This window comes from Nocardioides sp. (assembly GCF_035576065.1).
GTDB lineage: Bacteria > Actinomycetota > Actinomycetes > Propionibacteriales > Nocardioidaceae > Nocardioides.
This window is the reverse complement of the sequence record NZ_DATLWX010000018.1, coordinates 1-55,718: the sequence shown is the minus strand read 5'-3', so window position 1 is coordinate 55,718 and position 55,718 is coordinate 1. Positions and strand designations below refer to the sequence as shown.

At 67.6% G+C, this 55,718-nt stretch carries 59 protein-coding genes and 1 pseudogene; 35 read left to right on the top strand and 25 right to left on the bottom strand.

Going from position 1 to position 55,718, the window contains the following annotated elements:
* Positions 1–153: 153 nt before the first annotated feature.
* Complete coding sequence (locus VNJ48_RS09795; protein WP_325601551.1) at positions 154–3,027, top strand: M4 family metallopeptidase; 2,874 nt, start codon at positions 154–156, stop codon at positions 3,025–3,027.
* A gap of 73 nt (positions 3,028–3,100) precedes the next feature.
* Here VNJ48_RS09795 and VNJ48_RS09790 read toward each other — a convergent pair whose 3' ends face one another.
* From VNJ48_RS09790 to dapA, 3 genes are read right to left on the bottom strand one after another with little or no spacing between them, the layout of a single operon-like run.
* Positions 3,101–4,939 carry a HAMP domain-containing sensor histidine kinase gene (locus VNJ48_RS09790; RefSeq protein ID WP_325601549.1) on the bottom strand — a complete coding sequence of 613 codons (1,839 nt, stop codon included), beginning with the start codon at positions 4,937–4,939 and terminating at the stop codon, positions 3,101–3,103.
* Between the two features lie 6 nt (positions 4,940–4,945).
* A complete protein-coding gene (locus VNJ48_RS09785) occupies positions 4,946–6,637 on the bottom strand; it encodes a ribonuclease J (RefSeq protein WP_325601547.1) in 1,692 nt (563 codons plus the stop codon).
* 8 nt (positions 6,638–6,645) lie between these two features.
* Positions 6,646–7,536 carry a 4-hydroxy-tetrahydrodipicolinate synthase gene (gene dapA / locus VNJ48_RS09780; RefSeq protein ID WP_325601545.1) on the bottom strand — a complete coding sequence of 297 codons (891 nt, stop codon included), beginning with the start codon at positions 7,534–7,536 and terminating at the stop codon, positions 6,646–6,648.
* 71 nt (positions 7,537–7,607) lie between these two features.
* On the opposite strand from dapA, the gene VNJ48_RS09775 reads away from it, so the two are divergent.
* Positions 7,608–7,820, top strand: coding sequence for a hypothetical protein (locus VNJ48_RS09775; protein ID WP_297735416.1), 213 nt, complete (start codon positions 7,608–7,610; stop codon positions 7,818–7,820).
* Here VNJ48_RS09775 and VNJ48_RS09770 read toward each other — a convergent pair whose 3' ends face one another.
* The gene (locus VNJ48_RS09770; RefSeq protein ID WP_325601542.1) at positions 7,821–8,735 is read right to left on the bottom strand and encodes a hypothetical protein; all 915 of its coding nucleotides are present in this window, start codon (positions 8,733–8,735) and stop codon (positions 7,821–7,823) included.
* A 167-nt stretch (positions 8,736–8,902) separates the two neighbouring features.
* Between VNJ48_RS09770 and VNJ48_RS09765 the strand changes: the two genes are divergently transcribed.
* Together VNJ48_RS09765 and VNJ48_RS09760 are read left to right on the top strand one after the other, a co-directional pair.
* Positions 8,903–9,199 carry a hypothetical protein gene (locus tag VNJ48_RS09765; RefSeq protein WP_325601540.1) on the top strand — a complete coding sequence of 99 codons (297 nt, stop codon included), beginning with the start codon at positions 8,903–8,905 and terminating at the stop codon, positions 9,197–9,199.
* Between the two features lie 73 nt (positions 9,200–9,272).
* Positions 9,273–9,605: a TfoX/Sxy family protein gene (locus VNJ48_RS09760; RefSeq protein WP_325601538.1), complete on the top strand. Its 333-nt coding sequence runs from the start codon at positions 9,273–9,275 to the stop codon at positions 9,603–9,605.
* A 6-nt stretch (positions 9,606–9,611) separates the two neighbouring features.
* On the opposite strand, the gene VNJ48_RS09755 is transcribed toward VNJ48_RS09760, so the two are convergent.
* The 6 genes from VNJ48_RS09755 to gcvT are packed head-to-tail and all read right to left on the bottom strand — an operon-like array spanning position 9,612 to position 14,008.
* A complete protein-coding gene (locus tag VNJ48_RS09755; protein ID WP_325601536.1) occupies positions 9,612–10,487 on the bottom strand; it encodes a hypothetical protein in 876 nt (291 codons plus the stop codon).
* Between the two features lie 29 nt (positions 10,488–10,516).
* A complete protein-coding gene (locus VNJ48_RS09750; protein WP_325601534.1) occupies positions 10,517–11,044 on the bottom strand; it encodes a dihydrofolate reductase in 528 nt (175 codons plus the stop codon).
* Positions 11,034–11,828, bottom strand: coding sequence for a thymidylate synthase (locus VNJ48_RS09745; protein ID WP_325601532.1), 795 nt, complete (start codon positions 11,826–11,828; stop codon positions 11,034–11,036). The genes VNJ48_RS09750 and VNJ48_RS09745 overlap by 11 nt, the downstream gene beginning before the upstream one ends.
* Before the next feature lie 30 nt (positions 11,829–11,858).
* Positions 11,859–12,590 (bottom strand): hypothetical protein, encoded by a 732-nt coding sequence (locus VNJ48_RS09740; RefSeq protein WP_325601530.1) that lies wholly within the window; start codon positions 12,588–12,590, stop codon positions 11,859–11,861.
* A gap of 60 nt (positions 12,591–12,650) precedes the next feature.
* Positions 12,651–12,899 (bottom strand): hypothetical protein, encoded by a 249-nt coding sequence (locus VNJ48_RS09735; protein ID WP_325601528.1) that lies wholly within the window; start codon positions 12,897–12,899, stop codon positions 12,651–12,653.
* Positions 12,899–14,008, bottom strand: coding sequence for a glycine cleavage system aminomethyltransferase GcvT (gene gcvT, locus VNJ48_RS09730; RefSeq protein ID WP_325601526.1), 1,110 nt, complete (start codon positions 14,006–14,008; stop codon positions 12,899–12,901). Before gcvT ends, VNJ48_RS09735 begins: the two co-directional genes overlap by 1 nt.
* A 64-nt stretch (positions 14,009–14,072) precedes the next feature.
* Between gcvT and VNJ48_RS09725 the strand changes: the two genes are divergently transcribed.
* Positions 14,073–15,578, top strand: coding sequence for a leucyl aminopeptidase (locus tag VNJ48_RS09725; RefSeq protein WP_325601524.1), 1,506 nt, complete (start codon positions 14,073–14,075; stop codon positions 15,576–15,578).
* Between the two features lie 145 nt (positions 15,579–15,723).
* Here VNJ48_RS09725 and VNJ48_RS09720 read toward each other — a convergent pair whose 3' ends face one another.
* Positions 15,724–16,083, bottom strand: coding sequence for a hypothetical protein (locus VNJ48_RS09720; RefSeq protein WP_325601522.1), 360 nt, complete (start codon positions 16,081–16,083; stop codon positions 15,724–15,726).
* A 133-nt stretch (positions 16,084–16,216) separates the two neighbouring features.
* Between VNJ48_RS09720 and lpdA the strand changes: the two genes are divergently transcribed.
* The 3 genes from lpdA (at position 16,217) to VNJ48_RS09705 (ending at position 20,587) form a co-directional block, all read left to right on the top strand.
* On the top strand, positions 16,217–17,593 hold the full coding sequence (lpdA, locus tag VNJ48_RS09715; protein ID WP_325601520.1) for a dihydrolipoyl dehydrogenase: 1,377 nt from the start codon (positions 16,217–16,219) through the stop codon (positions 17,591–17,593).
* Positions 17,594–17,642: 49 nt separating this feature from the next.
* Positions 17,643–19,589, top strand: a complete 1,947-nt coding sequence (gene sucB, locus VNJ48_RS09710; RefSeq protein ID WP_325601518.1) for a 2-oxoglutarate dehydrogenase, E2 component, dihydrolipoamide succinyltransferase — start codon at positions 17,643–17,645, stop codon at positions 19,587–19,589.
* Positions 19,590–19,696: 107 nt separating this feature from the next.
* Positions 19,697–20,587, top strand: coding sequence for a TIGR01777 family oxidoreductase (locus VNJ48_RS09705; RefSeq protein WP_325601516.1), 891 nt, complete (start codon positions 19,697–19,699; stop codon positions 20,585–20,587).
* 31 nt (positions 20,588–20,618) lie between these two features.
* On the opposite strand, the gene VNJ48_RS09700 is transcribed toward VNJ48_RS09705, so the two are convergent.
* Positions 20,619–21,119, bottom strand: coding sequence for a hypothetical protein (locus VNJ48_RS09700; protein WP_325601514.1), 501 nt, complete (start codon positions 21,117–21,119; stop codon positions 20,619–20,621).
* Positions 21,120–21,194: 75 nt separating this feature from the next.
* Between VNJ48_RS09700 and lipB the strand changes: the two genes are divergently transcribed.
* The 4 genes from lipB to VNJ48_RS09680 all read left to right on the top strand — a co-directional run bounded on the left by lipB (position 21,195) and on the right by VNJ48_RS09680 (position 24,499).
* Positions 21,195–21,920, top strand: coding sequence for a lipoyl(octanoyl) transferase LipB (gene lipB / locus VNJ48_RS09695; RefSeq protein ID WP_325601512.1), 726 nt, complete (start codon positions 21,195–21,197; stop codon positions 21,918–21,920).
* 130 nt (positions 21,921–22,050) lie between these two features.
* Positions 22,051–22,731, top strand: coding sequence for a hypothetical protein (locus VNJ48_RS09690; RefSeq protein ID WP_325601511.1), 681 nt, complete (start codon positions 22,051–22,053; stop codon positions 22,729–22,731).
* 66 nt (positions 22,732–22,797) lie between these two features.
* On the top strand, positions 22,798–23,745 hold the full coding sequence (lipA, locus tag VNJ48_RS09685) for a lipoyl synthase (RefSeq protein ID WP_325601509.1): 948 nt from the start codon (positions 22,798–22,800) through the stop codon (positions 23,743–23,745).
* A 49-nt stretch (positions 23,746–23,794) separates the two neighbouring features.
* A complete protein-coding gene (locus VNJ48_RS09680) occupies positions 23,795–24,499 on the top strand; it encodes a DUF4191 domain-containing protein (protein ID WP_325601507.1) in 705 nt (234 codons plus the stop codon).
* Between the two features lie 7 nt (positions 24,500–24,506).
* On the opposite strand, the gene VNJ48_RS09675 is transcribed toward VNJ48_RS09680, so the two are convergent.
* Complete coding sequence (locus VNJ48_RS09675; RefSeq protein ID WP_325601505.1) at positions 24,507–24,992, bottom strand: RDD family protein; 486 nt, start codon at positions 24,990–24,992, stop codon at positions 24,507–24,509.
* A gap of 9 nt (positions 24,993–25,001) precedes the next feature.
* Positions 25,002–25,784, bottom strand: coding sequence for a hypothetical protein (locus VNJ48_RS09670; protein WP_325601503.1), 783 nt, complete (start codon positions 25,782–25,784; stop codon positions 25,002–25,004).
* A gap of 177 nt (positions 25,785–25,961) precedes the next feature.
* On the opposite strand from VNJ48_RS09670, the gene glnA reads away from it, so the two are divergent.
* The gene (gene glnA / locus VNJ48_RS09665; RefSeq protein ID WP_325601501.1) at positions 25,962–27,392 is read left to right on the top strand and encodes a type I glutamate--ammonia ligase; all 1,431 of its coding nucleotides are present in this window, start codon (positions 25,962–25,964) and stop codon (positions 27,390–27,392) included.
* Between the two features lie 198 nt (positions 27,393–27,590).
* Here glnA and VNJ48_RS09660 read toward each other — a convergent pair whose 3' ends face one another.
* From VNJ48_RS09660 to VNJ48_RS09650, 3 genes are all read right to left on the bottom strand, one after another.
* Positions 27,591–28,076 carry a GtrA family protein gene (locus VNJ48_RS09660; RefSeq protein WP_325601499.1) on the bottom strand — a complete coding sequence of 162 codons (486 nt, stop codon included), beginning with the start codon at positions 28,074–28,076 and terminating at the stop codon, positions 27,591–27,593.
* Between the two features lie 66 nt (positions 28,077–28,142).
* Positions 28,143–28,682: a hypothetical protein gene (locus VNJ48_RS09655; RefSeq protein ID WP_325601497.1), complete on the bottom strand. Its 540-nt coding sequence runs from the start codon at positions 28,680–28,682 to the stop codon at positions 28,143–28,145.
* A 247-nt stretch (positions 28,683–28,929) separates the two neighbouring features.
* The gene (locus VNJ48_RS09650) at positions 28,930–29,100 is read right to left on the bottom strand and encodes a hypothetical protein (RefSeq protein WP_325601763.1); all 171 of its coding nucleotides are present in this window, start codon (positions 29,098–29,100) and stop codon (positions 28,930–28,932) included.
* Between VNJ48_RS09650 and VNJ48_RS09645 the strand changes: the two genes are divergently transcribed.
* Both VNJ48_RS09645 and VNJ48_RS09640 read left to right on the top strand, forming a co-directional pair.
* Positions 29,045–29,353 (top strand): MFS transporter, encoded by a 309-nt coding sequence (locus tag VNJ48_RS09645; RefSeq protein ID WP_325601495.1) that lies wholly within the window; start codon positions 29,045–29,047, stop codon positions 29,351–29,353. The two genes, VNJ48_RS09650 and VNJ48_RS09645, sit on opposite strands and share 56 nt — an antisense overlap.
* 120 nt (positions 29,354–29,473) lie before the next feature.
* Entirely contained in the window at positions 29,474–29,614 is a 141-nt protein-coding gene (locus VNJ48_RS09640) for a hypothetical protein (RefSeq protein ID WP_325601493.1), read from the top strand.
* Between the two features lie 88 nt (positions 29,615–29,702).
* Here the strand turns inward: VNJ48_RS09640 and VNJ48_RS09635 are convergent, their stop codons facing one another.
* The 4 genes from VNJ48_RS09635 to VNJ48_RS09620 all read right to left on the bottom strand — a co-directional run bounded on the left by VNJ48_RS09635 (position 29,703) and on the right by VNJ48_RS09620 (position 33,035).
* Positions 29,703–30,197 carry a rhodanese-like domain-containing protein gene (locus tag VNJ48_RS09635; RefSeq protein WP_325601491.1) on the bottom strand — a complete coding sequence of 165 codons (495 nt, stop codon included), beginning with the start codon at positions 30,195–30,197 and terminating at the stop codon, positions 29,703–29,705.
* Positions 30,198–30,441: 244 nt separating this feature from the next.
* Positions 30,442–31,278, bottom strand: coding sequence for a sulfite exporter TauE/SafE family protein (locus VNJ48_RS09630; RefSeq protein WP_325601489.1), 837 nt, complete (start codon positions 31,276–31,278; stop codon positions 30,442–30,444).
* Entirely contained in the window at positions 31,278–32,723 is a 1,446-nt protein-coding gene (locus tag VNJ48_RS09625; RefSeq protein WP_325601487.1) for an MBL fold metallo-hydrolase, read from the bottom strand. The genes VNJ48_RS09630 and VNJ48_RS09625 overlap by 1 nt, the downstream gene beginning before the upstream one ends.
* Before the next feature lie 6 nt (positions 32,724–32,729).
* Positions 32,730–33,035, bottom strand: a complete 306-nt coding sequence (locus tag VNJ48_RS09620) for a rhodanese-like domain-containing protein (protein WP_325601485.1) — start codon at positions 33,033–33,035, stop codon at positions 32,730–32,732.
* A gap of 154 nt (positions 33,036–33,189) precedes the next feature.
* Between VNJ48_RS09620 and VNJ48_RS09615 the strand changes: the two genes are divergently transcribed.
* The 11 genes from VNJ48_RS09615 (at position 33,190) to VNJ48_RS09570 (ending at position 42,064) form a co-directional block, all read left to right on the top strand.
* A complete protein-coding gene (locus VNJ48_RS09615) occupies positions 33,190–33,594 on the top strand; it encodes a DUF302 domain-containing protein (protein WP_325601483.1) in 405 nt (134 codons plus the stop codon).
* A gap of 30 nt (positions 33,595–33,624) precedes the next feature.
* The gene (locus VNJ48_RS09610; RefSeq protein ID WP_325601481.1) at positions 33,625–33,891 is read left to right on the top strand and encodes a metal-sensitive transcriptional regulator; all 267 of its coding nucleotides are present in this window, start codon (positions 33,625–33,627) and stop codon (positions 33,889–33,891) included.
* Positions 33,892–34,186: 295 nt separating this feature from the next.
* A complete protein-coding gene (locus VNJ48_RS09605; protein WP_325601479.1) occupies positions 34,187–34,426 on the top strand; it encodes an SHOCT domain-containing protein in 240 nt (79 codons plus the stop codon).
* A gap of 220 nt (positions 34,427–34,646) precedes the next feature.
* Complete coding sequence (locus VNJ48_RS09600) at positions 34,647–35,756, top strand: sulfite exporter TauE/SafE family protein (RefSeq protein ID WP_325601477.1); 1,110 nt, start codon at positions 34,647–34,649, stop codon at positions 35,754–35,756.
* Positions 35,757–35,767: 11 nt separating this feature from the next.
* A complete protein-coding gene (locus tag VNJ48_RS09595; RefSeq protein WP_325601475.1) occupies positions 35,768–35,992 on the top strand; it encodes a heavy metal-associated domain-containing protein in 225 nt (74 codons plus the stop codon).
* 67 nt (positions 35,993–36,059) lie between these two features.
* Positions 36,060–36,266 (top strand): heavy-metal-associated domain-containing protein, encoded by a 207-nt coding sequence (locus VNJ48_RS09590; protein ID WP_325601473.1) that lies wholly within the window; start codon positions 36,060–36,062, stop codon positions 36,264–36,266.
* Between the two features lie 35 nt (positions 36,267–36,301).
* Positions 36,302–37,216, top strand: coding sequence for a hypothetical protein (locus VNJ48_RS09585; RefSeq protein ID WP_325601471.1), 915 nt, complete (start codon positions 36,302–36,304; stop codon positions 37,214–37,216).
* Between the two features lie 80 nt (positions 37,217–37,296).
* Positions 37,297–39,537 carry a heavy metal translocating P-type ATPase gene (locus VNJ48_RS09580; protein WP_325601752.1) on the top strand — a complete coding sequence of 747 codons (2,241 nt, stop codon included), beginning with the start codon at positions 37,297–37,299 and terminating at the stop codon, positions 39,535–39,537.
* A gap of 97 nt (positions 39,538–39,634) precedes the next feature.
* Positions 39,635–39,994 carry a BlaI/MecI/CopY family transcriptional regulator gene (locus VNJ48_RS09575; RefSeq protein WP_325601469.1) on the top strand — a complete coding sequence of 120 codons (360 nt, stop codon included), beginning with the start codon at positions 39,635–39,637 and terminating at the stop codon, positions 39,992–39,994.
* The gene (locus VNJ48_RS22650) at positions 39,991–41,007 is read left to right on the top strand and encodes a M56 family metallopeptidase (protein WP_414689936.1); all 1,017 of its coding nucleotides are present in this window, start codon (positions 39,991–39,993) and stop codon (positions 41,005–41,007) included. Before VNJ48_RS09575 ends, VNJ48_RS22650 begins: the two co-directional genes overlap by 4 nt.
* Positions 41,008–41,209: 202 nt before the next feature.
* Positions 41,210–42,064 carry a F510_1955 family glycosylhydrolase gene (locus tag VNJ48_RS09570; protein ID WP_325601467.1) on the top strand — a complete coding sequence of 285 codons (855 nt, stop codon included), beginning with the start codon at positions 41,210–41,212 and terminating at the stop codon, positions 42,062–42,064.
* 24 nt (positions 42,065–42,088) lie between these two features.
* Here the strand turns inward: VNJ48_RS09570 and VNJ48_RS09565 are convergent, their stop codons facing one another.
* Positions 42,089–44,065 (bottom strand): copper resistance protein CopC, encoded by a 1,977-nt coding sequence (locus VNJ48_RS09565; protein ID WP_325601465.1) that lies wholly within the window; start codon positions 44,063–44,065, stop codon positions 42,089–42,091.
* 266 nt (positions 44,066–44,331) lie between these two features.
* Positions 44,332–44,736 (bottom strand): heavy metal-responsive transcriptional regulator, encoded by a 405-nt coding sequence (locus VNJ48_RS09560; RefSeq protein ID WP_325601463.1) that lies wholly within the window; start codon positions 44,734–44,736, stop codon positions 44,332–44,334.
* A gap of 161 nt (positions 44,737–44,897) precedes the next feature.
* Between VNJ48_RS09560 and VNJ48_RS09555 the strand changes: the two genes are divergently transcribed.
* From VNJ48_RS09555 to VNJ48_RS09545, 3 genes and pseudogenes are all read left to right on the top strand, one after another.
* Positions 44,898–45,104 (top strand): hypothetical protein, encoded by a 207-nt coding sequence (locus VNJ48_RS09555; RefSeq protein WP_325601461.1) that lies wholly within the window; start codon positions 44,898–44,900, stop codon positions 45,102–45,104.
* A complete protein-coding gene (locus tag VNJ48_RS09550; RefSeq protein WP_325601459.1) occupies positions 45,101–46,453 on the top strand; it encodes an NAD(P)/FAD-dependent oxidoreductase in 1,353 nt (450 codons plus the stop codon). Before VNJ48_RS09555 ends, VNJ48_RS09550 begins: the two co-directional genes overlap by 4 nt.
* A 153-nt stretch (positions 46,454–46,606) precedes the next feature.
* Positions 46,607–47,886 (top strand): annotated as a pseudogene (locus VNJ48_RS09545) (IS3 family transposase).
* Positions 47,887–48,314: 428 nt separating this feature from the next.
* Here the strand turns inward: VNJ48_RS09545 and VNJ48_RS09540 are convergent.
* Positions 48,315–48,548 carry a hypothetical protein gene (locus tag VNJ48_RS09540; protein ID WP_325601457.1) on the bottom strand — a complete coding sequence of 78 codons (234 nt, stop codon included), beginning with the start codon at positions 48,546–48,548 and terminating at the stop codon, positions 48,315–48,317.
* 716 nt (positions 48,549–49,264) lie between these two features.
* Between VNJ48_RS09540 and VNJ48_RS09535 the strand changes: the two genes are divergently transcribed.
* The gene (locus VNJ48_RS09535; RefSeq protein ID WP_325601455.1) at positions 49,265–50,689 is read left to right on the top strand and encodes an alpha/beta hydrolase family protein; all 1,425 of its coding nucleotides are present in this window, start codon (positions 49,265–49,267) and stop codon (positions 50,687–50,689) included.
* 429 nt (positions 50,690–51,118) lie between these two features.
* Here the strand turns inward: VNJ48_RS09535 and VNJ48_RS09530 are convergent, their stop codons facing one another.
* Complete coding sequence (locus VNJ48_RS09530) at positions 51,119–51,307, bottom strand: hypothetical protein (RefSeq protein ID WP_325601453.1); 189 nt, start codon at positions 51,305–51,307, stop codon at positions 51,119–51,121.
* 260 nt (positions 51,308–51,567) lie between these two features.
* Here VNJ48_RS09530 and VNJ48_RS09525 point away from each other — a divergent pair, with 260 nt between their 5' ends.
* The 5 genes from VNJ48_RS09525 to VNJ48_RS09505 all read left to right on the top strand — a co-directional run.
* Positions 51,568–52,725: a sensor histidine kinase gene (locus VNJ48_RS09525; protein ID WP_325601451.1), complete on the top strand. Its 1,158-nt coding sequence runs from the start codon at positions 51,568–51,570 to the stop codon at positions 52,723–52,725.
* Positions 52,722–53,378, top strand: a complete 657-nt coding sequence (locus VNJ48_RS09520; protein WP_325601449.1) for a response regulator transcription factor — start codon at positions 52,722–52,724, stop codon at positions 53,376–53,378. Before VNJ48_RS09525 ends, VNJ48_RS09520 begins: the two co-directional genes overlap by 4 nt.
* 52 nt (positions 53,379–53,430) lie before the next feature.
* The gene (locus tag VNJ48_RS22600) at positions 53,431–53,619 is read left to right on the top strand and encodes a LuxR C-terminal-related transcriptional regulator (protein WP_349255866.1); all 189 of its coding nucleotides are present in this window, start codon (positions 53,431–53,433) and stop codon (positions 53,617–53,619) included.
* Positions 53,620–53,983: 364 nt separating this feature from the next.
* Positions 53,984–55,276 carry an alpha/beta hydrolase family protein gene (locus tag VNJ48_RS09510; RefSeq protein WP_325601445.1) on the top strand — a complete coding sequence of 431 codons (1,293 nt, stop codon included), beginning with the start codon at positions 53,984–53,986 and terminating at the stop codon, positions 55,274–55,276.
* A 313-nt stretch (positions 55,277–55,589) separates the two neighbouring features.
* A partial coding sequence (locus VNJ48_RS09505; RefSeq protein WP_325600189.1) for an ATP-binding cassette domain-containing protein occupies positions 55,590–55,718 on the top strand: 129 nt, incomplete at its 3' end.

Sequence of the window (55,718 nt, the reverse complement as noted above, 5' to 3'; positions counted from 1 at the left end):
GCCCCGGGGAAATCACACAAAGATTCCTGCCGCAGCGGGGGGAGGGAAACTTCCTCCCCCCAACTGTTCCCAACGCGCGAAGTTCTTGCGATGGTGGTCCAGATCACTCGGGCGATCCGGATCCGTGTGGTTTCAAAGCATGGAGGACCCCCAGTGAAGCTCCTCACCCACGCTACGGCGCTGGCCGTGTTGGGGGCTGGCCTTGCAGCCATCCCGACGCTGCAGGCCCAGGCCACGAGCGCACCCGCTGCCGACAACGGCGTGCAGGCGATGAAGAACGAAGCGGACGGACTCGTCTCGCTCTCAGGAGAGAGCGCAACGGGCCGGGTGGGCTTCATCCGGCTCAAGGGCAACGGCGACCTGATGCCGTCGAAGGGAGCAGTCAACCAGGCCGCTGCCGGGGTCAAGGCTGACGCCTACCTCGAGAAGTACGCCGCCAACTTCGGCGCCCGTCCCGGCGAGCTCAAGCGCAGCGGCACCGTGGCCACCGAGACCGGCTGGACGGTCACCTACACCCAGTCCTACCAAGGCGTCTCCGTCTTCGGCTCGATGCTCCGCGCCCACGTGGACAAGCAGGGCGACCTCACGTCGGTCAACGGGTACGCCGCACCGTCGCTCGACCTGAACACCTTGCCGCGCATCGACGCCGCGTCCGCGGCCGAGCGTGCCGTCGGCACCGTGCGCGCGGCCCCGCCCGGTCACGAGGGGGACGCAGACACCACCGGCATCCGTGCCGCGTCGACCGACCTGACGGTCTACCGCCTCGGTGCGACCAAGGGTGAGAGCGGCAAGGCGGTCCTCGCGTGGGTCGTCGAGGTGACCAACAACGCCAACGTGCGCGACATGCTCTTCCTCGATGCCTCCACCGGCAAGCTGGTCAACCGCTACTCCCTGATCCACGACGGTCTCTACCGCGAGCTCTACGAGTCGACCTACAGCCGCAGGGGCCTGAAGTGGAAGGAGGGTGACAAGTTCCCCGGTCGCCTCGACGTCGACCAGCAGAATGAGCTGCTCGCCACCGGCGAGTCCTACTGGTTCTTCCAGAACGCCTTCGGCCGCGACTCCTACGACGGCAACGGCCACAAGATGATCACGGTCAACAACGACCCTTCGATCTCGTGCCCCAACGCCAACTGGAACGGCGTCACCACCAACTACTGCAGCGGCGTCTCCTCCGACGACGTCGTGGCCCACGAATGGGGTCACGCGTACACCGAGTACACGCACGGGTTGATCTACCAGTGGCAGTCGGGGGCGTTGAACGAGTCCTACTCCGACATCTGGGGTGAGACCGTCGACCTCATCAACGGCCGCATGGACGCCGACGAGGGCGACATCAACGCGAAGCGCCCGATGGGTGTGTGCTCGTCGCACTCCCCCGCACGACCCGTCGTGCTGATCAACTCCCCGGCTAGCATCGCCAAGGAGTGCGAAGCTGGCTCCGCGTCCTTCGGTCCGCAGCTCGACGGTGCAGGCGTGTCCGGTGACGTCGCCCTCGCCGTGGACAACGGCGCCCCGGCGCCCGACGGGACGCCCAGCACGAGCACCTCGGACGCCTGCACCGCACTCACCAACGGTGCGGTGGTCGCCGGCAAGATCGCCCTGGTCGATCGCGGCGCCTGCGCCTTCACCATCAAGGTGAAGAACGCCCAGGCCGCGGGCGCCAAGGCGGTCCTTGTCGCCGACAACGTCGAAGCCACGCCCAGTGGAATGTCGGGCGTCGACCCGGCTGTGACTGTCCCGGCGGTGCGCATCCGGCTCAGTGACGGCAATCTCATCAAGTCCCAGCTGGCGAACGGCACAGCTGTGAACGTCACCATGAAGGACGCATCGGGCACGCGGCACGACTCGTTCCGCTGGCTGATGGGTGAGGACTCCACTGCCTTCGGTGGCGCGATCCGCGACATGTGGAACCCGACCTGCTACGGCGACCCCGGCAAGGTCTCCGACGCGGAGTACTACTGCGCAACCGACGATGGCGGCGGCGTGCACAGCAACTCCGGCGTGCCGAACCACGGCTACGCCCTGCTCGTCGACGGCGGCACCTACAACGGCGTCACCGTCAAGGGACTCGGTCTGGACAAGTCCGCGGCGATGTACTTCCGTGCGATGACGCAGTACCAGACGCCGACCAGCGACTTCGCCGACCACGCGGACGCCTTGGCGGCTTCGTGCAGCGACCTCGTGGGCCAGCCGATCACCGCGCTGTCGACCAAAGCCAGCACCAAGGCCCCGACTGCCCCGATCCGCAGGGCTGACTGTGCACAAGTTGCCAACATGGCGGCCGCTGTGGAGCTCCGCACCGACCCGACGCAGTGTGCCTTCAAGCCTCTGCTCGACCCGAACACGCCGGCTCTGTGCGGCACGGGTGGGACTGAGACCCAGGTCTGGAGCGAGGACTTCGAAGACGGTCTCGCTGGTTGGAGCACCGAGCAGCAGGTCATGTTCAGCGGTGGCTTCGGGGCAGCATGGGAGGCCTCGACGAACGCGCCCGGCGGTCACGCCGGAGGTGTCGCCTACGGTCCGGCGCCCGACCGGGGCGCCTGCTCCAATGGCGCCGGCGACTTCTCCAGCCGTGACTCGATCGTCAGCCCGATGGTGACGATCCCGGCCGGGAACCAGAGTGCCCGGATGTCCTTCGAGCACTACGTCTCGACGGAGTCCGGCTACGACGGTGGCAACGTGAAGATCAGCGTCAACGGGGGCGCCTACGCAGTGATCCCTGCCAGCGCCTACGTCTTCAACGCGCCGAGCAAGTTGACCGACGCCTCCACCAACACCAACCCGATGGCCGGCGAAGATGGTTTCACCGGGACCGACGGTGGCGAGATCGGTGGCTCGTGGGGCACCTCGCAGGTCGATCTGGCGAAGGCGGGCGTCAAGGCAGGCGACAAGGTCACCTTCCGGTTCGACATCGGCCGGGACGGATGTGGTGGCCTCGAGGGCTGGTACGTCGACAACATCGAGGTGGTGACCTGCGCACTCGCCGCCGCGACGGTGTCGTCCACCCGCAGTCGCAAGAGCTGATCAAGCATCACCCTCGGAGGGTCTCGACGCGATGGCGTCGGGGCCCTTCGTGGTCGAGGCCCTGGCTCCTGGGTCAGGGGGCCTCGGGCGCCGTGCGCGGCAGCAACAGCGTGAAGGTGCTGCCCTGACCCAAGGTCGAGTCAACATCGATCTTGCCGCCATGGGACTCGGCGATGCGGCGGGAGATGGCCAGTCCCAGGCCGGTGCCGGGGATCGAGAGCGCTTCGGGGTTGCTCGACCGGTGGAACGCGGAGAACAGGTGGCTGCGGTCGATCTGGGAGATCCCGATTCCCGTGTCCTTCACGGTCACCCTCCCCCAGGCTTCGAACGAGTCGATCTCGACGGCGACGCGACCGCCGGGACGGGTGTACTTCACGGCGTTGCTGACGAGGTTGTTGAGCACGGTGCCGAGCTCCTCGGCATCTCCCCGCACGACCACCTCGGGGCGGAGAACGTCGAGGACCACCTGCACCCCGCCCGCCTTCGCCTGGGACGTCATCAGCTCGATCGCCGACTCAGCCAGCTCGACGAGATGGAGGTCGCGGCGGACGAACTCCCGACGCTCCTGCACGCGCGCATAGTCGAGGAGGTTCTGGATCAACCGGTCGAGCCGGTCGGCGCTGCGCCGGATCGCGGCAACGGAACCGCCCTCCTCGACGTGTTCGCCCTGCCCCTCCTCCAGGAGCTCGATGTGGCCGATGATGGTGGTCAGGGGCGTCTTGAGCTCGTGGGAGATCGTGGCGATGAGCTCGCCCTTGTAACGATCGAGCTCACGCAGCTCGGAGACCAGCCGGTGCTCGGTCTCGAACAGGCGGGCGCTCTGGATCATCCGTCCGAGCTCGCGCGAGACCTCGGAGATGGTGTCGAGCTCCTCGGAGCCGGGGGCTGGCTGGTCTTCACGGAACCCGATGACGAGGTAGCCGAACAGCTCCAGCCCCACACCCACCGGCGCGACCACCGCGTGCGCGGCACCGCCCGCGGCGATCGCCTGCTGCAGGCGCACACGACTGGCCGGCACGAGCTCGGACTCGGAGTCGTCGACGTGAATCGAGACCAGCCGTCGCGCGGGCCATGCCGCCTGCGCGAGGTCGGCATTCAGGGTTTCGATCCCGGTGGAGACGAGGTTGGGCCTCGGGTGCCCCGCGGACACCTCTCGTCCACGTTCCCCGTCCGGGTGGCAACGCACCCACGTCTGGGCAGCGCCGAAGCCGCGGTTGATCGCCTCGGTGGCGATCCCGAGGACGGCGTCTATGCCGACCCTGCTGCCGGCCTGCGCGACCTCCTTGACGATCGCTCCGAGCCGCACCTGCTGGGCGAGGCGCTCGCGCTGCTGCGCGTTGGAGAGGGCCAGCCCGGCCTGCACCATGAACATCTCGAGGAGGTCCCGCTCGGCCTGCCCGGGCAGGCGCATCCCGCGCGGGAGGTCCACCGACATGTTGCCCAGCAGCTTGCCCGTCGCAGAGTAGAGCGGGGCGTACAGCGCGTCCTCGGGATGCCAGGCCTCGGGGTCCTCGGAGGCGTCGATGTCGGGGATCCAGGCGTATTCGATCTGGTCCGATGCCATCCGGCCATGCGGGACGTAGCGGAGGATGCCCCAGTGGTCCGCGGCCCGGTATTCGTCCAGGATGCTGACCGCCGGTGTCCGCCGACCCAGGATCTGCTGTCGGACGTCCTCGGGGCCGGCGACCGCGACCATCACGAGGACGTCGCCCTCGAGCTGGCTGATCGCCACCACGCCGTAGCCGAGCTCCTCGTGCACCCCGTTGACGACCTCCTCGAGCACCTGTGCGGTGTCGGTCGAGGAGTTGACGCGACGGACGAGCTCGGAGAGGCGCTGCAGGGCCTGTGCGGGTGGCTGGCTCTCAGCCGAGCCAGACCCGTTGACCTGCACCGCCCCTCCGTCTGCGTCCACGTGGGCTCAGGCCTCGATCACGACAGGGATGATCATGGGCCGCCGGCGGTGGGTCTTGTTCACCCAGCGACCGACGATGCGGCGTACGGTCTGCTGCATCTGGTAGGAATCGGCCCCACCGTCCGCAGCCGCGCTCGCGAGCGCCTCGATGATGGGCTTCTTGAGCGAGTCGAACGTCGAGTCGTCCTCGGCGAAACCCCGCGCATGGATCTCGGGTCCGGCGGAGACCTTGCCGGTGACCGAGTCGACGACCACGATCACCGAGATGAAGCCCTCCTCGCTGAGGATGCGGCGGTCCTTGAGCTTCGTCTCGGTCACGTCACCCACGGTCGAGCCGTCGACGAAGACGTAGCCACACTCGACCTTGCCCGCGATGCTGGCCACGCCGTCGACGAGGTCGACGACGACGCCGTCCTCGGCCATCACGACCCGCTCGCGAGGCACGCCGGTGGCGATCGCCAGCTCGGCATTGGCTCGCATGTGCCGGATCTCGCCGTGGATCGGCAGCACGTTGCGCGGCTTGACGATGTTGTAGCAGTACAGGAGCTCGCCGGCGCTGGCGTGCCCACTGACGTGGACCATGGCGTTGCCCTTGTGCACGATGTTGGCACCCCAGCGCGACAACCCGTTGATGACGCGGTAGACGGCATTCTCGTTGCCGGGGATCAGCGAGCTCGCCAGGACGACGGTGTCACCCGCCTCGAGGTGCACGAACGCGTGGCTGCGATTGGCGATCCGGCTCAGCGCGCTCATCGGCTCGCCCTGCGAGCCCGTGGAGATCAGGACCTGCCGGTCGGGCGGGAGCTCGGCCAGCTCCTTGGCGTCCACGAGCACCCCGGCCGGCACGTGGAGGTAGCCGAGCTCCTTGGCGATCGCCATGTTGCGGACCATCGAGCGTCCGACGTAGGCCGCCTTGCGGTTGTGCGCCACCGCCGCGTCCAGGACCTGCTGGATCCGGTGGATGTGCGAGGCGAAGCTGGCCACGATGATCCGTTGGCTCGACTTCGCGAAGACACGGTCCAGGACGGGCCCGATGTCCTTCTCGTGGGTCGTGAACCCCGGGACCTCAGCGTTGGTGGAGTCGGTCATGAAGAGGTCGACACCCTCGTCGCCCAACCGCGCGAACTCGTTGAGGTCGGTGATGCGGCCGTCGAGGGGAAGCTGGTCCATCTTGAAGTCACCCGTGTGCAGCACCACGCCGGCGCCGGTGCGGATGCACACGGCGAGCGCGTCGGGGATGGAGTGGTTGACCGCGATGAACTCGAGGACGAACGGTCCGAAGGTGATCGTCTCCCCCTCGGCCACGGTGTGGTGCACGGTCTCCTTGAGGCGGTGCTCGCGCAGCTTGGAGCCGAGCAGCGCCAAGGTCAGCTCCGAGCCGACGAGGGGTATGTCGCCGCGCTCGCGCAGGAGGTAGGGCGTGGCGCCGATGTGGTCCTCGTGGCCGTGGGTCAGCACGAGTGCCTCGACCTTGTCGAGCCGGTCCCGGATGGGTTCGAAGTCCGGGAGGATCAGGTCGACGCCGGGGTGGTGGTCCTCGGGGAACAGCACGCCGCAGTCGACGATCAGCAACCGGTCGGCGTACTCGAAGACGGTCATGTTGCGACCGATCTCGCCGAGGCCGCCGAGCGGGATGACGCGAAGTCCTCCTTCGACGAGTGGTGCGGGTGGGTTCAGTTCGGGATGTGGATGACTCAAGGGACTCCTCAGATCAGGCCCGACGCGGCGAGCCCCGCGCGTAGCGCGGTGACCTCGTCCTCGTCGAGCGGAACGAGCGGACCTCGCACGTTCCGGTTGTCGAGCACGCCGAGCAGCTCAAGGGCTGCCTTCGCGGTTGTTGCTCCGTAGTTGGCGACGCCCATGACGGCGTCGAAGGCCGGCGCGAGCCGGGTGTGGATGGCAAGCGCCTCGGCGGGGTTGCCGGCGCAGAAGGCCTCGATCATCGCCTTCAGCTCGCGACCGGCGGCGTGTGCGACCACGCTGACGAGCCCGTCGGCGCCATACGCGAGATAGCCGAGCGTCGCGGCGTCGTCTCCGCAGTAGACGGAGTAGCCGAGCGTGGTCAGCATGACCGTCTGGGCGGCGTTGCCGGTCGCTTCCTTGACGCTGGTCACCGTCGCGAGCTCGCTGGCGCGCTCGTAGGTCTCGCGGGCGATCGGGAGACCGGTGCGCGCCGGGACGTCGTACAGCATGACCGGCAGGTCAGTGGCCTGCGCGACGCTGCGGAAGTGGTGCAGGACCCCGGCAGGGCTCGGCTTGTTGTAGTAAGGGGTGACCAGGAGCAGTCCGTCCACCCCGATCTTGGCCGCCTGCTCGGCGAGCTCGACGGAGTGCGCGGTCGCGTTGGTCCCGACGCCGGCCAGCACGAAGGCGCGGTCGCCGACGGCGTCCACGACTGCCTGCAGGATCTGGCCGTCCTCGGCAACCGACGTGGTCGGGGACTCCCCTGTGGTGCCGCTCACGACGACGCCGTCGTTGCCGTTCTCGACCAGGTGGTGGGCGATCTTGGCGGTCCCGTCCAGGTCGACCGACCCGTCTTCGTGGAACGCCGTCGCCATCGCGGTCAGCAGGCGACCGAACGGTGCTGCGGTTGTCATGGGCTCAGGCTATCCCGACCGGACCGCCGCGAAGTCCCCGAACTCCTCGAAGAAGGCGCATACTGGTCCTGATGACTACTCCAGTGCGCCGCCACCTCGCCAGCAGCCCCTTCGCCGCCGAACCCGAGCCGACCATCGAGGAATACTCGGTGGGCGACCAGGTTTGCCATGACGCCCACGGCATCGGCCGTGTCGTCAACCAGGAAGCCAGCGCCGTGACCGTCGACTTCCGAGGCCAGCACCTCCGCATCACGAGCCCGTACCGCAAGCTCGCCAAGCTCTGATCACTGGTACGACACGAACCTCACGCCCTTGAGCCGGCGCACGTCGCGCGGGCGCATCCGGGGCAGGTCCTCGTCGTAGAAGACCTTGAAGCCCATCGTGAACTTCCGCGGACGGGCGACTGCGGCGTACGTCGCCAGCTTGTCCGCCGGGCTGCCGAACCCGTCGACGTGCTGCACCATCGCGAGTCCGTCGCGAGCGCGGACCTTGCCGAGGTCGGGCACCATGCCGTCCTGGAACTGATGGATGACGAACAGCTTCTCCGGCAGTCCGTTGCTCGTGGTCAGCCTGGAGAGCCAGCCCGCGGTCCGGTTGATCTCCTTCGCACTCACCGACCCGATCGTCTGTCCGGGTGTCTCGGTGGGGCCGACGCGCCATTCCGGGTCGAGCGCCAGGCCGACCCAGGGGTCCTCGAGCGCCCACTGCCATCGCTTGGCGGTCTCGAGGAAGTCCGTCCGTCCCGGCTGCAGGTCCAGGAGCAGCAGGGCCCCGTTGCGGTGCGCGGCCTCGATGTAGCTCTCGACGTGGCTGTGCAGGATGTCGTGGCTGTGGTCGCCGGCGGCGCTCGGGTTGTCGGACGGGTCGGCCACGGTGACGATCAGCTCGTAGACCGGCATCAAGGTCTCACCGCGCAGCAGGTAGGGCTTCCCCGCCCTCTTGATCCGGGCGAACGCCCTGTCGGGGTCGGTCTCCCCCAGCACCCCGAGCGACGAGGTGCCCGCGGTGCCGTAGAACGCAGTGAGGAAACGCTTCTTCCCGAAGACCGTCCTGCCGCCCCCCGGCAGATGCGGAGCCTGGACCGTCGAGGTCGAGGCGCCCTCCTCCGCCGTCGTCGGCGAGGCGGTGGCGACGAGCAGCAGGCACGTGAGTGCCTGGGTCAGCAGTGCAGCAGTGAGCGTCCGAGTCCCCCGAGTCATGGCGGAGAACATAGCCCACCGCGCGGGTCGGCCCTGACAGCCACGACGTCCCGATCCGCCCCGAGCTCGACGGGTCCGGCGAAATTCATTGACTCAAATGCACGCACGACGGCCCTGTCGACGGCCCTGTCGGCGGCGGCGGCTAGCGTTCCTCACGTGATCACACGATGAGCAAGATGGACGGACTGCGCGCCATGCGCGAGGCGAAGCACGCGGAGATGGTCGCCCGATCGAAGACGCTGAAGGACCCGGGCAAGGACTCTGGGTCGGCCGCCAAGAAGCCGGTGGCCCCCCAGCCGGCCGGCACAGCTACAGCCAAGACCGCCGCGAAACCCCAGGTCGCGCAGGCGGCCGCACCGTCAGCCGCACCGGCGGACGAGCCCCTCTGCGGTCACCGCAACATGAGCGGTCGCACGTGCACGCGCGAGCAGGGCCACGCCGCAAAGAGCCACCGCTACTCCTGAGCACGGGCTACTCCTGAGCACTCGCTGGTCCTGAGCCCGTGACGTCGGTGCGCTGGATGTCGATAATGACCCCATGGCGTACGACAAGAAACTGGCCGAACGGATCCGGGTCATGTTGGCCGACGAGCCGAACGTGAGCGAACGCACCATGTTCGGCGGACTCGCCTTCCTGATCTCGGGCAACATGTCGGTGGCTGCGCGCGGCCGGGGAGACCTGCTGGTGCGGGCCCAGGACGAGGACATCGAGCAGTGGGTCGACGGCGAGTCGGTCCGGCCGATGGAGATGCGTGGCAGCCCGCTGCGCGGCTGGTTCATCGTGGCCCTCGACGTGGTCAAGACCGAGGAGGGCCTACAGGTTTGGGTCGATCGCGGGGTCGCGATCGCGAGATCCCTGCCGGCCAAGTGAGGTGGCTCAACCCCCCGCGCCGGGGAACGGCACCAGTTCGCCATCGGCGAGCGTGGGTCGAAGACTCTTGTGCGGCCGGCGCCTCGACACCAACATGATCAACAACAAGACGACCTGCAGAGCGGTCACCATCCGCAGCAGCGACGACGCGTGCTGTGCCCAGACAGGCACGGCACCAGCCAGCGCGAGTCCGTCCAAGCTTCCGATAGTGGCATTGACCGCATACGCGAGCACCGGAAGCTGAGAGCACAGCGCAACGAACAGCGACGTCGACCGAAAGATGTCCCAAGCATAGGCGACGCCCCCGCCTGGTTCGTCACGCTTCGGAGCCGGCTCTGAGATCGGCGGCAAGGTCAGGAGGAAGACGATGACCGAGCCCGCGAGAAGTGGGACGACCACCGACGTTTCCCACCACAGGTCCGCGGCACGATAGGCAGGGCTCGCGCCCGCCACGAGGGCAACCACCACGGGAGCCGCCGCCGTGGCTCCCAGGGCGACGGCGCACACGACCGTGGTGCGGCCGACGTAGCCGCGCACCGTCACGGTCCTCAGGGTGGCCACGCCCGACTGTGGCCTCCAGTACGAGTGAGCGATGACCGCCGGAATGGCCGCTCCCGCCATGAAGAGCACGGCTGACGCCAGGATGGTGAGCCGGAACGAGGGGCTCGCGGCCGCGGACACAAGGACGAGAATGGCAAGAGCGTCCGCAACGATCGTGAGAAAGAATCCTGCGCAATGTCCGTGTATCGAGCGCAGCACGAACCGGACGTCGCGACCCGAGCGCTCCTGAAGATCCACGTGGTGCCGGCGCGCCCACTTTCGCAGGGTGAGCTGTGCGTACGGCGGTATCCACCATGCCGCCATCCCGATCGCGGCCCCCACCAGGACACTCGGCACCAAAACCCACAGACTCATCCGGCTCCCCCGTTCTGGGCCATGGGGCCAGCTCCCAGCCGCTCCCACCAGACCCAATCGAGTCCCAGGTCAGGCCGGGCCTCGCGACGGACCTCCTTCCACTCGTCGAGCGAGAAGGCGGGATAGCGGACGTCACCGACGGGCGAGAGGGCGATCTCGGTCAGGACCTGATGGGTGGCCAGCGGCAGGGCGAGCTCGTAGACCTGAGCTCCACCCACCACGTAGATGGCCCCGTCCAGCCCCGTGGCGAGCGTGAGCGCCTCCTCGAGTGAGTGTGCGATCAGGGCTCCGTCGGCCGACCACAAGGCATCGCGGGTGAGGACGATCGTGGTCCGGCCCGGCAGTGGGCGACCAATCGAGTCCCAGGTCGTCCGGCCCATGACGAGCACGCCGCCCATGGTCACGGCCTTGAAGTGGGCGAAGTCCTCCCTGATGTGCCACGGGATCGAGCCGCCGTCGCCGATGACCCGGTTGTCGGCGTACGCGGCGACGAGCGTGATGCGGAGTGTCGCCTCAGACGGCAACGGGAGCCTTGATGCCGGCGTGCGGGTCGTATCCGTCGAGGGCGATGTCATCGAGGTCGAAGCCGTCGATCTCGGCGATCGCCTCGTTGAGGATGAGGCGCGGCAGCGCGCGCGGCTCCCTGGTCAGCTGGAGCCGCGCCTGGTCCATGTGGTTGGAGTAGAGGTGCGCATCGCCGATGGTGTGCACGAAGTCGCCGACCTCGAGGCCGGTCACCTGCGCGACCATGTGCGTGAGCAGGGCGTACGACGCGATGTTGAACGGCACGCCGAGGAACACATCGCCCGAACGCTGGTAGAGCTGGCACGACAACCGCCCGCCGGCGACGTAGAACTGGAGCAGCGTGTGGCACGGCGGCAGCGCCATGTCGGCGATGTCGGCGACGTTCCAGGCGGAGACGATGTGGCGACGACTGTCCGGGGTCTCCCTGATCTGCGCGATCACCTGTGCGATCTGGTCGACGTGTCGGCCGTCCGGCGTGGGCCAGGAGCGCCACTGATAGCCGTAGACCGGCCCGAGGTCGCCGTTCTCGTCGGCCCACTCGTCCCAGATCGAGATCCCGCGGTCGTTGAGCCACTTGACGTTGGTGTCGCCGCGCAGGAACCACAACAGCTCGCCGAAGACCGAGCGTGTGTGGATCTTCTTCGTCGTCACCAGCGGGAAGCCCTCGGCGAGGTTGAACCGCATCTGGTGGCCGAAGACGCTGAGGGTGCCGGTCCCGGTCCGGTCCGACTTCTCCACTCCCTCGTCCAGCAGTCGCTCGAGGAGGTCAAGGTAGGCCCGCATGGCTCGACTCTACTGCGGCTCGGGCCCCTCTCAGCGCAGCCGGACGTCGCGTCCCTTGACCACGAAGCGGGTCTGCGTCGTGCACTGGGGCGTCGTGCAGACCACGAACATCCGGCTGATGGTCTCCGACAGGCGCGTGTAGACGCCGGCCTCGGGTCCCGCGGCCGCGATCTCCATCAGGTGGACGCTCTCGCCGCCCGGTGCCACGGCCACGGCGAGACGCCGGGAGATGCCGCTGCCCTCGTCGTACGGCGCCGGGATCTCCGGCTCCGTGACCTCGGGCATCTCCCCGTCGTAGCCGGACACGTCGCCGTCACCGTCCACCAGCAGCAGCGACCCGCCCTCGTCCTCGATCACGACGCCATCGTCGAGCTGCGCGAACGCGCCCGCGCCGGGAAGGGTCACGACCACGTCGGCCAGGTGCAGCTGCCCTTCAGCGAACCACGGCACCGGGACCGGATTTGTCTCCTTTCGCACCTCAGGCGGGGTCGGCAGCACAGAGATGACCACTGCAGCCGCCACCAGGAGGGCGAGCGAGACCAACGCATAGAGGGTGAGACGTCGCCGACGCGGCCGGTCCAGCTCGTCGCGGACGAGACCACGCACGTGCGACTCCACGTCGGTCGTCTGCTCCAGTCGCACCCAACCGCGTCGGCAGCGCGCGAGAGCGCGGTCGACGGCTGCCTCGGCTCCCGCTCCACCGCCGAACTCCTCGATCAGGGCGGAGCGGCGTGCACCGACGAAGTCGTCGTACGTGTCCATCGGCACCTCCACCTGGACTTCGGTGCCGACGATGCCGCGGATGGGTCAGGCGTGACCGGCTCAGGCGTGAAGCGACATCGGACCGTAGACCTGACGCTCGTGCTCGAAGAGGGTGACGCCGTCGACCCCGGCCTCGGCGAGCTGGGCCCAGATCTCCCCCACCCAGGACTCGGCGTCGGCCTGCGAGAGGAACCGCTGGCCAGCAAACTCCTCGACCGGGACCTCAGTCCCCGAGGAGTCCTCAAGGCGCCACCACCACGGCATGTCGGCGGCGGTCGGCTGACGGAAGGTCGGCTGTTCGGGCAACATCAGGACTCCTTCACCGAGGTCTCGACGAACGGCACCTTGGTGAGCTGGAAGATCTCGCGACGCCCGCGAATGTCCACACCGACCTCTGCGTCGGGGTGGACCATCGTGGGCACCAGCGCCATCCCGACGCCCTTCTTCAGCGTCAGCGAGAAGGTGCCCGAGGTGATGTCGCACAGCGCGACGTCGTGGGTGAGGGACACGCGCATCCCGGGGCGCGGGATGCCGCGACCGGTGGCGATGAGACCGCGCAGGCGTCGCTCCGGGCCAGCCTCCTTGACGGCCAGGAGCGCGTCGCGGCCCCAGAAGGTGTCCTTCTTCCAGCCGACCGCCCAGCCCAGGCCGGCCTCGACCGGGTTGACGTCGACCGTGATGTCCTGCCCGTGGAGGGCATATCCCATCTCCGTGCGCAGCGTGTCGCGCGAGCCGAGGCCGCAGGTGAGCATCCCGAACTCCTCACCGGCAGCGAGCAGCGCGTCCCACAGGGCCGGGGCGCCCTCGTTGGCGACGATCAGCTCGTAGCCTCGCTCCCCGGTGTAGCCGGTGCGGCACACGACGACGCCGGGCCCGTCGAAGGACGCCTCGACGAAGGACATGTAGTCATGCCCGGTCGGCAGCCCGACGCGTTGCAGGACCTCGTCCGACCGGGTGCCCTGCACGGCGAGCACCGCGTAGTCGTCGTGGTGGTTGACGACCGAGACACCGTCGGGAGCCTCGGCCTGCAGGCGGCGTACGACCTCAGCCGTGTTGGCGGCGTTGGGGACGAGCAGCACGTGCTCGTCGTCCTGGTAGTAGGCGATGAGGTCGTCGATGATGCCGCCGGTCACCGCATCGCAGCAGAGCGTGTATTGCGCCTTGCCCGGCGCGATCTTGGCGAGGTCGTTGGAGAGCGTGGCGTTGACGAAGTCGGCGGCGCCCGGACCGCTCACCATCGCCTTGCCGAGGTGGCTGACGTCGAAGATGCCCACCGCGCTGCGGACCGCGGTGTGCTCCTTGACCACTCCCGAGGAGTATTCGAGCGGCATCGTCCAGCCACCGAACTCAGCGAACTTCGCCCCGAGGGCGACGTGACGATCGTGGAGCGGGGACTGCTTGAGGGTCGCGTCAGCCATGCCCCGAAACCTACCCCAGCGATCCGACGCGGGGCTCGTGCCTGCCCTCGCCTAAAGTGCCCGAGTGACAACGACGTACACGCTGCGAAACGCAAGTCCCGCCAAGACCCGCGCGGAGGCCGTCGTCGTCGGCGTCCTCTCCTCGAGCAAAGGCCCGGTCGTCTGCGACGCCGGCACCGAGGTCGCGCAGGCCTGGGGACGCAAGTGGCTCCCGCTCCTGTCCTCGCTGGGGTTCTCCGGCAAGCCCGGTGAGGCGGTCCGCATCCCCGCCGGCGGCAAGCTCAACGCATCGATGCTGGTGCTGGTCGGACTGGGGCCGGATCCCGATGGCACGGCCGTACGCCGAGCAGCCGGCGTCGCTGCCCGCAGCGTGCCCAACGCCGCGTCGGTGGCCCTCGCGCTGCCCGCCGACACCCCTGAGCTCGTCGACGCGGTGACCCAGGGTCACCTGCTCGGCGGCTACACGTACACCAAGCACAAGTCGAAGTCCGACGGCGACACCGGCGCCGGGGAGGTCGTCGTGCTGTCGCCGATCGCCCGCAAGGCAGAGGCGGTCAGCGCCTTCGCGGAGGCACAGATCGTCGCGGCCGCTGTGCGGCTGACGCGCGACTGGGTCAACGAACCTCCCGGACACCTCACCCCGGAGGCCTTCGCCGCCGCCGTGACCGACGCACACAAGGCAGCCACCAAGGGCCGGGGCGCGCCCAAGGTGAAGCTGGAGATCTGGGACCACGCCGCCCTGACCGAGCGCGGACTCGGCGGGACCCTGGCCGTCGGCAACGGCTCGGACGCGAAGCCTCGACTCGCGAAGCTGACCTGGTCCCCCCGGGGTGCCACCACCCACCTCGCCCTCGTGGGCAAGGGCGTCACCTTCGACTCGGGCGGTCTGACGATCAAGCCCTCGTCTTCCATGGTGGGCATGAAGGGCGACATGGGCGGCGCGGCCTGCGTCATCGCCGCGACCCTCGCCATCGCCCACCTCGGCCTGCCCATCAAGATCACCACCTTCGCGCCGATGGCCGAGAACATGGTCTCCGGCTCCTCGTTCCGCCCCGGCGACGTCGTCACCATGTATGGCGGGACGACCGTGGAGATCGCCAACACCGACGCCGAAGGACGCATGCTGCTCGGCGACGCCCTGGTGCTGGCCGTCGAGGAGGACCCTGACGTCATCGTCGACGTCGCGACCCTGACCGGGCACCTCCATCTCGCGCTCGGCGACAAGGTCGGCGCCGTCCTGGGTTCGCAGGAGATCGTCGACGCAGTCCTGCTCGCGGGTGACCGTGCCGGCGAGCAGCACTGGCCGATGCCGATCCCCGAGGAGATGAAGGAACGGATCAGCGCCTCCAAGGTCGCCGATCTGCTGCAGCACGACTGGGTCCGCTGGGGCGGGGGCCTCATGGCCGCAGCGTTCCTCCGCGAGTTCACCGGGGGCCTGCCCTGGGCGCACCTCGACATCGCCGGCAAGGAGCTCAACACCGGCGGCGCCTACGGCCACGTCCCCGCTGGCGCCACGGGCTTCGGGGTCACCACCATCGTGGAGTACGCCCGCTCGCTGGCCGCCGGCTGACCTGCCCCGATCCTGCGACTGTTCACCATGGGATGTTGCCGAATGGGCACTCCCCCACGTCAATTGACCGCGGGAAGTGCCTGTTCACCGACATCCCATGGTGAAGCGTCCATGGACGACGCGGGAGGCCCGCAGACGTCCCTACCTAGAGCCCGCCGGCCTTCTTGCGCCGGTTGTAGTCGCGCATGCGCTGCGGGATGCCGACCACCGCTGCGTCGTACGACGGCACCTGGTGCTTGTTGGCAAACGTGTGCGCCCACTGCACGCTGGGCACCCGGCGTCGCGTCCACTCACCGTCGTGGGCGACCAGCAACAGCGTCACGTCGCTGACGGCTGTGCGGGGTTCGACGAACCCCTCGACGCCGCGCCGGCTGGTGACGAAGTCGGTCAGATGGACGACGTCGTGGCCGTCGGACGCGCGGACCGTCGTGGAGCCGGTGCGTTGACCGTCCCGCAGCGGTCGACTCATGCGGCCGGATCGGCGGAATCGGTCTAGCAGTCCCATGCCGACATTGTGCCTGCACGGTCGAAGCAATCGGCGCGCAACCCGGTGTGGACAGCCTCACAAAGAGTGCAAGGATGGGTGAGCGTCTGGTGGTCGACGCACACCACACCACTTGCGACTCGAAAGGCAGCGCGTGACGGAGGGAAACTTCGACGTACTCATCCTCGGGGCAGGCTCAGGCGGATACGCCTGCGCACTGCGGGCGGCGCAGCTCGGACTGACGGTGGGCCTGGTCGAGAAGGGCAGCCTCGGCGGCACGTGCCTGCACGTCGGCTGCATCCCCACCAAGGCCCTGCTCCACGCAGCCGAGGTGGCCGACTCGGCGCGCGACGCCTCGAAGTTCGGGGTGAGCGCGTCGCTCGAGGGCATCGACATGGCCGGCGTCAACGCCTACAAGGACGGCGTCGTCTCACGCCTCTTCAAGGGACTGACCGGCCTGATCAAGTCACGCGGCATCACCGTGATCGAGGGCGAGGGACGCCTGACGGGTCCGCGGACGGTGACGGTCGGCGACACGGCATACACCGGGAAGCACCTCGTCCTGGCCTCCGGCTCCTACTCGAAGTCCCTGCCGGGACTGGAGATCGACGGAGAGTCGGTCATGTCGTCGGAGCACGCGCTCAAGCTCGACCGGGTGCCGAGGTCGGTGATCGTGCTCGGCGGCGGTGTCATCGGCTGCGAGTTCGCCAGCGTGTGGGCCAGCTTCGGCGCCGACGTCACCATCATCGAGGCACTCCCCCGGCTGGTCGCCGTTGAGGACGAGGCCTCGTCGAAGGCGCTCGAGCGAGCGTTCCGCAAGCGCAAGATCAAGTTCCTCACCGGCACCCCGTTCCAGAGCGTGAAGACGACTGACGCCGGCGTCGCCGTGACCGTCGAAGGTGGCGACGTGATCGAGGCCGAGCTGATGCTCGTCGCCGTCGGACGCGGCCCCTCGACCGCCGGACTGGGCTACGAGGAGCAGGGCATCACGATGGAGCGCGGCTTCGTGCTCACCGACGAGCGTTGTCGCACCGGGGTCGAGGGCGTCTTCGCCGTCGGCGACATCGTGCCCGGGCTCCAGCTCGCCCACCGCGGCTTCCAGCAGGGCATCTTCGTGGCCGAGGAGATCGCCGGCCTCGACCCGACGCCGATCAACGAGGCGGGCATCCCGCGGGTCACCTACTCCCACCCCGAGATCGCGTCGGTCGGCCTGGACGAGGCACAAGCGCGTGAGCAGTACGGCGACCAGGTCACCACCGTCACCTACGACCTCGGCGGCAACGGCAAGAGCCAGATCCTCCAGACCGCCGGCTTCGTGAAGCTCGTCGGTCTTGCGGACGGTCCGGTGCTCGGCGTCCACATGGTGGGTGACCGGGTGGGCGAGCTCATCGGCGAGGCGCAGCTGATCTACAACTGGGAAGCCCACGCCGACGACGTCGCGCCGCTGCTCCACGCCCACCCGACGCAGAACGAGGCCCTCGGCGAGGCGCACCTCGCGCTCGCCGGCAAGCCGCTCCACGCGCACTCCTGACCCACCCGAACGCACCCCCATCCACACCACGCGAGCGAAGGAACCCTCCATGGCCTCCGAAGTCACTCTCCCCGCCCTCGGCGAATCGGTCACCGAAGGCACCGTCACCCGCTGGCTCAAGAACGTCGGCGACAGCGTGGCGGTGGACGAGCCGCTGCTCGAGGTCTCCACCGACAAGGTGGACACGGAGATCCCCTCGCCGGTCGCGGGCACGCTGCTCGAGATCAGGGCCGAGGAGGACGCCACGGTGGAGGTCGGCGCGGTGCTGGCGGTCGTGGGTGAGGAGGGCGAGGGCAGCGGGGCTGAGCAGGCAGACGACTCGGCAGAGTCCGAGGCCCAGCCACAGGACGAGCAGGAGTCGGAGAAGAAGGCCGAGCAGGAGGAGCAGATCGTCGAGGAGACCGGCGATCTGCCGCCCGGCGACGAGACTCCCGAGGCCGAGAAGGAGGAGGCGCCCGCGGAGGAGGCCGCTCCCGCAGCCGAGGAGAAGCCCGCCAGTGGTGCCGGCGGTAGCGACAGCGGGGGCACCTCCGTCACGCTCCCCGCGCTCGGCGAGTCCGTCACCGAAGGGACGGTGACCCGCTGGCTGAAGAAGGTCGGCGACGACGTCGCGGTCGACGAGCCGCTGCTCGAGGTGTCGACGGACAAGGTCGACACCGAGATCCCCTCGCCGGTCGCCGGCAAGCTGCTCAAGATCATGGTCGAGGAGGACGAGACCGTCGAGGTCGGCGCCGAGCTCGCGCTGGTCGGTTCGGGCGACGCAGCCCCCGCCGCTGAGGAGGAGACTCCCGCTCCCGCCGAGGAAGAGCCCGCTGCCGAGGCCCCCGCCGAGGACGCACCCGCAACCGATGAGGCCCCTGCCGACGAGGCAGCCTCGGAGGAGCAGGCGTCGCCGGAGGAGACCCCGGCACCTGCGTCGAACCCCGAGGCTGAGGCCGCACAGGCTGAGGCGCCCCAGGCAGAGGCGCGCCAGGCAGAGGCACCGAAGGCAGAGGCACCACGTCGCGCCGAGCCCACGCCTGCGCCGTCCCGCGACGACGACCAGAGTTCCTACGTCACCCCGCTGGTGCGCAAGATGGCCACCCAGCACGGCGTCGACCTCGCAGCGGTGTCGGGCACCGGCGTCGGTGGCCGGATCCGCAAGCAGGACGTCCTGGACGCGGCCGCTGCGGCCAAGTCGGCCGGCGAGCAGGCCGCTCCGAGCGCCCCCGCTGCCTCCCCCGCGGCAGCGGCTGCTGCCCCCGCGGCAGCACGTCCGACCGCGGCCGGTGGTGCGCAGTCCAACCTGCGCGGCACGACCGCTGACCTGTCGCGGCTGCGCAAGATCATCGCGGAGCGCATGGTCGACTCGTTGCAGACGGGCGCCCAGCTCACCCAGGTCATGGAGGTCGACGTGACCACCATCGCCCGCCTGCGGGAGAGCGTGAAGGCGGAGTTCCTGGCACGCGAGGGGGTCAAGCTGACCTACCTCCCGTTCTTCGCGAAGGCGGCGATCGACACCCTCAAGGAGCACCCGAAGCTCAACGCGGCGATCGACACCGACGCGGGCAAGGTCACCTACTACGACCGCGAGAACATCGCGTTCGCGGTGGACACCGAGAAGGGACTCCTCACCCCGGTCGTCAAGGACGCCGGCGACCTCTCGATCGCCGGTCTGGCCAAGAAGATCGCCGACGTCGCCGAGCGCACCCGCACCAACAAGATCGGACCCGACGAGCTCTCGGGCGGCACGTTCACGATCACCAACCTGGGCTCCTTCGGTGCCCTGTTCGACACCCCGATCATCAACAAGCCGCAGGTCGCCATCCTCGGCCCGGGCGCGGTCGTCAAGCGGCCCGTGGTCATCGACGACCCCAACCTCGGCGAGACGATCGCCATTCGCCACATGGTCTACCTCTCGCTCACCTACGACCACCGCCTCGTCGACGGCGCCGACGCCGGCCGGTTCCTCGCCGCCGTCAAGGCCCGCCTCGAGAGTGGAGCGTTCGAGGTCTGACCCGCCCCACACGGGGGCCGCACGGCGGTCACCCGACGGTCACACGACGGACCCGGTTGCGATCTGCAGCCGGGTCCGTCGTTTTGCCGGTGTGATGAGGTAGACGCATGCGAGTCGTCATCGCCGGAGCATCTGGGTTTCTCGGCACCCACCTGACTGAGCACCTCCGCGTCGGCGGTCACGACGTCACCCATCTGGTCCGCCGCGAGCCCGCCTCCGGCCGCGAATCGCGGTGGGATCCGTACGCAGGTGAGGTCGACCAGACCGTCATCGACCGCTCCGACGTCGTGGTCAACCTGGCGGGCGTCAACGTCGCCGGCAACCCGCACTCGGCCAAGCGCGCCCACGAGGTGCTGGAGAGCCGGGTGACGACCACCGACGTGCTTGCCCGTGCCATCGCCCGCGCCGAACGTCCGCCGGCGTTCCTCGCCGGCAACGGCATCAGCTGGTACGGCGACCACGGTGCCCAGGAGCTCACGGAGGACTCCGAGAGCCGGGGCGACGCCTTCCTCACCACCGTCACCCGGGAGTGGCAGGCGGCAGCAGCACCGGCAGTCAAGGCCGGCGCCCGCGTGTGCATCCTGCGCACGGCACCCGTCATGGACCGCAGCTCCTCGCCCCTCAAGGAGCTCCGGCAACTCTTCTCGGTGGGCCTGGGCGCCCGGGTCGGCGACGGACAGCAGTTCTTCCCCATCATCTCGCTGCGCGACTGGGTCGGTGCGGTGTCCTACCTGGCCGAGTCCCGCGATGTGTCGGGTGAGTTCAACCTCTGCTGCCCCGAGACGCCGACCAACAGCGAGTTCACCCGGACCCTCGCCGCGGCCGTGAAGCGGCGAGTGTTCCTGGTTGCTCCCGCACCGGTCCTCAAGGTCGTTGCGGGACGCATGGCCCCCGAGCTGCTCGGCTCCCTGAACGTACGCCCCGCAGCTCTGGAGCGCGCGGGCTACGACTTCCAGGACGAGGACGTACGCGAGGTGCTGGCAGCCGCCCTGGCGTGATCTGGCGTGATCCAGGACGGATCTGGGGTGGTCACGTCCGTTCACGCACCGCCCACATCCGCCAGTCGCCGTCGACCCGTCGGAGGACGACGGTGCGGGTCGTGGCCCTGTCCCTCGGCAACGGGGTGCTCGTCCCCTCTCCGACCACCACTCCCCCGACCACCCGGTCGGTCACCAGCACGGTGAGCTCATCGGGCGTCTCCTCGACCACCTCCCAGGCCAGCACCTGGGTGGTGAGTCCCTCGACGTGGAGTCCGCGGGCGACGTACGCCGCAAGCATGCGCACGTCTGCTCGGCCCGTGGGTGAACCAGCGACGTAGAGCTCACGCAACGCCCCGACGTCGCCCGCGGCCCAGGCGTCGGCCCGACGCGAGTCCCACGCGGCCAAGGTGTCCCGGGGCGTCGCGGCGGCTGCGGACACGGGCGCCGGAGGGGCAGGTGGGCGCTGGGTGAGGAGGACGAGCCCGCCGGTGGCGAGCACGGCACAGACAGTCACGGCGAGGAGGTAGGGAAGCAGTCGTCGCGGGTCCATCCGTCCACGGTGCCGCACATCGGGGCGGCGCGCCCTCCGTCATCCACAGGCCGTCCTCAGGCGTAGGCTCGAGCCATGCCGAGCTACGTGGTCGCCGGGATCGGCGCGGACGCCGTGGACTACCTAGCCGCCTGGGACCTCCAGCGCGAGGTGCACGCCGAGGTCGTGGCGAGCGCGCGGGAGGACACCGTGCTGCTGCTCGAGCACCCACCCGTCTTCACCGCTGGCAAGCGGACCGACCCGCACGAGCGCCCCCTGGACCCCGGCGGCGCCCAGGTCATCGACGTCGACCGCGGCGGCAAGATCACCTTCCACGGCCCCGGACAGCTCGTCGGCTACCCGATCGTGAGGCTGCCGGACCACGTCAAGGTCGTCGACTACGTCCGCCGCGTCGAGGAGGCTCTGATCGCGGCCTGCACCGACTTCGGCGTCACGGTCGCCCGGGTGCCGGGGCGCAGCGGCGTGTGGCTGCGGGCCGACGAGCGAGGCCCCGAGCGCAAGATCGCGGCGATCGGCATCCGGGTCAGCCGCGGCGTGACGATGCACGGGTTCGCCATCAACTGCGACGTCGACCTCGGGTGGTACGACCGCTTCGTGCCCTGCGGGATCGCCGACGCCGGCGTCACCTCGCTCAGCCGCGAGCTCGAGCGGGACGTGCCCGTGAGCGAGGTCCTTCCAGTGGTGGAGAAGCACCTGTCGACGTACCTCGCCTGGCAGCCGTACACCCCGACTCCGGACTACGACCCGCGTCCGGAGCCCGGACGAGCGCCCCGCATCGAGCTGGTCACCCCGAGTCGCTGAGCGAGCGGCGCGGCGTCCGGCACCCCGTCTGGGGCTCTGTCACATTCGCCTCGACGGGGAGGCGTCACGCCGGGGGGAACGACGTGAGCAGCGCGCCCGTCCATGAACACATGAAGGACGGTGTGCACTGATGCGGCCCGAGGGCCGCGAGGTCGATCAGGTCTCGTGGCGTCTGGCCATTGTCCTGCTGCTGGTCGCGCTCGCTTCCATACCGTTGTCGACGCTTCTCCAGGACTCGTGGACCACGCATCCCAGTGCCGAAGACATCGCCGAAGCGAAGGAGATCGTGGCGGCCGGGCGGCTCGACCAGCTCGAGGAGATGGAGCGGTGCAAGACCGACCCGGGCTATGACGGCGGTCAACCCATGGACGCCGCGGAGTGCGAGGAGATGTTCACGTGGCACTACGAAGAGTTCCTCGAACCTCCGGCCATCGATTTTGACCTGGTGCGCAGGGACTTCACAGCCGCCTCGGTGACGTTGCTGGTCATCCTGATGATGCTGATCGGCAGCACCTTCATGCGCCACGAATGGGGCATGGCTTACCGCGGCAAACGGCTGGTCGTCGAGCGGCGACGCCTGCGCCAGTGGTTTGCCAAGGCTTTGGCAGTCACCGCCGCCACCACCGTTGCTGGCATCGTCGTGTTGTCGCGCGGACCCTCCTGCCCGGAGGTCTACATCCCGGAGGACTATGAAGCCGCAAACTGCACGCGACAACTCGTCACGTGGGACGGCGAGCCCTTCCTGGGTGTCATCCTGGGGGCCGCCGTGGTGCTGTTGACGTGGATGTCGAAACGCCGCGACGTGTCCTGAGCACCGCTGTCAGGCACACGGGTCAGTCGAGTTGGGGGGCCCTGATGCCCGGCGTAGAGTGGCGCCGTGACCGCCCCCGTGCCCGAAGGCCGCAAGCTGCTCCGCCTCGAGATCCGCAACTCCGAGACGCCGATCGAGCGCAAGCCGGAGTGGATCAAGACCCGGGCCAAGATGGGGCCGGAATACACGGCGCTCAAGAGCCTGGTGCAGTCCGAAGGCCTGCACACCGTGTGCCAGTCGGCGGGGTGTCCCAACATCTTCGAGTGCTGGGAGGACAAGGAGGCCACCTTCCTCATCGGTGGCGACCAGTGCACCCGCCGCTGCGACTTCTGCCAGATCGACACCGGCAAGCCGCAGCCGCTCGACCGCGACGAGCCGCGCCGCGTCGCCGAGTCGGTGCAGAAGATGGAGCTCAAGTACGCCACCATCACTGGTGTCGCTCGCGACGACCTGCCCGACGGTGGGGCCTGGTTGTACGCCGAGACGGTCCGCGCGATCCACGAGCTCAACCCCGGCACCGGCGTGGAGAACCTCATCCCCGACTTCAACGGCGAGCCGCACCTGCTGCGCGAGGTCTTCGAGTCCCGTCCCGAGGTGCTCGCCCACAACGTCGAGACGGTCCCGCGCATCTTCAAGCGGATCCGACCCGCCTTCCGCTACGATCGCTCCCTCGACGTGATCACCCAGGCCCGCGACTTCGGCCTCGTGACCAAGTCCAACCTGATCCTCGGCATGGGTGAGACCCGCGAGGAGGTCAGCCAGGCGCTCCGTGACCTGCACGGCGCGGGTTGTGAGCTGATCACGATCACTCAATACCTCCGCCCGTCGCTGCGTCACCACCCGGTCGAGCGCTGGGTCAAGCCGCAGGAGTTCGTCGAGCTCAAGGACGAGGCCGACCAGATCGGCTTCTCCGGTGCGCTGTCGGGTCCCCTGGTCCGTTCGTCCTACCGTGCCGGTCGGTTGTACCGTCAGGCGCTCGAGAGCAGGGAAGCCCGCCAGGGCGCCCCCGCCTGAATCGTCTGATCCGCCGTCCCCGCCCGACCCCTTAGTCAAAGGCAGCAGCATGTCGACCCCCGCCACCCCGCCCACCAAGCGGCGTCAGCAGATCGTCCAGACCTACCGGATGGCCAAGAAGACCGATCGTCGCATCGGTCTGTACACCCTCGGCGCTTTTGTGCTCGGGGCCCTGCTTGGCTTCGCCGTCATCTGGTTCCTGCCCGGCGACGGCCCGATCTCCCTCGCCCTGTCGATCGTCGGCGCCCTCCTCTTCGGCCTGCTGGCGGCGATCATCGTCTTCGGCCGCCGCGCGCAGGCGGCCGCGTTCGGCCAGATGGAGGGTCAGAAGGGCGCGGCGGCCTCCGCGCTGCAGATGCTGCGCCGCGGTTGGAAGACCGACCCGGTGGTCGGCTTCAACAAGCAGCAGGACATCGTGCACCGGGTCGTCGGCCCGCCCGGGATCGTGCTCGTCGGCGAGGGCCACCCTCAGCGGGTCAAGGCGCTGCTCGCCACTGAGCGGCGCAAGCACGAGCGCGTGCTGCCCGAGACCCCGATCCACGAGGTCGTCTGCGGCCGGGGCGAGGGCGAGGTGCCGCTGAACAAGCTGGTCAAGCACGTCACCAAGCTCGGCCGCAACCTCAAGGGCGCCGACATGACCGATGTCCTCAACCGCCTCAAGGCCATTGACGCCCACCGCCCGCCCGTGCCGATGCCGAAGGGCCCGATGCCGACCAACATGAAGGGCATGCGCGGCCAGCAGCGCGGCCGCTGACCGAGCGTCAGTCGCTTCCGCTCGAGTCACCCGCCCAGGAGTCGCCGCCGTACGAGCCGCCGTACGACTCGCCAGGGGCGCCGGATCGCCTGGTTCGAGTTCGGGATGCGGAGGGCCGCAGATCAGCCAGGCGAACAGTGCGCGTCTTGACGGCCATGTCGTGCAGGCCACGGCCATCGGGACGGAACACGAGCGGCGGGACGACGAGGGCGATCATGATGCTGCGGAGCAGTGCCGGGATCAGTTCGATGGGCCTGCCCTGGCCGTCCTCGCGGATGACGCGGAGCCGGGTGGCGAGCTTGCCGAAGGACCCCCCGAGGAGCGTGGTGAAGAGGGCCGACTCGAGCACGAAGACGCCCGAGGCGTAGAACCCGGCAATCGGGTCGTCGGACCACCGTGACGGACCCATCACGAACACCACGACAAGGGTGCACGCGATCCAGTCGACGGTGATCGCCCCCAAGCGGCGGGCCCAGGAGGCGGTCTCGATCACTGCAGCAGCCTAGGAGACGGGCTTCGCGCGCCGGGGCTCGGCCACCTCGACCGGGGTCCCCCACGCCGAGAACCCGATCTGCGCGGAGGCACCGGCCTGGCCCGGGACCTCGTAGGCCAGCCGCACCGGAAGCGAGTCGTCGTCGACGTACAGGTCCATCGTGACGGTCTCAGGCAGGTCCATGGCGCGATACATGGAGTCCTCGGACAGCCCGTCGAACCACGCCCGGGAGTCGACGGTCAGCGTGTAGTGCTCGCTCTCCACACCGTCGATCTCCTCGCTGCCGTCGGCCTCGGCCTCGGTGACCGCGGACTCCAACGCCTCGAGATCGCCCACGACGTCGATGTCGAGCAACGTCGGCACCGGGCCTGCGTCGAAGCCGCTGTCCGGGTCGGTCAGACGCGGGTCGTCGACCTCGAGGTAGGTCCACTGGTGCCCGACCAGCTCGCCGCCGAGGTAGACCCGGTCCCCCACCCTGCGTATGTCGAGCCGCTGGGCCGGATCGCCACCGGTCAGCGCGCGGAAGGCCGGCTCGCTGCCCCACGTGGTGTCGATCGTCAGGTCCTCGGGCGACTGCCTCGTGCCGAGGGTGAGGCGGACCGAGTCCTGCTCGGCCACCGCGTCGGTCATCTCCGCGATGACGTCTGCGTTGTCGTACGCCGCCGTGTCCCCCTCGCCCTTCGCAGCATCCGTCGACGGGTCCGTCGCTGACCCACCGCTGCAGCCGGACAGGGCTGCGACAACCACTCCCACGAGGAATGGACGGACGAGGGCGGGGAGCGGCAGACACATGACCTCGACCCTAACGACCGGCTCCACAGGGCGAACCACCTGTTACACGCGCGAAACAATCGGGATACGGTCAAGAAACCGCGGCCGCCTAGGTTCGCGGTGATCCGGCGCAACGTCGCGCCGAACTCGTGCCAGTGAAGACTTCGGCCCGCCCTCGCGGTCGGCCCAGGAGGATGCATGTTCAGCAACAGCGAAGACCTGCTCAAGTACATCAAGGACGAGCGTGTCGAGATGGTCGACGTTCGATTCTGCGACCTGCCCGGCGTGATGCAGCACTTCACGGTGCCGGTGTCGTCGTTCGACCAGTCCGTCTTCGAGGACGGTTTCGGCTTCGACGGCTCCTCGATCCGTGGCTTCCAGGCGATCCACGAGTCCGACATGCAGCTGTTCCCGGACCCGACCACGGCCTACATCGACCCCTTCCGCGTGGCCAAGACCCTGGTCGTGAACTTCTTCATCCACGACCCGATCACCGGCGAGGCCTACTCGCGCGACCCGCGCAACATCGCCAAGAAGGCGATGGCCTACCTCGCCAGCACGGGCATCGGCGACAAGGCGTACTTCGCTCCCGAGGCCGAGTTCTACGTCTTTGACTCGGTGCGGTTCGAGACCAGCCAGAACGCCGGTTTCTACCACATCGACTCCGCTGCAGGCGCCTGGAACACCGGCAGCGTCGGCACCGAGGACAACCCCAACCGCGGCTACAAGGTGAAGTACAAGGGCGGCTACTTCCCGGTGGCGCCGTACGACCACTTCGGCGAGCTGCGCGACGAGATGGTCATCGAGCTCGAGAAGTCGGGCCTCCACGTCGAGCGTGCCCACCACGAGGTCGGCACCGCCGGCCAGGCGGAGATCAACTACAAGTTCGACGAGCTGCTCAAGGCCGCCGACGACGTCATGAAGTTCAAGTACATCGTCAAGAACGTCGCCTGGCGCAACAACAAGACCGCGACCTTCATGCCGAAGCCGATCTTCGGTGACAACGGCTCGGGCATGCACGTGCACCAGTCGATCTGGAACGAGGGCGAGCCCCTGTTCTACGACGAGACGGGGTACGGCGGCCTGTCGGACATGGCCCGTCACTACATCGGCGGCATCCTGAAGCACGCCCCGTCGCTGCTGGCCTTCACCAACCCGACGGTGAACTCCTACCACCGTCTGGTGCCCGGCTTCGAGGCGCCGATCTCGCTGGTCTACTCCCAGCGCAACCGCTCGGCCTGCGTGCGCATCCCGATCACGGGCGCCAACCCCAAGGCCAAGCGCATCGAGTTCCGCTGCCCCGACCCGTCGGCGAACCCCTACCTCGCCTTCTCGGCGCTGCTGCTCGCCGGCATCGACGGGATCCAGAACAAGATCGAGCCGCCCGCTCCGATCGACAAGGACATCTACGAGCTGCCGCCGGACGAGATGGCCGACATCGACCAGGTGCCCACGTCGCTCAACGCGGTGCTGGACAACCTGGAGAGGGACCACGAGTTCCTCACCGTCGGCAACGTCTTCACCCCCGACCTTATCGAGACGTGGGTCGACTACAAGCGCACCCAGGAGATCCTGCCCGTGCAGCTGCGGCCGCACCCGCACGAGTTCGAGCTGTACTACGACATCTGAATCGGCCCCATCGCTGACCTGCGGGTTCGTGCGAAAAGGGCCTCTGACCTGCGGAAACGCCTCCGGACACCGTTGGTTGTTCGGGGGCGTTTTTGCATGGCTCATGACATCCATGACATGGCGGCGAGGCCAGCCATCCCGCGGCATGCGAAAGGGGTCGTGTTGAGTCAGCGTTGGGTGGTGGTACTGCCTCGAGGCTCATGAGCCTCGCTCTTGGGTGGGGGCGCGGACCGTCGCGTCCGACCGTTCACTCACTGCTGGGTCGCGTCGAGGCGCGAAGACCCACCACCGCATGCTGGCGTACATCCAGACTGCCTCGGCTGCCGCGGCGACGATGCGGGCCAGGAGGAACGGCACACCGGCCGCGATGAGGCCACCGCCTACGCCCAGCACAAGCACGATGTAGTTCGCGCCGACGACCACCAGCCAGCGCACCATCTGGCCGGACACGGGTCCGTGCGCGTGAAAGTTGAAACGGCGATTGAGCGCGAAGGCCAATCCGAAAGCTGCGGCGTAGCCGATGGTGATCGCGACTGGGTGAGGCAGCCCCACCGCGCGGTAGAGGATGGCCAGTAGAGCGAGGTCCACCGAGAACGTAAACCCATTGATGAGCGCAAAGCCGACGAAGGTCGTGGGGATGCGCCGCCGCAGCGGGCCCGGCAGGATGTGCCAGACGGCGAACACGAAGCGACCGAATACACGGTCGGCGCGCTGACCACGGCTCGCTGCGAGCAACTCAGTCACGAATGCTCACCCCAATCTTGCTGATGTCACCACGAGGCAGTGCTGGACTCGATCGGGGCGTCCGAGTACCCGCGGGGGAAACCCCGAGGCATGACCGGAGGGGAACGAAAAACTGGTCAGCGTGTGAACGGAATCTTCCCATTGTGGTCGTTGTCGACGGAAAGACAGCTTCATGGTGATGGTGGTGATTGCAGTCCCGACCATGACCACCACACTCCACATGGAGGCCCTACGTTGTTCCTTCAGGAAAAGCACGAGCAGCAGCCCCAGCACGTAGAGAACGGTGCCTACAGTGCCGAAGATGAGCTCGATCGCCAGTAAGAACTGCACGGCGGCTGGGTGACGGGCCGACCACTCCTCCGCTGGTGTGCCGAGGCCGTTATCAAACTGTCGAAGCGATTGCCCTCCGTTCTGGACCACGACCCCGAGGACCGCCAGGATCAGGAAACAAACGGCGGCCGCAGCGGCGAACTCAGAGCGACGGCTATCGACCAGAGTCCGGAGTCGTGGGATGGCGATGATGGACTCGTCCTCCACTTCACTCATGATCTTGCCTTCCAGCTCGATGGTCTGCGGCGACGGGAGTCGCAGGCAGTGATGCGCGTAGGTGGTAGATCGTGTAGCCCGTCGACGGATCGGACGCGTGTGTATCGCCTCGCGCGACCACAGCGTTTGCTCATTCGGCGGAGACTCCTCACTGGCAAGTTCTTGTGTCCCGGGTCCCCCCGCCCGGTGTACAGCCCATTTCCCAGCGTGCGATCGCCTGGCGCGTCGGCACATATCCGCACGTAGCTCAGAGCGCGAGACCGCTCGTCGAGGTGGTGGTCGCTACCTCGGATGGCAGCAGGGGCATGCTTCGGGCGCGGCCGTTGGGTCCGAGGCTCCCGAGCAGACCGTGGATCACAAAGGTGCTGGCCGGCGCCACCGTCATGGTGCTGACCCAGATCGCGATGGTTGCCATCATGACCATGACCCCCGTACACATGCGTCATCATGGGCACAGCCTCGGAGAGGTGGGCTTCGTGATCGGGATTCACATCGGTGCGATGTTCTTGCCGTCGCTCGTGACCGGTGCGCTCGTTGACCGAGTTGGACGCATCCCCATGGCCACAGCAGCAGGGATCACTCTCCTCGCAGCTGGGGCGCTCGCAGCAACCGCTCCCGGAGACTCCGTGCCGTTGCTCGCCCTGGCGCTCGCGCTACTGGGACTGGGCTAGAACTTCGGCCTCATCAGCGGCACCGCCCTCCTCATTGACGGCACCCCACTCCACACGCGCGCTCGAACCCGAGGCTCCGTCGACGTCCTGATCGCGATCGCGGGAGCCACCGGCGGAGCGATGTCCGGATGGGCCGTCGTCTCCACGAGCTACGCCGCCCTCTCCCTTGCAGGCGGGCTGCTGGCGCTGCTCCTCATCCCGGTCCTGTTCGCTGTACGCATGCGGCCACCGCCCGAGAGCGCAACCGCCGCATCTGCGTAGTGCCGCATCTGGGTGTCGATCCCGGCCCGCGTCGGCCCGTCTACCCGCTGCGGTCAGTCCCCTGATAGCGGCGCTGGATCGGCATGCCTCATGCCTTGGGCAGCTTGAAGGCAGCGAGGTCTTCGTAGCCGCCGCCGTTGATGATGTCGTCGAACCCTTGGCCGCGCATGGTCTTGATGGCTGTTCCGGCGCGGTTGCCGGAGGCGCAGTAGACGACGTAGCTGGCTGTCTCATCGAGGGCCGCGATGCGCTCGTCGAAGTCGGGTGCTGACAGGTCGATGTTGATGGCTCCGCGCAGGTGTCCGGTGGCGAACTCTTCGGGGGTGCGTACGTCGATGGTCGTTGCTCCGTCGGCGATGGCGTCCCACGCGGTCGCCAGTTCGACGACCTCTGTCGGTGCCGCCGACGTGGCCTGCGACTGCGTGGCTTGCGACGGTGGGTCGTTGTCTGAGTTGGATCCGGCACAGCCAGACACCACCACCACCAGGGCGAGGGCGCCGGTCAGGCTTCGCCAGAACGCGGTGCCATTGGGCACACGCAGGACAGCACGTACCCCGTTCAGCCTCATCGGTCGCTCCTGCATGCTGTCGACGCTAACCAGGACTCCAAGTGCTTGCCGCTTGTCCTCAGGCGCGTCCGAAGAGGCGTGCGAAGAAGCCGGGGGCTTGTTCGCTCTTAGGGTGTCCGGGGCACCACTGCCCTGACGGGACGCTGACTTTGACTTGGGCGATGTGTTGTCCGCATCCGGCCCAAGTGGTCTTGCCGCAAGTCTTGCATCGGGTGGCTCTGCACATATGGGTGTCTCCTCGGTGGGAATAGTTGGTCGGTCAGATGAGGGCGGGGACTGCCTGAGCGGCGGTGTAGAGCGCCACGGAGAGGACGAGTCCGGTGAAAGCGAATGAGATCCGGTCGGTGTTGGCGTGGGCTGCGAGGCGAGCGCCGGCGATGGCAGCGAGGGCCGAAACGACGGTGAGTGCCCCGACCAGCCACCAGTCGGGCTGGGTGGCCCCGTTGGCGGCGCGTACTGCCAGGGCGGAGGCGCTGGTGATGGTGATGACCACCAGGCTCGTCCCGGCGGCGTACTGCATCGGCAGGGCAAGGGCGAGGAGGAGCGCAGGGACGACGAGGAATCCGCCGCCGACCCCGAGGAACCCGGTCAGCAGGCCAACGACGGTGGCGGCGAGGACCACCTTCAGGGCGCGGGGGCACTGGCATGCGAACGTCGGGGAGAACGTGAGGATGGGATCGTCCCATCCCGGACGCCGACCGCGCTCCGTGTCGGGGCTCGTGTCGATGTGGTGGCGGACCTGGCGGACGACCATGACGCCACCGACCAGTAGCAACAGTGCAGCGAACGACGCCATCAGCACCGGTTCGGGCACCCGTGCGGCTGCCAGGGACCCGGCTGCGGCACCGCCGATGGCGACGACTCCGAAAATGATGCCGCGTCCGAGGAGGACGTTGCCTGCGCGGTGCGCGGTGACGGCGGCGAGCAGGGAGGTGACCCCGACGACAACGAGCGACCCGGTGGTGGCTTGAGTCGGGGACTGGTCGAGCAGGTAGACGAGCACGGGGACGGCGAGGATTGACCCACCGCCGCCGAGCGCACCCAACGACAGACCGATGAGCGCACCCGCGACGACGGCGAGCAGCACGGTGACCATCAGTTCGACTTGTCGCCGGTCCCGCCACCATCGTCGGACTCGTTGCCGACGAGGTGGAGTCCGACCTTCTCCGCGTCCTCGAACGAGTCGTTGATGGCGACCAGGGCGCGACCGTGAGTGTCGAGCAGCGACGCTGCGATGGACGCCCGGTAGCCGCTGGCGCAGTGGACCCACAGCTCGCCATCCGGGACGTCGCCGACGTGTGCGGGAAGTTCGTGCAACGGCACGTTGACTGCGCCGTCGATGCGGGCCGACTCGTACTCCTCGGTGCGGCGTACGTCGAGCACGACCACAGGCCGGTGGTGGCGCACTTGGGCGAGGTCGGCGAACGTGCCGGTGGGGAACGACGCCAGTTCGCCGTCAGCCCAGGTGGTGGGATCGCCGACCGCGTGGGCGGCGGGCCGGTCGATGCCGATACGACTCATCTCCCGCTGCGCCTTCGCGACATCGTCCGCGGTGCGGCCGAGCAGGGTGACCGGGGTGCCCCAGGGGATGAGCCACCCCAGATATGTGGCGAAGTTGCCGTCAATACCGAAGTTCAGGGTGCCGGCGGCGTGCCCGGCAGCGAACGCGGTGCGGTTGCGAAGGTCCACGACCCATTCGCCGTCCTCAACGCGGCGGCGCAGCTCGGTCGCGTCGGCCTTCGTGGGTTCGCTCAGGTCAGCCGCGTCGGGCCCGGCAGCGTTGGCGGGAGCCATGTGCGCGTAGTACGCCGGGTAGGCACCCAGACCAGCGAGGAGCTCGCGAACGTACGTCTCCTCGTCCTGGGTCAGAGCCGGGTTTGACTCCTTCTCCTGACCGATGGTCGAGTCGGTCGCATCGGACTGGGTGGATGCACAGAACGACCCGAACCCGTGGGTCGGGAACACACCCGTCTCGTCGGGCAGCAGGTCAGCGAGTCGGTGGGCGGATGCGTGCTGGTGACGCACCAGTGCGTGCGTGTGCTCCTCGCCGAGGAGGTCCGGGCGGCCGGTGGCCCCGAAGAGAAGCGACCCGCCGGAGAACACCCCGACCGAACCGTCCCCGCCGCGTTCGGTGGCGCTCGCGTCACTGAGGGCGTAGGACAGGTGGGTGAATGTGTGGCCCGGCGTGGCGAGTGCGGTGAGCCTCATCCGCTCGCCGACCTCGACGGTCTCACCGTCATTGATGAGGGTTCGGTCGAAGGCGACCTCGTCGGCGGCGTTGACGAGGTAGTCGGCACCGGTCGCCTTCGCCAACGCGAGTCCACCGGTGACGTAGTCGTTGTGGATGTGGGTCTCAAAGACGTGGGTGAGGCGCACCTGGTGCTCGTCGAGCAGCGCGGTGACCCGGTCGATGTCACGTTGCGGGTCGACGACGAACGCCACCTGCCCGTCGTGGACGAGGTAGGTGCGGTCACCAAGGGTGGGGGTCTCGATGGGGACGATGGTCAACCCACCCAGGGTATTGGTCTTGGTCTCAATCATCGTTGGTCAGCCTTTCTGGACGGGTCGTCCGGCACGAGCCCAGGCGGTGGTGCCGCCCGCCACGGAAGCGGCGTCGAACCCAGCGGAGGTCAGGTAGTCAGTCATCACCGAGGAGCGGTTGCCCGAGGCACAGATGACGTAGACGAGCTGGTTGCGGTCGAGCTCGTCGACGCGGGCGCTCAGGTGGCCCATCGGGATGTGAACGACGCCCGGAACGTGCCCTTCGGCGTACTCGCCGGGCTCGCGCACGTCCACCACAGTCGCGCCGTGGTCGAGTGCCTTGGCAAGGTCGTCGATGGTGACTTCACGCATGTGGGTGGTGCCTTCCTGCGGGAGGGAAACGAATCGAAGATGCATCCCCCAGGGGGGATGTCTTCGACGTTAGCATAACCCCCCGGGGGGATGTACAGTTGAGCGAAGAGACCTAGCCATCGCGCCTTCCACGACAGCAGGAACGGAGACCCAGATGAGCGAGTACACGCTCAGCAAGACCGTCACCCAGCCTTATGAGCCGACCGTCGAGGCCGTCAAGGCCGGGCTCGCTGACCAGGGTTTCGGCGTCCTCACTGAAATCGACCTCGCCGCCACCCTCCACGCCAAGCTCGGGGTCACCATCCCCCCGCAGGTCATCCTCGGCGCATGCCGGCCCCAGCTGGCCTACGAAGCCATCCAGGCTGACCCATCCATCGCCGCAGTCCTGCCCTGCAACGTGGTCGTACGCACCATCGACGAGACCACGACCGTCGTCGAGGCATTCGACCCCGACGCGATGGTCAACCTTTCGCCCAACGCCGGGAAGGACGACGCGCTCGCGACGATTGCCGCCGATGCCCGCCAGCGGCTCGCCGCACTCTTGGACAACCTCGCCTGATCCGCACATCTCGAAGGAGGAAGAACTCCAGTGGACCTCGAACCCACCGAAATCAAGGCCATCATCACCCGCATGAAGCGCGCCCACGGCCACCTCGGCAGCGTCATCCGCATGCTCGAAGAAGGCTCCGACTGTGAAGCCGTCCTCACCCAACTCGCCGCCGTCAACAAGGCCATCTCCCGCAGCGGCTACGCCATCGTCGCCACGGGCCTCCAGCAATGTCTCACCGAAACCAGCGACGGCGTCGACGGCGTCGACGTGAAGAAGATGGAGAAGCTTTTCTTAGCCCTGGCCTGACCCCATCGCGCCGCCGTCGCGCCCTGGCCGCCACACCGACCCACTCCCTGCGCCGCTCAGGACGTCCCCCCTGAGCGGTGGTTGTCCCAATTCAGGGGGACCGCGCCGGGCGCTGGAGCACGTCGTGGGCTCGAACAGGCTCGTGACGCCACAGACGGATCGGTCTGATTGCACCCGTATGCATGGAGACTGTCGCGCGCTCTCGAAACAGCCTGGGGACGTCGGCTACGATCTAAGTTAGTAGTTGGCTCGGAACCCCTGCGGCCACGTGGACGAGGCGAACGGAGCACGGCACATGGACATGGATGGCATGGGAGCCGGCGGGATGATGATCGGCATGCTGATCTGGGGCCTCCTTGGTCTGGTTCTCCTCGCCCTGGCGATCGTCGCCACGATATGGCTGATACGAGGCCTGACGGGGCGAGGCGAACCCGGCACGTCCGAGACCCCTGACGACATTCTTCGCCGGAGATACGCGTCTGGAGAACTTGATGAGGACGAATACCTCAGCCGACGCGCCGGGCTTCGCGACTAGCACACGCGGGGCGGCCGGGTCGGTTGACACGGATCCAGGCTGGCAACCTGCGCCATCCGAGGACTTGCGCGAGCTACTCCTATGTAGGGTAGTAATTCGACCACGCCAACGTGGGAGTGCACACCCGACCCGCTGGACCTGTTCACACCCTCAGCCGGGCGTGCCAATGCCAACGCCCACTGGTTAGCCTCCCCGCATCACCGCCCGAAGGAGTCCTTGAATGAATCTCGCGGCGATCTTCCTCACCGGCCTTTTCGCCGGCGGGGTTTCCTGCGCTGCCGTGCAAGGAGGCCTGCTCACTGGACTCGTCGCGCGTCAGCGCCCGGTGCTTGAGCCTGTGCTTGCAGGCAGCAGAGCAGGCGGTGCGGCGGGCAAGAAGACATCGCCCGGCAACCGGGAGAACGCCGCACAGGTGGCTGGCGCAGGATGGCGTACGAGCCTTGCCGATGACCTTGCGCCGGTCGGCGGCTTCCTCGCGGGAAAGCTCGTGTCGCACGCGATGCTCGGTGCACTGCTGGGCGGCATCGGTACGGCGGTCGAGCTCTCGGCGTACACCCGGGCATGGGCTCAGTTGCTTGCCGGCGCGTTGATCATTGGCTTCGGCCTTGCCCAGCTCGAAGTCGGTCCGTTCAGAGGATTCGCGATCAGTCCCCCGACATCCTGGCTCCGTGTAGTGCGTGGCCGGGCCCGGTCGCAGGCGGCGTTCGCTCCTGCGATCCTCGGATTCGCAACAATCCTCATTCCGTGCGGCGTGACCCTTTCGGTGATGGCACTGGCCCTCACATCGGGTTCGTGGATCAACGGTGCGGCCACGATGGCTGTCTTCGTGGTCGGAACCAGCCCGCTGTTCACGCTCATCGGGTACGTCGCTCACAAGGCAGCCACCACCTGGAAGGGCCGGCTCGCGGCAGCCACCGGCATCGTGCTGGTCGTGATGGGGCTCTACACGCTCAACGGCGGCCTCACCACTCTCAACTCGCCCTTCGCGGCGAAGAACGTCGCCGCGGCGTTCGGTGCTGCACCAGCGCCAGTGGATGGCAGCACGGTGGACACCACCACTGACGGCACACAGACCGCCGTGATCACGGTGTCGCCCGGGAGCTACTCCCCCGGCAATGTCCTCGTGAAGTCCGGTGTGCCGACCCAACTGGTCTTCCGTTCGGAGAACGCCGCCGGATGCGAGCGCGCGCTGGTCATCTCGTCTCTGGGTGTCCAGCAAGTGCTCCCCGCCAACGGCGACACGGTCATCGACGCTGGCATCCTGGCGCCGGGCATCATCGAGTACTCCTGCTCGATGGGCATGTACAGCGGTCGGATCACGGTCCAGTGAGCAAGAGCGCCATGCCCGCCACCACGCGCCTGACCTTCGCGATCGAGGGCATGCACTGCGCTTCGTGCACCCTGCTGATCGACGAGGTCCTGGAGGACCTCGAAGGCGTCCACCGGTCCACCACCAAGTTGCGCAAGCGCCAGACGGTCGTGGACGTGGACCCGACGGCCTGCACCCCCGAGGGGATCGTCCTGGCGATCGCCGAGGCTGGCTACACAGCGTCGTGGCAGACCTGACGGAATACCCCTAGGGGGTATACGGTTGGGGTTGTCATCGGACAAAAACAGAACGAAGGAGCACCCCATGGCCAGCACGAGCACCTACACCGTCACCGGCATGACCTGCGGCCATTGCGGCGCGTCAGTCACCGAGGAAGTTCGCGAGCTCCCAGGCGTTGAGCAGGTCGATGTCGTTCTCGAGACCGGGTCCCTCACCCTCACCAGCACTGCGCCGATCGATCGCGACGTCGTGCGTGGCGCAATCGAGGAAGCCGGGTATCAGCTCGCATGAATGCAACCGTTCGTATAGCCGCGTTCGTCACGGTTGTGGCTGCGGTATTCGGCCTCACGCTGATGCTCGGCCGTGGCACCGGCCCCGTCGGTGTCGACGCCGCAGTCGATACGGCGACGAACCTCCAGTCGACGAGCGGATCCAAGACGCCTGCCCGGGGCGCCGACTCCGACCTTCCCGGCGGGCTGATGGTCTCCTCTGCCGGCTACTCGTTCGACCTGGTTCAGAGCTCCGCCACCCCAGGGCGCTCGGTGTCCGTCTCGTTCCGGATCACCGGGCCCGACGGCGAGGCCGTGACTGCATACGACATCGAGCACGAGAAACGGTTGCACCTGATCGCCGTACGTCGCGACTTCTCCGGCTTCCAGCACGTCCACCCGACCCTCGCTGCCGACGGCAGGTGGTCGACCGACCTGTCGCTCACTGCCGGCGACTGGCGACTGTTCGCGGACTTCAAGCCCACCGGCAGTGAGGCACTGACACTCGGCACAGACCTCCCGGTCGCAGGCTCGTATCAGCCGGTCGTCGACACGGACGAGTCACGGACAAGCACGGTGGACGGGTACGACGTCACCATCGACGGCGAGCTCGTCGCAGGCACCGACTCCCGACTCACGCTCAACGTCACCAAGGACGACAAGCAGGTCACCGACCTGCAGCCCTACCTCGGCGCCTACGGCCACCTCGTTGCGCTTCGCGAGGGCGACCTCGCCTACCTGCACGTACACCCCGAGGGCACTCCGAGCGACGGCGTCACCGAGCCTGGCCCGGACGTCGTGTTCTTCGCCGACGTTCCGAGCACCGGTGACTACCGGCTGTTCCTCGACTTCCAACACAACGGAGTAGTGCGCACCGCGTCCTTCGCTCTCGGCGCTGCCAACGACGGCGCGGCCCAGCCGAGCACGCCGACTCCGGCCGAGTCCGGCCACAACGGCCACAACGGCCACTGACCAGGAGAATCATCGTGACCACCTCCCCCGCACCCACATCACAGGCACAGTCCGCTGACGTCGAGCTCGACCTGACTGGGATGACCTGCGCGTCGTGCGCCAACCGGATCGAGCGCAAGCTCAACAAGGTCGACGGCGTGACTGCACTGGTCAACTACGCCACCGAGCGCGCCAAGGTGACCTACCCGATCACGCTCTCGACCGACGACCTCGTCGCCACCGTCAAGTCGGCCGGGTATGGCGCCACCGTGCACCGGCCGGCCGGAAGCGCCGCTGAGGCCGGAGCCACCGACGGCGACGGAGAGCCACAGGATCACGCTACCGCCACGCTGCGGCACCGGCTGTGGGTCTCGATCGCCCTCACGGTCCCGGTGATCGCGATGGCGATGGTGCCGCCGTTGCAGTTCACCAACTGGCAGTGGGCCTCACTCGTCCTCGCCGCCCCCGTCGTGGTCTGGGGCGGCTGGCAGTTCCACCGCGCCGCCTGGACCAATCTGCGCCACGGCACGTCCACGATGGACACGTTGATCTCGCTCGGCACGCAGGCAGCGCTCGGCTGGTCGCTGTACGCCCTGTTCTTCGGCAGCGCCGGCGAACCAGGGATGAAGCACGCCTTCGAGCTCACGATCGCCCGCACCGACGGCTCGAGCAACATCTACCTCGAGGCCGCGGCAGGCGTGACCACTTTCATCCTGGCCGGCCGCTACCTCGAACAGCGAGCCAAGCGAAAGGCTGGCGCCGCGCTGCGTGCGCTCATGGATCTGGGCGCCAAGGACGTGGCCATTCTCCGCGAAGGCCCCACCGGCCCGGTCGAGGAGCGGATCCCGGTCGACGACCTGACCGTCGGCATGCAGTTCATCGTCCGTCCCGGCGAGAAGGTCGCCACCGACGGCGTGGTCGAGAACGGCGTCTCTGCCGTGGATGCCTCCCTGTTGACCGGCGAGTCCGTCCCCGTCGAGGTCGGCCCTGGCGACACCGTGGTCGGCGCGACGGTCAATGCTGGTGGTCGGCTCGTCGTGCGCGCCACCCGCGTCGGTGCCGACACCCAGCTCGCGCAGATGGCGCGACTGGTCGAGGAGGCCCAGACCGGGAAAGCCGCGGTCCAGCGCCTGGCGGACCGCATCTCCGGAGTGTTCGTGCCGATCGTGATCGTCATCGCGGCCGGCTCGCTCGGATTCTGGCTCGGCACTGGCGCCGGAGCAGCTCAGGCGTTCACCGCCGCGGTCGCCGTACTGATCATCGCGTGCCCGTGCGCCCTCGGTCTCGCCACCCCGACCGCGCTCATGGTCGGCACCGGCCGGGGCGCCCAGCTCGGCATCCTGATCAAGGGCCCCGAGGTCCTGGAGTCCACCCGCAAGGTCGACACCATCGTGCTCGACAAGACCGGCACCATCACCACCGGCCAGATGACCCTGACCGGCGCCGTGCCCGCCGACGGGGAGGACGCCGACCAGCTGCTGCTCCTCGCCGGCGCCATCGAGGACGCCTCCGAGCACCCCATCGCGCGTGCCATCGCGACTGCAGCGACCGAGCACCACGGGCCACTCCCCACGGTCGAAGGATTCTCCAACATCGAAGGTCTCGGAGTGCAGGCCAAGGTCACAGTTGAGGACGCGGCGTACGACGTCATCGTCGGCCGCCTCCGCCTGCTGACCGAGCGGGGTGTCAGCGTGGGCGACGACGTCCGGGCGGCCGCTGCCGCAGCGGAACGCAACGGTGGCACCGCCGTCATCGCCGCCTGGAACGGGCACGCCCGCGGGGTCCTGGTGGTGGCCGACGCCATCAAACCCACCTCCGCCGAGGCGATCCGCCAGTTCCGCAAGCTCGGCCTCCGCCCAGTTCTGCTCACCGGCGACAACTTGACCGTCGCCGCAGCGGTCGCCGCCGAAGTCGGCATCGAACCCGACGCGGTGATCGCCGAAGTCCTCCCCGCCGACAAGGTCGAGGCAGTCAAGCGGCTCCAGAACCAGGGCCGCGTGGTCGCCATGGTCGGCGACGGAGTCAACGACGCAGCCGCCCTGGCGCAGGCAGATCTCGGCTTGGCCATGGGTACGGGCACCGACGTGGCCATCGAGGCCAGCGACCTCACCCTCGTGCGAGGCGACCTGCGTGTGGCCGCCGACGCGATCCGGCTTGCGCGGCGCACGTTGGCGATCATCAAGGGCAACCTGTTCTGGGCATTCGCCTACAACGTCGCCGCCATCCCCCTCGCAGCCGCCGGCATGCTCAACCCGTTGCTCGCCGGCGCTGCCATGGCCTTCTCCTCGGTCTTCGTCGTGACCAACAGCCTGCGGTTGCGACGCTTCAAGGCCGTCAACTGAGCGGACCAGAACCCAGCTTGGTGTGACCCCGAATCAACTACTATGTCACCTAGGGGTTCTTGACGATGCCCTTGGAGACGATGATTGGGAGCAGTGGATGCGGAACCTGGGCTACCTCGAGGCGCTCGTGATGGAGCAGCTGTGGTCCTCGAGCGAACCGCTGTCGGTACGACAGGTTCTCGAGGCGCTGCCCGACGGCCGCAACCGCGCGTACACGACCGTGATGACCGTGATGGACAACCTCTTCCAGAAAAGCTTCGTCGCGCGTGAACGATCGGGACGCGCCTTTGTGTACAGGCCTTCTCAGAGCCGGGCCCAGCACACAGCCGAAGTGATGGAGGAGGCGCTCTCCCGCGACGGCGACCGGGGGGCGGCACTGATGCACTTCGTCGGTCAGCTCGCCTCCGATGAGGCCGCGTCGCTGCGCGCGCTCCTCGACCAGCGTGAACCGTCATGACAACTCCCCTGCTGCTGCTCGGGTTCGCTGCCCTCCTCGGCGGGCTTGCCGGCCAGCCGTTGTCCAGGGCTCGATGGCCGAGGCACGCTCCTCGACTTGCGGTCGCCTTGTGGCAAGCGCTCTGCTTCGGCGTCTTGTCGTCGGTTGTCCTCGGAGCCGCGGCACTGGCCTCGCCGGTGCTGACCGGCGGGGCGGCAGGTGGGCTCGGCGAGTTCCTGGCCCGCTGCCAGTTGGTCCTCCGCGGGGAGACCGATGCGTCTCAATCCCTTGCTCTGGCAGTGTCCGGCCTCCTAGTGGCGATCGCAACGCTCGGACGCGTCGCGTGGTCAGCTGCGACCAGTACCCGTGATGCTCGGCGCACGCGACGCGCTCAGCTCGAGCGGCTCCTGCTAGTCGGACGCAGACTTCGAGGAGACCAGGGCGAGGACCTGGTCCTGCTCGACGATGATCGATCGGCTGCGTACTGCCTGCCCAGCCGCGGTCGCGGCACCATTGTCATCAGCACAGGATCACTTGACCTGCTCGCCGACGACCAGCTTCGCTTGGTGCTCGCCCACGAGCGGGCACACCTGCGTCAGCGGCATCACGTGGCGGCTCAGCTGTCAGCCGTGCTTTGCTCTGCCTTTGGTTGGGTGCCGCTTTTCCGCTACGGAGCAAGTGAGGTGCCGGTCCTGCTGGAGATGGCAGCAGATGACCAAGCCGTGAGGGCAACGGCGACGGACCCTGATCGGGGGACAGATCTGCGTCGTAGCTCGCGTCGACGTCTCGGACATGCCTTAGTCACCCTGGCAACCGCCCAGCCCGCCTCGCCGGCTGGCGCCCTCGCTGCAGCTGGAAACTCGGCGGTCGCTCGCGTCCACAGACTCAGCGAACCGCCGCTGCGCCTGGGGGCAACTCACATCACTCTGCTCGGTCTCGGAGCGCTCACGGCTTTCACGGGCCCCACCTTGGTCACCTCGGCGCCCGCGATCTGCGCAGCAGCCATGGACATCTGTCCCTTTGTGTCCTCCTGAGGGAGACGCCGCAGGGCTCGCGCCCGCAACGAGGGGTGCACGCAGCCCAATCGGGTCAGAGCGACCAAGGGTGCCGGCACGGCCGGTCGAAGCTCAACCCTCGGTTGCGACGTGCTCCGCGGACGGCATGAGACACCACCTGCACTACTACTCGCTATAGTAGAGGGCGACGTCCGCTCCTTCGACAAGTCAGGTCATGTCCATGAAGAAGTCCGCTCCTGCGCTGGGTCTTGCCATGTTCGTCCTGCTGGCGGCAAGCGCGTGCTCGTCCGATGAGGAAAGCACCCCGAACGACGCGAGCGGTTCCGCGCAGGCACCGCAGATGGAGCACATCCATGGGATCGGTGTCGACCCCGGCAGCGGCGCCGTCTACGCCGGGACGCACTACGGGCTCTTCCGCATCGAGGACGGAGCCGCTGCCCGGGTCACGGATCAGGTCCAGGACTACATGGGCTTCACCGTGGCCGGGCCCGACAACTTCTTGGCCAGCGGGCATCCCGGCGAGGGACAGGGTGGTCCCAGCGCGGTCGGGCTGATCGAGAGCACGGATGGCGGAGAGTCCTGGCAGGAGCTCTCACTGGGGGGCGAGGCTGACTTCCATGCCCTGGAGTACCGCCACGACCGGGTCTACGGACTGAACTCGATGACCGGGCAGCTGTTGGTCAGCGACGACAAGGAGTCATGGCAGGAGCTCAGCCGTGAACCGATCGCCGACTTCGCCGTCAGCCCCGACGACGAGAACATCCTGATCGCCACCACCGAGCAGGGATTGAAACAGTCGACCGATGGCGGCAGCACGTTCGAGGTCCTCCCCGAGGCTCCGGTGATGGTGTTCGTCGGGTGGGCCGATGACGGAACCCTTGCGGGCGTGACACCGGACGGTGTCATCTACAGCGCGGACTCACCCGACGCCGGCTGGACCGAGCGCGGGAATGTCGGCGGGCAGCCTGAGGCTCTCACCGTTCATTCGGCTGACGAGATCTACGCCGCCGCGAACGGCACGGTCCTGCTCTCCACCGATGGCGGCGCCACGTTCCGGTCCACCATCGCGCAGTGACCTGTCCTGGCGGACGCCGCTGGCTCATTCGTCGTGCCGATGGTCCTCGTGGGACCCGCGTTCGTCGTACACGAGCGTTCGCGTGACCAGGTGCTCGCCACTGGCGAGCACCTCGCGCACGATTCGGTTCTGTCGATCGACGGTGAGAAGGACGAACACCTTCTCGGCCGGGTATGCCAGCGCAAGCGTCACCTCGCCGTTGGGGTGCACCTGATGGCGGGTGACGGTCACTGCGCGACCCGAGCCGAACGGGCCGGCCGCCAAGTACTCCAGGCCGCTGAAGCGCAAGCGGATGGGCTTCCCGAGGCCGGTCGCGGTGTTGCTGGTGACCTGCTCGTGGAGCGTGAAGTGCTCGACCTCTCGGATCCGGTCCACGGCTTCCTCGAGCCGGCGCTCCTCTGACCGTGGCGGCCAAGCCACTGTCACCGCCGCGCTGCCACCTCCCCAGGTCGCATCGTCGACGCGGACGGTGACGACGTTGTCCCCCTCGACCCAGGTCACGGGCGCGACGAAACAGCCGACGCCGCATCTGCGGAACTCCACCCGGCGCGCTGGCGAACCCTCAGGGGCGACATTGCCGATCAAGTTCATGGCTTCCTGTTCGCGGTTCTGCGTGTCAACGGTGCGCGGCGCTGTCAGCTTGACGACGACCTGACCTTGACTCGCCGACACCCCTACCCCGATGAAGCCGGTCCTCGACCCCAGGCCGACCGAAGGTCCGACGTCTGGTGGCGGAAACGCCAGTGGACTGTTTGCCGAGATTGGTGGCGCCAACACGGTCAGGACACTCGAGATCGCCACCACACCGGCGATGGCGACCAGTTCCGCGCGCGCCGAGATCGCCGGCTGGACCGCTTCGGGGTGACGACCGAGATGTAGTCGCGCCCAGGTGGCCAGCGCGGCCACGAGGAGGACGAAGCTCAGCTTGATCAGCAACCAGCGGCCGTACGAGGTGCCGAGCAGGGCGCCTGCGACGTCGTCGAGCGGGATGATCGCCAGGGCGGCAATTGTCCCGGTCAGCGACACGATCAGGAACAACGCAAGTGCCATGCGTGCATATGCTCGGACAACAGGCGTGGCCCGGCCTCCCCTAAGACGCAACGCGATGCCGACACGGACGACGTGGACCAGGGCCCCGGCCCACACCGCCACGGCCGTGAGGTGAACGGCGATCAGGACGACGCCCCAGGTGCCGGCCTCAACGCCTGGGTGGGCCCGGAACCCCTCCGCCACCGGCACTGCCAGGACGGCCACCCCCGCCAGCCGACGCTGGCCGGCTACGAGGGCTCCCAGCCCGATCGCAAGCGCAGCAACCTCGACGACGGCCACAAGTCCGGGAGTCGAGTCAACGAGGCCAAGGACCCGGTCGGGGTCGAGCCCGCTCGCGAAGGACCCAACCCCCGCAACCAGCACAGCGAGGCCTACAGCAGAGGCCAGGGCCGTCCCTGCACCGATCTTCAACCAAGGCTCGGGCGCCGACGCCGTCCGCCGTGTCAGCCGACCGCCGACGAGTCCACCAAGCACCACGGCGAACCCGGCGAAAAGGCTCCACCGAAGCACTGCCAGAGGCAACGCGCCCTGCGTCTCGGTTCCACTTCCACTGGCGTTCAGAACGGATCCGGAGCCGACCACGAAGCGGAAGTCGCCGATCATCGAGTCTCCATCGAGGGCGACCGCCAGCCACTCGACTCTGTACTCCCCAGCGGGCAGCTCCTCCAGGACTTGAGCGCGGACCACGCTGCTGTCCTCACCTGTCTGCACTGGACCGAGCGTCGCGGCCTGGCCGTTGTCGCCCAGCACGGACAGCGACGTCTTGCCGGCGACAACCGGCTGGTCGAACACCAGCTGGACGATCGGTGGCGAGTTCGGCACCGCCCCGTCGACCGTCGGACTCGTGAACAGAAGCGTCGCGTGGGCGGACGCGGGTCCAGCAGGGAGCACGAGGACGAACAGCACGGCGGCAACGGTCAATGCCGCCCAGCGCTTTGTACCCGCCGTCACACCCCGGACCCTGTAAGACACCCACACCCTCCGCTCGGCTACGAAGCAGCATCGTAGATGAGTACGTCCGTGGCGCGAACTCGGTCGAAGCATGGACCCGTCGATACGCGATCTCATCGGAGGATCTGACCCGGGGCCGGCCCCTCAGTCGGCGCAGTCGTCCTGACTGAGACAGTTGATGCGAATCGGCGTTGCGAAAGGGCCCTGACCGGTGCGCCGTCCTCTAGGGGCGGGGGCGGACCTTGACACAGCTGCGTGTGCGCTGTTCAACCCTCGACGGCGGACAGAATGTTGCAGACGTCGGCGTCTGTGCAGTCGTCCGGATCAAGACGGTGGCTGCGTTCGATGAGAACCTTGAGCTCTGACTCGAGCAACGCCAGGTCTTTGATGCGCGCTCGCACCTCGATGAGCTTGCGCTCGATCAGTGTCGTCACATGGGAGCAAGGGACATTGCCGTCCCCGCGAAGATCGATGACGGTGCCGATCTCGGCCAGCGTGAGGCCTGCTGCCTGAGCGCTCTGAACGAAGCGCAATCGAGGAAGCGTGGATTCGTCGTAGTTGCGGTAGCCGTTGGCTCCACGTTCGGCTGCGGGCAGCAGGCCTTTGCGTTCGTAGAATCTGATGGTCTGGCTGGGTAGGCCGGCAGCGTGGGCGAGCTCTCCGATCAGCATCAGTCCATCCTAGTACTTGACCTTGCACCACGGATCAAGGTTACGGTCGCTTCCTGGACATTTCCCTGCTGTACTTCGACGGCTGCCCCAGCTGGAGGATCGCCGACGAGCATCTTGCCGCCCTCGCCGCAGAACGCCCGGATCTGACCGTCTCGCGTCGCTTGGTCGACACGATCGAGGAGGCCGAACGGGTGGGCTTCCACGGCTCGCCGAGCATCCTGGTGGATGGCGTCGACGCCTTCGCCGAGCCGGGTGACGGGGTCGGCCTGTCGTGCCGGATCTACCGCACACCCGACGGCCTGGCAGGGGCGCCCACGATCGAGCAGCTCCGCGCAGCACTAGTCAGCCAGGACGGCATCTTGCTATGACCCGCAGCTACGACCTGATCGTCATCGGTGCCGGTACGGCGGGTGCCTCCGCTGCTCACAAGTGCGCCTCGCAGGGCTGGAACGTCGCCATCGTCGACGCGCTCCCCTATGGCGGCACCTGCGCTCTGCGGGGGTGCGACCCGAAAAAGATCCTGCGCCGCGGCGCAGAAATCATTGACAGCGCCCGACTGATGCGAGGCAAAGGCATCCAAGACGAGGGCCTCTCGATCAACTGGGCCGATCTGATGAAGCACAAGCACGGCTTCACCTACCCAGTCCCACAGAAAATGGAGGACGGCCTCACCGGCAACGGCATCGACACCCTTCACGGCGCAGCCCGATTCACCAACCGGAACAGCATCGAGATCAATGGCACCCACCACGAGGCGGCACACTTCTTGATCGCCACGGGTGCACGCCCACGACCGCTCGACTTTCCCGGGCACGAACACCTGGTCGACAGCACCGACTTCCTGGACCTGACTGTGCTCCCGCCGCGGATCCTGTTCGTCGGCGGTGGGTTCATCTCCTTCGAGTTCGCCCACATCTCGGCCCGTGCCGGCAGCGTGCCGGTCATCATCGACCGCGGCCCCCGTCCCCTCAAGGGGTTCGACCCCGACCTCGTTGAACTCCTCATCACCCGGGGTTCGGAGGCTGGGATTGAGCTACAGCGTTCAACGGACATCACCGCGATCGAAAAGTCCGATAGCGGCTACCAGGTCACTGTGGAACGATCCTGCCGGTCCGAGACGATGGGGTTCGACCTCATAGTGCATGGCGCAGGTCGGACACCCGAGCTGTCCGGCCTTGAGCTCGACGCAGCGGGGGTCCAGTGGGACGAGCACGGAGTGAACGTCGCGGCTCACCTGCAGAGCACCACGAACCCGGCCGTGTTCGCCGCCGGCGACTCCGCCAACACCCCGGGAATGCCGCTGACACCGGTGGCTGCCTTCGAGGGCAAAGTCGCCGCGTCCAACATGCTCAAAGCCACCACGACCGTCCCTGACTACGCCGGTGTCCCCACCGCGGTGTTCACCATTCCCGAGCTCGCCCGGGTAGGCATGCTCGAACAAGAGACCAAGGACCAAGGCATCGACGTCGACGTCCGCTACAACGACACCAGCGACTGGTACTCCAACTACCGCGTCGGTGAGACCACCGCAGCCGCCGAGATCCTCATCGACCGCTCCAACGACCGGATCGTCGGCGCGCACCTGCTAGGGCCCGAGTACGGCGAACTCATCAACTTCCTTGCCCTGGCGATGAAGCTCGACCTGACCACCCGTCAGCTGAAGTCCATGACCGCCGCCTATCCCACCGTCAGCTCTGACCTCGGCTCCATGCTCTGAGCTTCACGAAACCCACGACTCGATGTCCGATAGGTGCCCCGACTCATGTGAAAGTGTTTTGATTGACAGGGTCTTCGCACCGGCCCACGAAGCGAGGCAGCATGAACCGCCCCGGCGAGTCCGGAGACTCCAGTCCTTGGGAAGGATGGAGTCATGTCAGGGAGAACGTCTACGAGGTATCCGGCAGAGCTGCGTGAGCGGGCGGTCCGGATGGTCACTGAGATCCGACCGGACCATGAGTCCGACTGGCCGCGATGACGCAGGTGGCCACACTGCTTGGGGTTGGGACGCCGGAGACAATCCGGAAGTGGTGCCGCCAGGGCGAGGTCGACGGTGGCAAGCGGCCCGGCGTCACCACCGAGGAGTCAGCCGAGCTGAAGCGGTTGAAGCGAGAGAACGCCGAACTGAAGCGCGCCAACGCGATCCTCAAGAGCGCATCGGTTTTCTTCGCGGCCGAACTCGACCGGCCACAGCGTTGATCGTGACCTACATCGACTCTGTCGCGGGCCGCCGCGACGAGGGCGGTCTGCGATGGGGTGTCGAGTCGATCTGCGCCCAGCTCACCGAGCTGGGCGCCACGATCGCCCCATCGACCTACTACGAGCAACCGCGGTCGTCCACTGACGGCACGCGAGGTGTGCGATGCGGAGCTGAAGCCGAAGATCGCCACTGTCCACGCCACGAACTACGGCGTCTACGGAGCCCGGAAGGTGTGGCTCACGCTGAACCGAGAGCGTCGGGCCGGTGCGCCGCCGATCGCACGGTGCACCGTCGAGCGACTCATGGGCGAGCTCGGCCTGGCCGGCGCCGTGCGCGGGAAGGTCAAGCGGACCACGATCAGCGACCCGCGCACACCGAAACCGCTGGACCTGGTCGACCGGAACTTCGCGCCGCTCGCACCTGACCGGCTGTGGGTGGCCGACTTCACCTATGTCTCGACATGGTCGGGGTGGTGCTACACCGCGTTCGTCATCGACGCCTACGCCCGGCGGATCTTAGGCGCTGGTCGACTGCGACCACGATGACCAGCCAGTTCGTCGTCGACGCGGTCGAGCAGGCCATCTGGACACGGCAACGCGAAGGCAATGCTCAACGGGCTCATCGCGCACCACGACCACGGCGTTCAGTACCTGTCCGTGGCCTATTCCGAGCACCTCGCGACCGCCGGGATCAAGCCCTCGACAGGGGCCGTCGGCTCGTCGTATGACAACGCCCTGGCCGAGTCGGTGATCGGGCTTTACAAGACCGAGCTGATCAAGCCGAGGCAGCCCTGGAAAGGCGTCGATGACCTCGAGATCGCCACCGCCGAATGGGTCGACTGGTTCAACCACCGCCGGCCCTTCGAATACTGCGACGACCTCACACCCGTCGAAGCAGAGCACGCTCACTACGCTCACCACCAGACCCCGACAACCGTTGGAGTCTCAAACTAGAAAGTCTCCGGACTCGCCGGGGCGGTTCAGACCTTCCGAGATCAGGATCGCGCGCGCGAGCTCCCCTAGCTCCTCCGTCAGGTCCAGACAACGCACGCCACTTGACCAGACCGGGAAGGTCGCGACTACGGCTGCGGTACGAGCCGTCCACTGGTTCAGCCCGCCGCCATCTGCCGCACTCAACCGCTCATCTCTTCCGCCTCAGGCCCTGGGGCTCGATCCCCGGTCGTGGTGTCCGAGGTCGTCGCTTCGCAGTGCCGCGATCTCGCCTCGAAGTTGCGCGATCTCTTGCGACAGGGCTGGATCTTCTACGGACTCGCGACCTGGGGGCGCCACCATGCAGTGACCTCGGCGCATCGGCCGGATACAGGTGAAGTAGGTAAGGACGAGCGCCACCACGGTGACACCCACGGGGAGAAACGTCTCCATCAGCCGCGATCCACGGAGCCGGCACCGGTGGAGTAGTTGCCGGTCTCGCCGCGCTGCTGCCCTGCGCGCAGCTGGTCGACCTCGGCACGTAGACGCGTCAGTTCGTCGGCGCTGCTGGTGGACTCCGGGCCCACCGTGGCTGTGGACTTGCTACCGCGCATCATGATCCACATCATCGCGCCCATGCCGAGCGGACAAGCGAGAAGGGCAAGGGGGTAGAGGAGTTCAGCCATGGGACTTCCTTTGGTCTAAGAAACACTCGGATGCGCCTTCTCCTGATACTACTACCCTACATCGTAGATGGTCATCCATACCTGTGACTCCCTGCCCAGTACTCGCTGACCTTGTCCGAAACTGAAGTACGCGGTTGAGCGAGGCCAACAGTGCGAGATGGCTGGTAGTGGACAAGGGCCCCCATCTACGGTTTCCAGGGCTGAGGCCTCTCGTTCCATCGGTTTTGGCCGTGCGTCTGCCTGAAGGGGCGCGTGACATGGACGTGACACGGCGCATGACCACGCGTCCCTGACCAGCGAAAACAACGCAGTTCTGGTAGTACTACGACATCTAGGGGTCACCACCTCTCTGACCTGCGGGTTTAGGCATCGCCGACTCCCCCAGTCCGCAGGGAGTCCGCAGAACGCAGAGAATCCGCACGGGCCGTCATCACATTGCTGATGGCGGCTCGTGTGCTTTGGTCGGCGTCCGGCCGCATGTGGCTGTAGGTGTCCAGCGTCGTCACCATGATGATCTTCAACACCGTCCGACCCGTGAGCCTCGCCACCCTCGCTGAACCTTCACACGTGCTCCACCCTTCCCAGCTGTAGCGGCCCCTACCGTCGCTCAACGTGACCACCACGACCACCCAGCCGGCCCGCAGCGATGTCCTGCCTGGCAGCCACGTCGTGAGCCGCCCCGCAGTCCTCTCTGCCATCGCCCTGAGGGGGGCCCCATGATCGAGATCTTGTTCGCCGGGGCTGCCTGCCTCATCGCTGCGGCGATGTGGATGCCGTTGTCAATACGGCGCAGGGCGCTGATCACGACAAGTGCACTGGCAGCGTCAGCAGGGTTCGTCGCGTGGTCGGACGTCGGACTCCGTTGGCAGCACGTGCCGGTCGCCGTCGCGGGCGTCATTGCCTTGGCGGTGGGCCTGCTCCGAATGAGGAAGACCCCCGACCGGACTCGCCGGGTTCGCGTCGGCCTGCGCTGCGCAGCCATCGTCACGACAGTCGGCTGCGTGGCATTGGCTGTACTTGGCGGCGCCGCCGCCTGGGCCTTCCGTCCTGTCCTGCTTCCAACGCCGACGGGGCCCGCGTCCGTCGGCACCACCGTCATGGAGTGGATCGACGTCGACCGAGAAGAGCCAGCCACGGCGCATCGCGCTGACCACCGGACAGTGGTCGTTCAGATCTGGTATCCGTCGACGACCCAGACACGGACCAACCAGGGCGCCCGATACCTGGCACCGACCGCGAGTGCAGCTTCGACCACGGCCAGCGGGATGAGCGCCAGCTACGGATTCCCTTCTTTCGTGCTGAACGACGCCGCGCGGGCCCGGACGAGCGCAGCGGAAGGGGCACCCGCTGCGACCCGGTCCGGGGGCTCCCCGGTGGTCTTGTTCTCCCCGGGCCTGGGCGGGGTGCGCACGCAGAACACGGCGTGGGCGCAGGAGCTCGCCAGTCATGGCTACGTCGTGGTTGCACTTGACCACCCGTATGACTCCGCGGCCGTCGTACTCGGCGACGGGACGGTGTTGCGGAGTCGACTGGCGGCCACGGGGGACGAGGCCGCGGACGACCTTGCCGCCGCGGAGTGGACGGCCATCCGGGCAGCAGACCTGCAGTTCGCCCTCACCCAGCTCGAACGCCTGAATCAGCGACCCGGCAACCTGCTCCATGGTCGCCTCGACACAAGCCGATCTGTCGTGACCGGCCATTCCCTGGGCGGCGGTGCCGCCATCCAAGCCGCCGCACAGGACGCGCGCTTCCGTGCCGTCGTCAACATCGACGGGTTCCCCCGCTACGTCCCGGCAGAACAGTTGAAGCAGCCACTGTTAGCACTGGTGGCTGGGGCGGGCACCGGGAGCAAGGCCGGGGACGCCACGTATGAGCGCCAGCTGGAGAATGTGCTTCAGCTCAGCGCGGCACCCAGTTACCGGCTGGTGGTCCCAAGGGCGGGTCACCTGAGCTTTACTGACGCGGCCCTGTTCTTCCCACCGGTCCCGTCACTTTTCGGCTCGCTGAGCCGAACCCATGGTTTCGAGACCACAACGGCCACGACCCTTGCGTTTCTCGACGCGACTGTGGGCCAAGGTGCAGCTGACCTCGTCACCGAGCTTGGTGAGTACGGAACCCTGACCTCCTATCCGCGTCAATGAGTAGGGCCCGTCCGAGCGTTCGGGGATGGAGGGCTCACCGCGTCGTACGCCGACGGGCGGCCGCAGGACGTGAGGGCGACCGACCGCGCCAAGCCAGTCGGCAGCATGGCAAGGCTCAGGCGACGCAGGAGAAGTCGACCAGCCAACTGCTGGCGGCCCATTAGGCCAGAGGTGCCACCCACGCGCCGATCACCCAAGCCCAAGGGCTGCAAAGGACGGCACTTGCCGCGAGACCGATGAGATAGACGGCAACGGCGGGATGGTGAAGGCGAGGACCCCAGGTGCCGCAAGAGCTGCGGAACTTCGCAACCCGACCCCCCGCGTCGCGGTTTCGTCCGTGGTCATGCGTCACTCGATCCTTTGCGTAGGTTGCCCGGTGGCCCCTGTTGACCGACGGCCACGCGAGGCCTGCACCGGTGCAGCTCCCACCTACGGCGCCGTGCGGGGCCAGCTCCAGGCGGAGCGAAGGATGTAGGCGAGGATTGCCACCTCGACCATGGCGCCGAGGCCGTAGAAGTACACCCAGGACTCGTCGACCTCGTTGAACGCGGCGATGGGGATGCAGAGCGATGCCACGACAAGGTTGAGCATGCGGCTGCAACGGGTGGGCAGTGCCATGGAGAACAAGATCATGAGGGCCGGGGTTCCCACGATCAGGAGCGACGTGACGACGAAGGTCTGGTTGAGACTGAAGTCCTGCTCGGTGCCACCGGTCCTCCGGCTCGATATGCCTGGCCTCCGGCACGGGCGAAATCCCATACTTTCGGCGACTTCCGCGCGGGACCGCACGGACCATCAGCCGGGCCTGGCCGAAGGAACAGGAAGACACGAGGCTTTCAGCCGATCCGGATCCGCGCTCGCGTCCCTACGCTTGGCAGGTGAGGACAACCCATGACTGGCTGCAGACTGATGCCGACGACGTCGAGAGGCCACCGCAACGCCTGCCCCGCGACTGGGCGCTGTTTGCGCTGATCGCCGGCGCGGCACTGGCTGAAGTGGGCTTCCGCACCGACATGACCTGGCGGTGGGCGGGCCTTGTCGTCGGCCTCGTGCTGGCGACGGCCACGCTGTGGCGTAGGACGCATCCGGTAGCCGCAGTAGCGCTCGGTTTCGGGATCTCCATGGCGGTCGACCTCGCCGTGGCAGTTGTCGGCGCCGACAGCCTCTCGCTGAACGTCGGATTGGCCGTACTCATTCTCATCTACGCACTGTTCCGGTGGGGCACGGGTCGCCAGGCGGCCATCGGTTCCGCGATCGCACTGACGGGCGGGGCGATGAGCGTCATCTCCCCTTCGACGAGCGCTGCGGATGTCATGGTCGGACTCCCAGTGCTGCTGTTCCCAGCCGCCTTGGGCGCTTCCGTCCGGTACCGCCGCATCGTTCGAAACCAACAGTTCGAACGTGTCCGCTTCGAAGAGCGCGACACGCTTGCACGGGAACTGCACGACACGGTGGCCCACCACGTCTCAGCGATCGCCATCCAGGCCCAGGCGGGGAAGGTCTTGGTCACCGCAGGCGATCTGGCAGGGACTGTCGAGAGTCTTTCCCTCATCGAGAAGCAGGCGACACTCAGCCTCACGGAGATGCGTTCGGTAGTCGCTGCCCTCCGCCGCGAAGGTGAAGCATCAGACATGCCTGCGACTCGTGGCATGAAAGACATCGAGGAGCTCGCCACCGCTCAGGGGACAGCTGGCCCGCGAGTCGAGGTAGACGTACGAGGAGACCTGGACCCCCTGCGTCCCGGCGTCCCGGCCGCGATGTTCCGCGTCGCTCAGGAGTCAGTGACCAACGCCAAGCGGCACGCCCCTCACGCAACCTGTGTCCGCGTCGTCGTTGTCGGTCAAGCCAAGGCTGTGCACCTGAGTGTCACCGACGATGGCGATCGAGTTGCTCCGGGATCGCGGGGCCACGGATACGGTCTTGTCGGTATGGAGGAACGTGTCACTCTGCTCGGAGGAACGTTCCAGGCGGGTCCCCTGCCGGAGCGTGGCTGGACCGTCCAAGCCGTCATCCCCCGCTCAGGGAGGCCAGAGTGACCATCCGCGTACTCATCGCTGACGACCAGGACATCATCCGCAGCGGTCTCACCACGATCCTCAACGGGCAACCCGACATCGAAGTCGTCGGACAGGCGGTCGACGGGCGCGAAGCAGTCGACCTGGCGCACCGTCTGCGTCCGGACGTGTGCCTCTTTGACATCCGCATGCCACACCTGGACGGCGTCGAAGCCACCCGGCTCCTGGCCGGGCCCGACGTCGAGGACCCGTTCGCAGTGGTGGTCATCACGACCTTCGACACCGACGCCTACGTCAGCGGCGCTCTGCGAGCAGGCGCCAAGGGGTTCCTTCTCAAGGATGCCGGGCCTGAGCTGCTCGTCCAGGCCATCCACGCCGCGGCGGAGGGCGATGCCCTCATCGCACCGGCCATCACGACTCGCCTCCTCGCCAAGTTCGCCGAGACTGCGACGTCATCGACCCCGATGCAACCGCTCAGTCCCCTCACGGAGCGCGAGGAACAGGTCCTCGTCACCGTGGCCACCGGCAGGACCAACGCCGAGATCGCCAAGGAACTTCACATCAGTCTCAGTACCGTGAAGTTTCATCTGTCCAGTCTCATGACCAAGATCGAAGCGCGGAACCGCGTGGAGATCGCCATCTGGGCGTACGAAACCAAGCGGGTCAAGCCATGACGCGACTCGTCACCTGCTGCTCGAAGCGGTCCGCGCCGCCCACCGCGGGGACATGCTGGTCTCGCCGTCGCTCACCGTCCGCTTGCTCGACCACTTCTCCGAGGTGGCGCCATCGGCCGAGGTCCGGCAGCCCGCCGTCCCTCTGACCGCCCGGGAGGAGGAGGTCCTCCGCGCAGCAGCCCGAGGGCGGAGCAACGCCGAGATCGCCGAAGAACTCCATATTTCCCTGGGGGTACGGTGAAGTCCCACCTGTCGAGCCTCCCGACCAAGATCGACGCCCGCAACCGGGTCGAGCTGTCCGCCTACGCCTGGGAGAGCGGCCTCATGAGCTCGTAGCCGCTCGGGCGCTGCACCATCGCCCTGCGACCGACCTCAGGCACAGTCCCGGCCCCGTACTTTCGGTCAAGGCAAGACTGGCCATCGAACCGATGTGCGCACGACGCGATGCCGCGAGGGTTGAGCCCACGATCACGGCGAATCAGTGATCCGGAGGTGGCGCCACGCCTCCTATCTGCCCTGAGTGCTCCTCCATGTCCTGGCCGCCGTCGCGCTCGGGGCACTGCTGCGGTGCACCCCATCCCATGAAGTCCCCCGAAAGGACGACCATGAAACACCACCGAACCCGACTCGTCACTACCGTCTGCGGCCTCGCCGTACTCGTTGCCGGCGGGTTGCTGACTACCGGGTCCACATCGGCACAACCACCCACCACCTCACCATCCAACATCTCAGCAACGGGGGAGACCTCGCCCCCTTCGCTCACCTACGCAGCCCGAGGCACGCACGCGGTTGGCTATCGTGTTTTCACCACCACCGGTGCCCAGCGGCGATCCCTGACGCTGCGGGCGTGGTACCCGGCACGCCGACTTGATGACAAGCAGCCGGCGAAGATCACGTACACCGCGCCCAACAAGTTCGACGAGCAGATCACACCAGGCAAGAACATCACCTCGGTCGGCGCAGCGCTCAAGAACGGCCGACCCCAACGGACCGCTGAGCCATACCCGCTCGTGGTCTTCTCCCATGGCTACGGGCTGAGCCCGATCGTGTACAGCACGTTGGTGGAGCACTACGCATCACGGGGCTATGTCGTTCTCGGGTCGGAACACAACGAGACCTTCGACGGGTCGCTCACTGGATTCTGGAAGGCGCTGATCGACAGGCCTGTCGACATCGGGCGCACCATCGACCATGCGGAACGACTCACCAAGCCCGGAGCGCCTTTGGCCGGAATGATCGACCTGGACAACATCGCCGTCGTTGGTCACTCCTACGGCGGGTACACCGCACTCGCGGCTGGTGGTGCACGGTTCGACTTCGCGGCCTACAAGGCCCGCTGCGCGGCGCTGTCAGCAGATGATCCCCGCAACTTCTTCTGCGGTCCCGTGGTTCCCAAGGAATCAGACATGGCCACCCGAGCCGGACTTGACGAGGTCCCCTCCGGCCTGTGGCCGTCCATGGGCGACCCGCGAGTCAAGGCCGTGATCTCGATGGCCGGCGACGCATATCTCTTCGATCAGCGCGGCCTTGCAAAACTTGAGGTCCCCGTCATGGCCATGGGTGGAACGGTCGACGAAGGCACTCCCTACACGTGGGGCGCGAAACCCACCTACGACCACGCAGCGAGCAGGGACAAGACGCTCGTCACCTTTCCCGGCGCAGGCCACATGCTCTTCGTCGACCCGTGCAAGAAGCTCCCTTGGACCCAGGACTCCTTCTTCCGCGACGGGCTTTGCAAGGACGCCGTCTGGGACAAGCGACCCCTGGGCATCGTGGCGCACTACACCACTGCGTTCCTTCGCGACACACTCAACGCCGACCCCAAGGCTCGGGCCGCACTCGCCGGTGAACAGCCCAACCTCGACCACGTCAAGTACAAGACCACAATTCAACGTTGACGGTGGGACCGTCGGGGTCTGCCCAGACTTTGGTTGACACCTGACCTGTGAGGATTCGTCCACGCTGGGAGGTTGCCGATCATGGGTTCGCGACGACGTCGTGGCCACGGCCCTCTCGTCCTTGAACTGGCCGCGACCGGTGCCTGCTCCAGGGTGCCGGTCGCGGTGGCGTGCAGGGTCCTGGACCTGACGACGCAGAGCCACTCCGAGTGAGATCGACCTCAGGAACAGGCCCGGCGCCGTACTTTCGGTTGGATCAAGACTGGCCATCGAACCGATGTGCGCACGACCCGATGCCGCGAGGGTTGACCCCATGATCACTGTTGAGTCACTGACCCGGAGGTACGCCGGCTTCACCGCCGTCGACAACGTCTCCTTCACCGCCCAGCCCGGTCGCGTCACCGGCTTCCTCGGCCCCAACGGCGCCGGAAAATCCACCACC

Coding starts and splice junctions, on each gene's coding strand:
- VNJ48_RS09655 (WP_325601497.1), bottom strand. CDS start 28,682: ATGAGTGAAGTGGAGGACGAGTCCATCATCGCCATCCCACGACTCCGG.
- sucB (WP_325601518.1), top strand. CDS start 17,643: ATGGCCTCCGAAGTCACTCTCCCCGCCCTCGGCGAATCGGTCACCGAA.
- VNJ48_RS09745 (WP_325601532.1), bottom strand. CDS start 11,828: ATGCGGGCCTACCTTGACCTCCTCGAGCGACTGCTGGACGAGGGAGTG.
- VNJ48_RS22650 (WP_414689936.1), top strand. CDS start 39,991: ATGACAACTCCCCTGCTGCTGCTCGGGTTCGCTGCCCTCCTCGGCGGG.
- VNJ48_RS09615 (WP_325601483.1), top strand. CDS start 33,190: ATGAGCGAGTACACGCTCAGCAAGACCGTCACCCAGCCTTATGAGCCG.
- VNJ48_RS09650 (WP_325601763.1), bottom strand. CDS start 29,100: ATGATGGCAACCATCGCGATCTGGGTCAGCACCATGACGGTGGCGCCG.
- VNJ48_RS09580 (WP_325601752.1), top strand. CDS start 37,297: ATGACCTGCGCGTCGTGCGCCAACCGGATCGAGCGCAAGCTCAACAAG.
- VNJ48_RS09590 (WP_325601473.1), top strand. CDS start 36,060: ATGGCCAGCACGAGCACCTACACCGTCACCGGCATGACCTGCGGCCAT.
- gcvT (WP_325601526.1), bottom strand. CDS start 14,008: ATGGCTGACGCGACCCTCAAGCAGTCCCCGCTCCACGATCGTCACGTC.
- glnA (WP_325601501.1), top strand. CDS start 25,962: ATGTTCAGCAACAGCGAAGACCTGCTCAAGTACATCAAGGACGAGCGT.
- VNJ48_RS09735 (WP_325601528.1), bottom strand. CDS start 12,899: ATGTTGCCCGAACAGCCGACCTTCCGTCAGCCGACCGCCGCCGACATG.
- VNJ48_RS09770 (WP_325601542.1), bottom strand. CDS start 8,735: ATGACTCGGGGGACTCGGACGCTCACTGCTGCACTGCTGACCCAGGCA.
- VNJ48_RS09760 (WP_325601538.1), top strand. CDS start 9,273: ATGGCGTACGACAAGAAACTGGCCGAACGGATCCGGGTCATGTTGGCC.
- VNJ48_RS09560 (WP_325601463.1), bottom strand. CDS start 44,736: ATGCTGATCGGAGAGCTCGCCCACGCTGCCGGCCTACCCAGCCAGACC.
- VNJ48_RS09680 (WP_325601507.1), top strand. CDS start 23,795: ATGTCGACCCCCGCCACCCCGCCCACCAAGCGGCGTCAGCAGATCGTC.
- VNJ48_RS09690 (WP_325601511.1), top strand. CDS start 22,051: ATGCGGCCCGAGGGCCGCGAGGTCGATCAGGTCTCGTGGCGTCTGGCC.
- VNJ48_RS09775 (WP_297735416.1), top strand. CDS start 7,608: ATGACTACTCCAGTGCGCCGCCACCTCGCCAGCAGCCCCTTCGCCGCC.
- VNJ48_RS09700 (WP_325601514.1), bottom strand. CDS start 21,119: ATGGACCCGCGACGACTGCTTCCCTACCTCCTCGCCGTGACTGTCTGT.
- VNJ48_RS09630 (WP_325601489.1), bottom strand. CDS start 31,278: ATGGTCACCGTGCTGCTCGCCGTCGTCGCGGGTGCGCTCATCGGTCTG.
- VNJ48_RS09765 (WP_325601540.1), top strand. CDS start 8,903: ATGAGCAAGATGGACGGACTGCGCGCCATGCGCGAGGCGAAGCACGCG.
- dapA (WP_325601545.1), bottom strand. CDS start 7,536: ATGACAACCGCAGCACCGTTCGGTCGCCTGCTGACCGCGATGGCGACG.
- VNJ48_RS09705 (WP_325601516.1), top strand. CDS start 19,697: ATGCGAGTCGTCATCGCCGGAGCATCTGGGTTTCTCGGCACCCACCTG.
- VNJ48_RS09640 (WP_325601493.1), top strand. CDS start 29,474: ATGTCCGGATGGGCCGTCGTCTCCACGAGCTACGCCGCCCTCTCCCTT.
- VNJ48_RS09540 (WP_325601457.1), bottom strand. CDS start 48,548: ATGGCTGAACTCCTCTACCCCCTTGCCCTTCTCGCTTGTCCGCTCGGC.
- VNJ48_RS09720 (WP_325601522.1), bottom strand. CDS start 16,083: ATGGGACTGCTAGACCGATTCCGCCGATCCGGCCGCATGAGTCGACCG.
- VNJ48_RS09740 (WP_325601530.1), bottom strand. CDS start 12,590: ATGGACACGTACGACGACTTCGTCGGTGCACGCCGCTCCGCCCTGATC.
- VNJ48_RS09595 (WP_325601475.1), top strand. CDS start 35,768: ATGCCCGCCACCACGCGCCTGACCTTCGCGATCGAGGGCATGCACTGC.
- VNJ48_RS09550 (WP_325601459.1), top strand. CDS start 45,101: ATGACCCGCAGCTACGACCTGATCGTCATCGGTGCCGGTACGGCGGGT.
- VNJ48_RS09605 (WP_325601479.1), top strand. CDS start 34,187: ATGGACATGGATGGCATGGGAGCCGGCGGGATGATGATCGGCATGCTG.
- VNJ48_RS22600 (WP_349255866.1), top strand. CDS start 53,431: ATGCTGGTCTCGCCGTCGCTCACCGTCCGCTTGCTCGACCACTTCTCC.
- VNJ48_RS09535 (WP_325601455.1), top strand. CDS start 49,265: ATGATCGAGATCTTGTTCGCCGGGGCTGCCTGCCTCATCGCTGCGGCG.
- VNJ48_RS09635 (WP_325601491.1), bottom strand. CDS start 30,197: ATGCAGGAGCGACCGATGAGGCTGAACGGGGTACGTGCTGTCCTGCGT.
- VNJ48_RS09625 (WP_325601487.1), bottom strand. CDS start 32,723: ATGATTGAGACCAAGACCAATACCCTGGGTGGGTTGACCATCGTCCCC.
- lipB (WP_325601512.1), top strand. CDS start 21,195: ATGCCGAGCTACGTGGTCGCCGGGATCGGCGCGGACGCCGTGGACTAC.
- VNJ48_RS09530 (WP_325601453.1), bottom strand. CDS start 51,307: ATGGCACTGCCCACCCGTTGCAGCCGCATGCTCAACCTTGTCGTGGCA.
- VNJ48_RS09670 (WP_325601503.1), bottom strand. CDS start 25,784: ATGTGTCTGCCGCTCCCCGCCCTCGTCCGTCCATTCCTCGTGGGAGTG.
- VNJ48_RS09620 (WP_325601485.1), bottom strand. CDS start 33,035: ATGCGTGAAGTCACCATCGACGACCTTGCCAAGGCACTCGACCACGGC.
- VNJ48_RS09600 (WP_325601477.1), top strand. CDS start 34,647: ATGAATCTCGCGGCGATCTTCCTCACCGGCCTTTTCGCCGGCGGGGTT.
- VNJ48_RS09510 (WP_325601445.1), top strand. CDS start 53,984: ATGAAACACCACCGAACCCGACTCGTCACTACCGTCTGCGGCCTCGCC.
- VNJ48_RS09575 (WP_325601469.1), top strand. CDS start 39,635: ATGCGGAACCTGGGCTACCTCGAGGCGCTCGTGATGGAGCAGCTGTGG.
- VNJ48_RS09570 (WP_325601467.1), top strand. CDS start 41,210: ATGAAGAAGTCCGCTCCTGCGCTGGGTCTTGCCATGTTCGTCCTGCTG.